Annotated in this window: 47 protein-coding genes, 1 pseudogene and 1 riboswitch (2 of these 49 running past the window's edge); of the genes and pseudogenes, 32 read left to right on the top strand and 16 right to left on the bottom strand. The window is 72.9% G+C overall.

Going from position 1 to position 57671, the window contains the following annotated elements; translation table 11 throughout:
• From AB5L52_RS06300 to AB5L52_RS06285, 4 genes are all read right to left on the bottom strand, one after another.
• A protein-coding gene (locus tag AB5L52_RS06300; protein ID WP_369362917.1) for a dihydrodipicolinate synthase family protein crosses the window boundary here: on the bottom strand, nt 1-599 show its 5' portion. 298 nt of this gene lie to the left of the window's left edge; the window shows 599 of its 897 coding nt (coding positions 1-599); it begins with the start codon at nt 597-599; its stop codon lies off the left edge, out of view.
• Nucleotides 600-708: 109 nt separating this feature from the next.
• Complete coding sequence (locus tag AB5L52_RS06295; RefSeq protein WP_369362916.1) at nt 709-2148, bottom strand: FAD-dependent oxidoreductase; 1440 nt, start codon at nt 2146-2148, stop codon at nt 709-711.
• Nucleotides 2141-2443, bottom strand: a complete 303-nt coding sequence (locus tag AB5L52_RS06290; protein ID WP_369362915.1) for a (2Fe-2S)-binding protein — start codon at nt 2441-2443, stop codon at nt 2141-2143. Before AB5L52_RS06290 ends, AB5L52_RS06295 begins: the two co-directional genes overlap by 8 nt.
• Nucleotides 2440-3630 carry an NAD(P)/FAD-dependent oxidoreductase gene (locus tag AB5L52_RS06285; protein ID WP_369362914.1) on the bottom strand — a complete coding sequence of 397 codons (1191 nt, stop codon included), beginning with the start codon at nt 3628-3630 and terminating at the stop codon, nt 2440-2442. The genes AB5L52_RS06290 and AB5L52_RS06285 overlap by 4 nt, the downstream gene beginning before the upstream one ends.
• A 253-nt stretch (nt 3631-3883) precedes the next feature.
• Between AB5L52_RS06285 and AB5L52_RS06280 the strand changes: the two genes are divergently transcribed.
• The 10 genes from AB5L52_RS06280 (at nt 3884) to AB5L52_RS06235 (ending at nt 12270) form a co-directional block, all read left to right on the top strand.
• Nucleotides 3884-4006 (top strand): putative leader peptide, encoded by a 123-nt coding sequence (locus AB5L52_RS06280; RefSeq protein WP_369362913.1) that lies wholly within the window; start codon nt 3884-3886, stop codon nt 4004-4006.
• Nucleotides 4007-4082: 76 nt separating this feature from the next.
• A complete protein-coding gene (locus AB5L52_RS06275; protein ID WP_369362912.1) occupies nt 4083-4970 on the top strand; it encodes a glutathione S-transferase C-terminal domain-containing protein in 888 nt (295 codons plus the stop codon).
• 78 nt (nt 4971-5048) lie between these two features.
• A riboswitch (SAM riboswitch) is annotated at nt 5049-5160 on the top strand.
• A gap of 33 nt (nt 5161-5193) precedes the next feature.
• Entirely contained in the window at nt 5194-5343 is a 150-nt protein-coding gene (locus AB5L52_RS06270) for a hypothetical protein (protein ID WP_369362911.1), read from the top strand.
• 261 nt (nt 5344-5604) lie between these two features.
• The gene (locus tag AB5L52_RS06265; RefSeq protein ID WP_369362910.1) at nt 5605-6585 is read left to right on the top strand and encodes an amino acid ABC transporter permease; all 981 of its coding nucleotides are present in this window, start codon (nt 5605-5607) and stop codon (nt 6583-6585) included.
• On the top strand, nt 6582-7373 hold the full coding sequence (locus AB5L52_RS06260; protein ID WP_369362909.1) for an amino acid ABC transporter ATP-binding protein: 792 nt from the start codon (nt 6582-6584) through the stop codon (nt 7371-7373). The genes AB5L52_RS06265 and AB5L52_RS06260 overlap by 4 nt, the downstream gene beginning before the upstream one ends.
• Before the next feature lie 76 nt (nt 7374-7449).
• Nucleotides 7450-8472: an ABC transporter substrate-binding protein gene (locus AB5L52_RS06255; protein ID WP_369362908.1), complete on the top strand. Its 1023-nt coding sequence runs from the start codon at nt 7450-7452 to the stop codon at nt 8470-8472.
• Nucleotides 8473-8518: 46 nt separating this feature from the next.
• Nucleotides 8519-9331 (top strand): GNAT family N-acetyltransferase, encoded by an 813-nt coding sequence (locus tag AB5L52_RS06250; protein ID WP_369362907.1) that lies wholly within the window; start codon nt 8519-8521, stop codon nt 9329-9331.
• The gene (locus tag AB5L52_RS06245) at nt 9312-9530 is read left to right on the top strand and encodes a putative leader peptide (protein ID WP_369362906.1); all 219 of its coding nucleotides are present in this window, start codon (nt 9312-9314) and stop codon (nt 9528-9530) included. The genes AB5L52_RS06250 and AB5L52_RS06245 overlap by 20 nt, the downstream gene beginning before the upstream one ends.
• Nucleotides 9531-9643: 113 nt before the next feature.
• Nucleotides 9644-10852, top strand: coding sequence for an LLM class flavin-dependent oxidoreductase (locus AB5L52_RS06240; protein WP_369362905.1), 1209 nt, complete (start codon nt 9644-9646; stop codon nt 10850-10852).
• Nucleotides 10853-10881: 29 nt separating this feature from the next.
• Nucleotides 10882-12270 (top strand): NtaA/DmoA family FMN-dependent monooxygenase, encoded by a 1389-nt coding sequence (locus AB5L52_RS06235; protein ID WP_369362904.1) that lies wholly within the window; start codon nt 10882-10884, stop codon nt 12268-12270.
• 175 nt (nt 12271-12445) lie between these two features.
• Here AB5L52_RS06235 and AB5L52_RS06230 read toward each other — a convergent pair whose 3' ends face one another.
• A complete protein-coding gene (locus tag AB5L52_RS06230) occupies nt 12446-13531 on the bottom strand; it encodes a M12 family metallopeptidase (protein WP_369362903.1) in 1086 nt (361 codons plus the stop codon).
• Nucleotides 13532-13625: 94 nt separating this feature from the next.
• Here AB5L52_RS06230 and AB5L52_RS06225 point away from each other — a divergent pair, with 94 nt between their 5' ends.
• Entirely contained in the window at nt 13626-15356 is a 1731-nt protein-coding gene (locus AB5L52_RS06225) for a LuxR C-terminal-related transcriptional regulator (RefSeq protein ID WP_369362902.1), read from the top strand.
• Nucleotides 15357-15418: 62 nt separating this feature from the next.
• Here AB5L52_RS06225 and AB5L52_RS06220 read toward each other — a convergent pair whose 3' ends face one another.
• Entirely contained in the window at nt 15419-18031 is a 2613-nt protein-coding gene (locus tag AB5L52_RS06220) for a CHAT domain-containing protein (RefSeq protein ID WP_351022911.1), read from the bottom strand.
• 77 nt (nt 18032-18108) lie between these two features.
• On the opposite strand from AB5L52_RS06220, the gene AB5L52_RS06215 reads away from it, so the two are divergent.
• The 3 genes from AB5L52_RS06215 to AB5L52_RS06205 are packed head-to-tail and all read left to right on the top strand — an operon-like array spanning nt 18109 to nt 20656.
• A complete protein-coding gene (locus tag AB5L52_RS06215; protein ID WP_351022910.1) occupies nt 18109-19539 on the top strand; it encodes a S8/S53 family peptidase in 1431 nt (476 codons plus the stop codon).
• Nucleotides 19536-20174: a sigma-70 family RNA polymerase sigma factor gene (locus tag AB5L52_RS06210; RefSeq protein WP_351568125.1), complete on the top strand. Its 639-nt coding sequence runs from the start codon at nt 19536-19538 to the stop codon at nt 20172-20174. Before AB5L52_RS06215 ends, AB5L52_RS06210 begins: the two co-directional genes overlap by 4 nt.
• Entirely contained in the window at nt 20171-20656 is a 486-nt protein-coding gene (locus tag AB5L52_RS06205) for a hypothetical protein (RefSeq protein ID WP_351022906.1), read from the top strand. The genes AB5L52_RS06210 and AB5L52_RS06205 overlap by 4 nt, the downstream gene beginning before the upstream one ends.
• Before the next feature lie 6 nt (nt 20657-20662).
• Here the strand turns inward: AB5L52_RS06205 and AB5L52_RS06200 are convergent, their stop codons facing one another.
• The 6 genes from AB5L52_RS06200 to AB5L52_RS06175 all read right to left on the bottom strand — a co-directional run bounded on the left by AB5L52_RS06200 (nt 20663) and on the right by AB5L52_RS06175 (nt 29760).
• Entirely contained in the window at nt 20663-21901 is a 1239-nt protein-coding gene (locus AB5L52_RS06200; RefSeq protein WP_369362901.1) for a cytochrome P450, read from the bottom strand.
• Between the two features lie 86 nt (nt 21902-21987).
• Entirely contained in the window at nt 21988-22782 is a 795-nt protein-coding gene (locus AB5L52_RS06195; RefSeq protein WP_369362900.1) for an N-formylglutamate amidohydrolase, read from the bottom strand.
• Nucleotides 22783-22954: 172 nt separating this feature from the next.
• Nucleotides 22955-25174, bottom strand: coding sequence for an NADP-dependent isocitrate dehydrogenase (locus AB5L52_RS06190; RefSeq protein WP_369362899.1), 2220 nt, complete (start codon nt 25172-25174; stop codon nt 22955-22957).
• Between the two features lie 697 nt (nt 25175-25871).
• The gene (locus AB5L52_RS06185; RefSeq protein ID WP_369362898.1) at nt 25872-26957 is read right to left on the bottom strand and encodes a mechanosensitive ion channel family protein; all 1086 of its coding nucleotides are present in this window, start codon (nt 26955-26957) and stop codon (nt 25872-25874) included.
• A 182-nt stretch (nt 26958-27139) separates the two neighbouring features.
• A complete protein-coding gene (locus AB5L52_RS06180; protein WP_351022893.1) occupies nt 27140-28672 on the bottom strand; it encodes an amino acid permease in 1533 nt (510 codons plus the stop codon).
• Nucleotides 28673-28773: 101 nt separating this feature from the next.
• Entirely contained in the window at nt 28774-29760 is a 987-nt protein-coding gene (locus AB5L52_RS06175) for a hypothetical protein (RefSeq protein ID WP_351765732.1), read from the bottom strand.
• Between the two features lie 313 nt (nt 29761-30073).
• On the opposite strand from AB5L52_RS06175, the gene AB5L52_RS06170 reads away from it, so the two are divergent.
• The 4 genes from AB5L52_RS06170 (at nt 30074) to AB5L52_RS06155 (ending at nt 35618) form a co-directional block, all read left to right on the top strand.
• Nucleotides 30074-31504 carry an FGGY family carbohydrate kinase gene (locus tag AB5L52_RS06170; protein WP_369362897.1) on the top strand — a complete coding sequence of 477 codons (1431 nt, stop codon included), beginning with the start codon at nt 30074-30076 and terminating at the stop codon, nt 31502-31504.
• Nucleotides 31501-32916 (top strand): FAD-dependent oxidoreductase, encoded by a 1416-nt coding sequence (locus AB5L52_RS06165; protein ID WP_369362896.1) that lies wholly within the window; start codon nt 31501-31503, stop codon nt 32914-32916. The genes AB5L52_RS06170 and AB5L52_RS06165 overlap by 4 nt, the downstream gene beginning before the upstream one ends.
• Nucleotides 32917-33287: 371 nt before the next feature.
• The gene (locus tag AB5L52_RS06160; RefSeq protein WP_369362895.1) at nt 33288-34820 is read left to right on the top strand and encodes an FAD-dependent oxidoreductase; all 1533 of its coding nucleotides are present in this window, start codon (nt 33288-33290) and stop codon (nt 34818-34820) included.
• Nucleotides 34821-35144: 324 nt separating this feature from the next.
• Nucleotides 35145-35618 carry a hypothetical protein gene (locus AB5L52_RS06155; RefSeq protein ID WP_369362894.1) on the top strand — a complete coding sequence of 158 codons (474 nt, stop codon included), beginning with the start codon at nt 35145-35147 and terminating at the stop codon, nt 35616-35618.
• Between the two features lie 42 nt (nt 35619-35660).
• On the opposite strand, the gene AB5L52_RS06150 is transcribed toward AB5L52_RS06155, so the two are convergent.
• Together AB5L52_RS06150 and AB5L52_RS06145 are read right to left on the bottom strand one after the other, a co-directional pair.
• Nucleotides 35661-36425 carry a crotonase/enoyl-CoA hydratase family protein gene (locus AB5L52_RS06150; protein ID WP_369362893.1) on the bottom strand — a complete coding sequence of 255 codons (765 nt, stop codon included), beginning with the start codon at nt 36423-36425 and terminating at the stop codon, nt 35661-35663.
• Between the two features lie 49 nt (nt 36426-36474).
• Entirely contained in the window at nt 36475-37524 is a 1050-nt protein-coding gene (locus AB5L52_RS06145) for a YbhN family protein (RefSeq protein ID WP_369362892.1), read from the bottom strand.
• Between the two features lie 87 nt (nt 37525-37611).
• Between AB5L52_RS06145 and AB5L52_RS06140 the strand changes: the two genes are divergently transcribed.
• The 5 genes and pseudogenes from AB5L52_RS06140 (at nt 37612) to AB5L52_RS06120 (ending at nt 45450) form a co-directional block, all read left to right on the top strand.
• Entirely contained in the window at nt 37612-39477 is a 1866-nt protein-coding gene (locus AB5L52_RS06140; protein WP_351568588.1) for an ABC transporter ATP-binding protein, read from the top strand.
• Between the two features lie 279 nt (nt 39478-39756).
• Nucleotides 39757-40629: pseudogene (locus AB5L52_RS06135) on the top strand (chitinase); the annotation flags it as partial.
• 24 nt (nt 40630-40653) lie between these two features.
• On the top strand, nt 40654-42858 hold the full coding sequence (locus AB5L52_RS06130; protein WP_369362891.1) for an RICIN domain-containing protein: 2205 nt from the start codon (nt 40654-40656) through the stop codon (nt 42856-42858).
• 76 nt (nt 42859-42934) lie between these two features.
• A complete protein-coding gene (locus AB5L52_RS06125) occupies nt 42935-43060 on the top strand; it encodes a hypothetical protein (protein ID WP_351568163.1) in 126 nt (41 codons plus the stop codon).
• 5 nt (nt 43061-43065) lie between these two features.
• Nucleotides 43066-45450 (top strand): glycoside hydrolase family 65 protein, encoded by a 2385-nt coding sequence (locus AB5L52_RS06120; RefSeq protein WP_369362890.1) that lies wholly within the window; start codon nt 43066-43068, stop codon nt 45448-45450.
• 69 nt (nt 45451-45519) lie between these two features.
• Here AB5L52_RS06120 and AB5L52_RS06115 read toward each other — a convergent pair whose 3' ends face one another.
• Together AB5L52_RS06115 and AB5L52_RS06110 are read right to left on the bottom strand one after the other, a co-directional pair.
• Nucleotides 45520-46056 (bottom strand): hypothetical protein, encoded by a 537-nt coding sequence (locus AB5L52_RS06115; RefSeq protein ID WP_369362889.1) that lies wholly within the window; start codon nt 46054-46056, stop codon nt 45520-45522.
• Complete coding sequence (locus AB5L52_RS06110) at nt 46053-46352, bottom strand: hypothetical protein (RefSeq protein WP_351022859.1); 300 nt, start codon at nt 46350-46352, stop codon at nt 46053-46055. Before AB5L52_RS06110 ends, AB5L52_RS06115 begins: the two co-directional genes overlap by 4 nt.
• Nucleotides 46353-46658: 306 nt before the next feature.
• Here AB5L52_RS06110 and AB5L52_RS06105 point away from each other — a divergent pair, with 306 nt between their 5' ends.
• The 9 genes from AB5L52_RS06105 to AB5L52_RS06065 all read left to right on the top strand — a co-directional run.
• Nucleotides 46659-47303: an isoprenylcysteine carboxylmethyltransferase family protein gene (locus tag AB5L52_RS06105; protein ID WP_369362888.1), complete on the top strand. Its 645-nt coding sequence runs from the start codon at nt 46659-46661 to the stop codon at nt 47301-47303.
• 455 nt (nt 47304-47758) lie between these two features.
• A complete protein-coding gene (locus AB5L52_RS06100; RefSeq protein WP_369362887.1) occupies nt 47759-49570 on the top strand; it encodes an amino acid adenylation domain-containing protein in 1812 nt (603 codons plus the stop codon).
• Between the two features lie 55 nt (nt 49571-49625).
• Nucleotides 49626-50570 (top strand): chlorinating enzyme, encoded by a 945-nt coding sequence (locus AB5L52_RS06095; protein WP_351568172.1) that lies wholly within the window; start codon nt 49626-49628, stop codon nt 50568-50570.
• Nucleotides 50570-51757, top strand: a complete 1188-nt coding sequence (locus tag AB5L52_RS06090) for an alpha/beta hydrolase (RefSeq protein ID WP_351022848.1) — start codon at nt 50570-50572, stop codon at nt 51755-51757. The genes AB5L52_RS06095 and AB5L52_RS06090 overlap by 1 nt, the downstream gene beginning before the upstream one ends.
• Nucleotides 51754-53148: an FkbM family methyltransferase gene (locus tag AB5L52_RS06085; protein ID WP_369362886.1), complete on the top strand. Its 1395-nt coding sequence runs from the start codon at nt 51754-51756 to the stop codon at nt 53146-53148. Before AB5L52_RS06090 ends, AB5L52_RS06085 begins: the two co-directional genes overlap by 4 nt.
• Entirely contained in the window at nt 53145-54395 is a 1251-nt protein-coding gene (locus tag AB5L52_RS06080; protein ID WP_351568178.1) for a benzoate/H(+) symporter BenE family transporter, read from the top strand. The genes AB5L52_RS06085 and AB5L52_RS06080 overlap by 4 nt, the downstream gene beginning before the upstream one ends.
• Nucleotides 54396-54912: 517 nt before the next feature.
• A complete protein-coding gene (locus tag AB5L52_RS06075; protein WP_369362885.1) occupies nt 54913-55704 on the top strand; it encodes a thioesterase II family protein in 792 nt (263 codons plus the stop codon).
• On the top strand, nt 55701-56891 hold the full coding sequence (locus AB5L52_RS06070) for an acyl-CoA dehydrogenase family protein (RefSeq protein WP_369362884.1): 1191 nt from the start codon (nt 55701-55703) through the stop codon (nt 56889-56891). Before AB5L52_RS06075 ends, AB5L52_RS06070 begins: the two co-directional genes overlap by 4 nt.
• Nucleotides 56891-57671 carry the 5' portion of a cation:proton antiporter gene (locus tag AB5L52_RS06065; protein WP_369362883.1) on the top strand. It continues 527 nt past the right edge of the window, so the window shows 781 of its 1308 coding nt (coding positions 1-781); its start codon is at nt 56891-56893; the stop codon falls past the right edge of the window. Before AB5L52_RS06070 ends, AB5L52_RS06065 begins: the two co-directional genes overlap by 1 nt.

Below are 57671 nucleotides of genomic sequence, written 5' to 3'. Positions count from 1 at the left end.
ACCGCCAGCTCCAGCAGGACGTCGTCGGCACCGGCCAACAGGTCGAGTTCCGGGGCGAGTTCGGCGATGCGGTAGGCGCGGCGGACATCGCCGGAGAACTCCTTGACACCGTGGATGTGGCCCTCGCCGTGCAGCCGGGCGAGGAGTTCGGGCACCAGGTCGACCTTGGTGTCGATCGGATTGTTGTACGCCACCACCGGCAGCCCCGCGCGGGCGACCTCGGCGTAGTGGGCGAGGACGGCTCGCTCGTCGGCGCGGTACGCGTTGGGCGGCAGCAGCATCACCGACCCGCAGCCGGCCTCGCCCGCCTGCTCGGCCCAGCGCCCCGCCTCCGCCGAGCCGTACGCGGCGACACCCGGCATCACCCGCTCCCCGCCGATCGCCGCGACGGCCGTCTCCACCACCCGGGCCCGCTCCTCGGGCGTGAGCACCTGGTACTCGCCGAGCGAGCCGTTGGGTACGACGCCGTCGCAGCCGTTGGCCACCAGCCAGGAGCAGTGCTCCGCATAGCGGTCGTAGTCGATCGAGAGGTCGTCGCGCAGCGGGAGCGCGGTCGCGACGAGGACGCCGTGCCACGGGCGGTTCTGCGGGTGGGTCATCTGTGGTCCCCAATCGGATGACGTGTGACATGGTACTGAGAGTGTGAGTGCTGACTGGTCGAGTACTGGCTGAGTGAAGTGGCTCGGGTGGATCCTCTCGGTCCGGGGCTCAGTCGTCCGGCAGCCCGGCCAGGACGCCGAGCGGTACCGGCCGGGCGAACGGGCGACGTCCCGCAGTGAGCGGGCAGCCGGTCAGGCCGGCCACCGCCGGTGCGCACATCCGGCCCTGGCACCAGCCCATCCCGGCCCGCGTGAGCAGCTTCACGGTGCGCAGATCGCCCGCGCCCAGCGAGCCGGCGGCGGTGCGGACCGCGCCGGCCGTGACCTCCTCGCACCGGCACACCACCGTGTCGTCCGTGAGCCGGTCCGCCCAGCCCGCGGGCGGCGCGTACACCGCGTCGAGCGCCGCGAAGAACGCCCGCAGCCGGGTCCTGGTCCGGGCGGCCGCCGCCCAGGAGCGCGGGTCGGGGGCCGTGCCGTACAGGCGGGCGGCGATCGAGCGGCCCGCGATGTGCCCCTCGGCGAGCGCGAGGGCCGCGCCGCCGATGCCGGTGGTCTCGCCGGCCGCCCAGACCCCGGGCACGTCGGTGCGCTGCTCGTCGTCGACCCGTACGGCCGTGCCGTCCGTCCCGGACAGCGTGCAGCCGAGCGTCTCGGCGAGGTCGGTGTGCGGCAGCATGCCGTGTCCTACGGCGAGGGTGTCACAGGGGATGCGGCGTGCGCTGCCGGGTCTGATCCGGCGGTCCTTCCCCAGGGCGGCGACGGTGACCGCCGTCAGCCGGTCGGTGCCGTGCGCCTCGACGACGATGTGCCGGGCCAGTGTGCGGACTCCGCGGCGCAGCAACTGCCCCGCGTACCAGGCGCCTTCGGCGAGCTTGCCGGGCTCTGCGGCGAGGGTGTGGGTGCGACGCAGCAGGGCCCTCGGGTCCGCGGACTCGACCAGCGCGGCCACGCGCGCCCCGGCCGCGGCGAGCCCCGTGGCCACCGGCAGCAGCAGGGGCCCGGTGCCGGCGACCACGACCGTACGGCCGGGCAGCACCAGGCCGCCCTTGAGCATGGCCTGCGCGCCGCCCGCCGTGACGACACCGGGGAGCGTCCAGCCCGGGAAGGGCAGCACGCGCTCGTAGCCACCGGGGGCGAGCAGCACGGCGTCGGCGCGGACGGCGACCCCCTCCTCCTGCGCGGGGCCGCACAGGGCGTACACCGTGAACGACTGGGATGAATGCTGGTCGCGGTTGGATGGCGGCTTGTCATGGGCCGACTCCCGGTCCACGCACCAGACATGATGATCCGTCAGATGAGTGATTCGTCCGGCGGTGATGTGCCGGTCGACGCCGTCCCGCAGGCGTTCCCAGATGCGCCACTGGTGGTGCAGGGCCTCGGGGCGGCGGGCGCCGAGGGCCCGGGCGGGCTGCCGGTAGAACTGGCCGCCCGCCTGCTCGGCCGCGTCGACGAGGGTGACCCGTACGCCCCGGTCGGCCGCCGCCAGCGCCGCGGCGAGACCCGCCGGGCCCGCCCCGACGACGGCGAGGTGTGCTCGCTCAGTCATCGTCCCGTCCCGTTCCCTCCTGAGTACGGATCTCGTCGCCCGGACGGACCGGCACCAGGCAAGCTCGTTGGTTCGTCCGGTCGTTGACGGTCACCAGGCAGTCGAAGCACACCCCGATCCCGCAGAAGACCCCACGGGGACGGCCGGTGCCGCGGGTGGTGCGCCAGGCCGGTACGCCCGCCGCCCACAGCGCCGCCGCGACCGTCTGTCCGGGCAGGGCGGTGACGGGCCGGCCGTCGAAGGTGACGGTGAAGGCCTCGCCCGGCCGGGCCCGGGTCAACTCCAGGGGATTCACGGTGTGCTGCCTCCGTCGGCGTCGAATCCGTGGGTGTCGAATCTGTCGGTGTCGAACCGCTCCGGCCGGAACGGTGTGAGATCCAGGTCCGGTGTCTTCCCGGTGAGCGTCTGCGCGATCAACTGCCCGGTGCCGGTGGCCAGTCCGATGCCGGCACCCTCGTGCCCGCAGGCGTGGAACAGCCCCGGCGCGCGCGGATCCGGGCCGATCGCCGGGAGGTGGTCGGGCAGATACGGCCGGAATCCTGCGTATGTCCGCAGCGCTCGCACCCGCTCCAGGAACGGGAACAGCCCGATCGCCCCGGCCGCGAGCGCCCGTACCGCCGGCAGCGAGAGCGAGCGGTCGAAGCCGACGCGCTCCCGGCTCGCGCCGATCAGCACCGGTCCGGCGGCCGTGCCCTCCACCACCGGAGAGGTGCGCAGGGCGGCCGAGTCGCTCGCGACGTCGGCCACATAGTCCGCGGCGTACACCTTGTGCCGGACCATCCGCGGCAGCGGCTCGGTGACCAGCACGAAGCCGCGCCGCGGGAGCACCGGCAACCGGACGTCCGCGAGGGCCGCGAGGTCGCCGCCCCAGGGGCCGGCCGCGTTCACCACCGCCGGTGCGTGCACGTCGCCCCGGTCGGTGCGGACACCGGTCACCGCGCCGTCCGCCGTGCGCAGTACGCCGGTCACGGTCCAGCCGGTGTGCAGGCGGGCGCCGGAGGCGCGGAGCAGGTGGGCTGCGGCGAGGGCGGGCATGACCTGGGCGTCCTGCGGATAGTGCACTCCGCCCGTCATGCCGGTGGCCAAGTGCGGCTCCAAGGAGGGAAGTTGGTCCGCCGTCACCGGTTCGGCCTCGACACCGGCCGTCCGCTGGCCGTCGGCGAAGGCGTGCAGCGCGATGAGGGTCTCGGGGGTGGCGGCGACCACCAGGCCGCCCTTGGGTTCGTACTCGACGGCCGTACCCAGTTCGTCGCCCAGGCGCGACCACAGGCGGGCCGACAGCAGGGCGAGGTCCAGTTCGGGGCCCGGTTCCTTGTCGGAGACGAGCAGGTTGCCCTCGCCGGCGCCAGTGGTGCCGCCGGCGACCGGGCCGCGGTCCACCACACGCACGTCGAGGCCGGCGCGGGTGGCGTACAGCGCGCAGGCCGCCCCGACCATGCCGGCTCCGACTACCACGACATCGCAGGTCAGTCGCTTTGCCACGGCAGTACTATGTCACATGGCGCTCATTCTGGGGAGACCTCGGATGGCTCGGTTCAGCGCCGTTTGCGCGCAGCTTCATTGTTGCGCGCAGCTTCATTGCCGACCGCGGCTCCGTCGTGGCTTGTCGCGCAGTTCCCCGCGCGCCTTGGGTCGGCTGCGTCCCCCGGAGTCCTCAGCGTGGACGCCCTCTTGACGTCGCAAGAAGCCCCGTCGACACTCCAGAGTGGGAATCCTAGTGAACAGGTAGGGAATCATGCCGCGCCTCGCAACGGTCACGGGCCGCACCGGCCGTACGCCGTTCCGCGTGCCCCTGCTCACCTCCCGCCGGCACATCGATCTGCTGCGTGTCTGCAGCGCGATCAGCCTTCACCGCTGAGCCGGGCCTCTCGCGCCCGCCGTCCGATGCCGCGCGTCGGCGCGCACCTCCGCACGCCCACCACCCGGGGAGACGCATGTCCATCACTTCGCTCGCCGCCGTTCCGTCCGTCCACCGCGCCGCCCCCGTCTTCCGGGGCCGGATCGGCCGGGACGCGCGCAGCGGCCACTACGCCGTGCCGCACCGCTACCGGCTCCATCTGTCGACCGCCTGTCCCGACGGGCTGCGTCTCGCCGTCGGACACAGCCTCCTCGGCCTGGACGCGGGCTGTCCGGTCACGTTCCTGCCCGCCGTCCCGGACTGTCCCGGTGGGGGGCACTCCGCGCTGCGCCCGCTCTACGAGGCGAGCGCCCACCACTACACCGGCCCGGCCCTCGCGCCGGTGCTCAGCGACGACTGGTCCGGCCGGATCGTCAGCACCCACGCCCCCGACATCCTGCGCGACCTCGACCGGTTCCCGCGCGAGGGCCGGGCCTCGCTGTACCCGTGCGGCCTGGAGTCCGTGCTCGAGGCCGTCGAGCGGATGTGCGCCGCAGGGATCGAGGAGGCCGCGCAGCGCGCCGGACGGGCCGACGCCGCCCCGGCCGAGCGGGCCGCCGCCCTCGACGTGCTCCTCGACACCCTGGGCCGGCTGGAGAACCGGCTTGCCGGAGAGGAGTACCTGGCCGACGACCGGCTCACCGCCGCCGACATCGAACTGTGGGTGACCCTGGTGCAGTTGGACACCGTCCACCGCTGCCACCTCGACGCCTCCGCCGTGCACCGCATCGCCGGCCACCGCGCCCTGTGGGCCTACGCCCGCCGGCTGGCCGCCCACCCCGCCTTCGGCCGCCATCTCGACCTCGACGGCATCTCCCGCCGCCACCACGGCCGTTGCCAGGGGCTGGAGGCCGCCGGAGCCGCCGTCCAGATCCTGGACTGGGCGGGCCTCGCCGCGGAAGCCGAGGACGCTTCCCGCAGGTGAGGGCGGGCGCGAGACGTCCAGTACGCGGACGGCCGTTGACATCCGAACCGACAACTGCCTTTACTTGCCGTTCAGAACGGTCATGAGCGTCAGCGCCAAGCCCTGGCTCGCTGACCGGCAACCCTCGCATCGCGGTGGGGTGCCCCAGGTGACGACCGGACCGGAATGACGTTTTCGGTAAGCGCGAGGGCCCGCGGGGGCCGGAACAGTGACAGGTGACGCCATGTACGCAGCTCCCAGGGCGGCCGCGAGCCGCCCGCTCGGCTGCGCACGGCCGTACGCCGGGTTCCTCGTCGCCGACCGCGCCGTCGATCTGCTCCGCGTCAGCAGCGCACTGTGTACCGCGCCGGGCCGTGCCCGCCGCCGGGCCTGACGCCTGCTTCCGGCCCGTCTCCTTCCAGCCCGTCTCCCTCCGGCTGGTCCCTTTCCAGGCCGTCACTTTCCCGGCCGTCTCCTTCCAGGCCGTCCCGTTCGAGCCTCGCGCTCCTGAGGCACACCGCCCCCGCGGTGTGCCGTCGCCCGCCCAGTCCCCGGTTCCCGCGCGCTGCCGTGCGCCGCCTCGTGCCGTAGTGCCGTCGCGACCCGTACGCGTCCGCCGCGCGTCCCGGGGCGTCCGACTCCGCCGGAGCCCGTCATGAGTGAACCCCCAGGCGCCGCCGTCTCGCTCGCCGAGGCACCACCTGCCGACGCCCCCTCACCATCCGTATCCGCACAGCGGGTTCAGCCGCTGCGCCGCCCCGGCCGGTGGATCGCCACCGCCGTCGTCCTCGTGCTCGTCGTGCAGATCCTGCACGGACTGGCCACGAACCCGTTCTACCAGTGGGACCGCTTCCGCTACTGGTTCCTGCGTCCCACCGTCCTCGACGGGCTTCTCGTCACCCTCGAAGTCACCGCGCTCAGCGCCGTGCTGGGCCTTTTCGGCGGCATCCTGCTGGCCCTCGGCCGGCAGTCGGGCAGCCCGGTCCTGCGCGCCGTGAGCTGGACCTACACGTGGCTGTTCCGCTCGGTGCCGCTGATCGTCGTCCTGATCTTCCTCTACAACTTCTCGGCCCTGTACAAGACGCTGAGCCTCGGCATCCCCTTCGGGCCCGCCTTCGTCACCTTCGACGAGTCGCGCCTCGCCACCGACATGACGGTCGCCGTGGTCGGGCTCAGCCTCAACGAGGCGGCGTACGCGGCGGAGGTCGTACGCGGCGGCGTCCTCTCCGTCGACCAGGGCCAGCACGAGGCGGCCGCCGCCCTCGGCCTGCCCAGGCACTACCAGTTCAGCCGGATCGTCCTCCCGCAGGCCCTGAGGTCCATCACCCCGAACTACGTCAACCAGCTCATCGGCCTGATCAAGAGCACCTCGCTGGTGTTCTACGTCTCGCTGCTCGACCTGTTCGGCTCCGTGCAGACCATGGGCAGCACGTACCCCGGCGACATCGTGCCGCTGCTGCTGGTCGCCACCGTCTGGTACCCGATCCTCACCAGCGCCGTGTCCGTCGTCCAGTACTACGTCGAGCGGTACTTCGCGCGGGGCGCCACCCGCACCCTGCCGCCGACTCCGCTGCAGAAGGCACGCGCGGGCCTCGCCGAGTTCCGGGCCCGGCTGCGCAGGGAGGCCGCAGTATGACCACCACCGACACACCGGCGCCGGTCCCGGCCGCGCTGGAGATCCGCGACGTCCACAAGTGGTACGGCGCCCAGCGCGTACTCGACGGCATCGACCTGACCGTGCGCCCCGGCGAGGTCACCGTCGTCATCGGCCCCTCCGGCTCCGGCAAGTCCACCCTGTTGCGGGTCGTCAACCACCTGGAGAAGCCCGAGATCGGCCAGGTCAGTGTCGGCGGCGAGCTGATCGGCGTCACGCGTGGCAGAGGCGGCCGGCTGAAGGAGCTGAGCGAGCGCGCCCTCCTCGCCCAGCGCAGCCGGATCGGCTTCGTCTTCCAGAACTTCAACCTCTTCCCGCATCTGACCGTCCTCGACAACGTCGCCGCCGCGCCCGTCGCCACCGGGAAGCTGACCAAGCCCGAGGCGCTGGAGCTGGCCCGCGAACTGCTCACCCGGGTCGGCCTCGGCGACCGCACCGGCGCCTATCCGCGCCAGTTGTCCGGCGGGCAGCAGCAGCGGGTGGCCATCGCCCGCGCCCTCGCGCTGCGCCCCGGCATCATCCTCTTCGACGAGCCCACCTCCGCGCTCGACCCCGAACTGGTCGGCGAGGTGCTCGCCGTCATCAAGGACCTCGCCACCAGCGGCACCACCCTGGTCATCGTCACCCACGAGATCGGCTTCGCCCGCGAGGTCGCCGACCGGATCGTCTTCCTCGACGCCGGCCGGATCGTCGAACAGGGCCCGCCCCAGGAGGTCCTGGACCGGCCCGGGCACCAGCGCACCCGGGACTTCCTGGCCAAGGTCCTCTGACCTCCCTCCCCGGCCACCATCACCCTTCCGAACGACCCCGAACGACCCCGAACGATTCCGAACGACAAGGACAGCCATGCGCAGCCACCTCTCCCGACGCAGCCTGATACGCGGCATCACCGCGGCGACCGCCGTCGCCACCCTGGCCACCGGGCTCGCCGCCTGCGGTGGCGACAGCGACGCCGCCACCACCGACAGCGCCAGGTCCGGCGAGGTCGTCGTCGGACAGGTCGCCAACGGCGCGGCCCAGCAGACCACCGTCAAGGTGTCCGAGGTGAAGTCCATCAGCGCCGAACTGCCCGCCGCCCTCCGCAAGAGCGGCAAGCTCGTCATCGGCGAGGGCGCGCTGCCGGCCGGGTTCCCGCCGCTGGCGTACGTGGGCAACGACCAGAAGACCCTCACCGGTTCCGAACCCGACCTCGGACGTCTGGTCGCCGCCGTCTTCGGCCTCAAGTCCGAGCTGAGGAACTTCACCTGGGAGAACCTCTTCGTCGGCATCGACAGCGGCAAGGTCGACGTCGCCTTCTCCAACGTCACCGACACCGAGGAGCGCAAGAAGAAGTACGAGTTCGCCTCCTACCGTCAGGACAACCTCGCCTTCGAGGTGCCGAGGAAGAGCACCTGGAACTTCGACGGAAACTACGAGAACCTCGCGGGCAGGACCGTCTCCGTGAGCTCCGGCACCAACCAGGAGAAGATCCTCCTGGAGTGGAAGGCCAAGCTGGCCAAGGAGGGCAAGGCGGTCACCGTCAAGTACTTCCCGGACCACAACAGCACCTATCTGGCCCTGGCCAGCGGCAAGATCGACGTCTACTTCGGCCCCAACCCCGGCATCGCGTACCACATCACCCAGGTCGCGAACACGCCCGACGCTACCCGCAACGCGGGCAAGATCTCCGGTGCGGGCACGACCCTGCAGGGACTGATCGCGGCGACCGCGAAGAAGGACAGCGGTCTCGCCAAGCCGCTCGCCGACGCCCTCAACTACCTGATCAGGCACGGTCAGTACGCCCAGCTGCTGAAGGCCTACAACCTCTCCAACGAGGCCGTCGCCCGGTCCGAGGTCAACCCGCCCGGCCTGCCCCTGGACAACTCCTGACCCACCGCCCGCCCGCCCGAACCGAATCGAGAGAGGCTCCGCCGCCGTGTCCCTCCAGACCGACCTCCGCGGAGACGGAGCCACCCCCGCCACCCATGTGCTCGACAACGCCGTCTGGGCCGCACTGACCGGACCGCACGCCCACTTGGCCGAACGCCTCGGCCGCGCCGCGCGATACGAGAACGGCGTCTACGCCTTGGCCGCGCTCGCCGACCCGGCGGACCCTTCCGCCTGGCAGGACCTGCGCACTCTCGTCGGGCCCGGAACCACCGTAAGGATCAAGCCCGTCGACCGGGTGCCCGACGACTGGCGGCTCGAAGGCAGCGGAGAGGGCGTCCAGTTGGTCGATGTCGCGCTGCGCGCCGAACCGGCCCCGGAAGCCGTACGGCTCGGGCGCGCCGACGTCCCCGAGATCCTGGACCTGGTCGCCCGCACCCGGCCGGGCCCGTTCCTGGAACGGACCGTCGAGATGGGCACCTATCTCGGCATCCGGCACCAGGGGCGGCTGATCGCCATGGCGGGGGAGCGGCTGCGGCTGCCCGGCTGGACCGAGATCAGCGCGGTCTGCACCGACTCCGGCCATCGGGGCCGGGGGCTGGCCACCCGGCTGGTGCGCGCCGTCGCGTGGGGCATCCGGGAGCGCGGGGACACCCCGTTCCTGCACGCCGCCGCCGACAACACGCGCGCGATCCGGCTCTACGAGTCGATCGGGTTCGTCCTGCGCCGCCGCAACCGGATCGCGCGGGTCCGCTGCGCGGGGACGAACGAGTCCGCTGGAACAGGCTCGTGCGCGGGGACGAACGAGTCCGCCGGAACAGGCGCGTGCGCGGGAACAACCCATGCCGGCCGTGCGTTGTGACTCAAGACGGGATCCGGTTGTGACGCAGGACGAGACCCGCCAGGCGGCCGAGACGGTCCGCCCCGGCAGACGGACGGAGGTGACGGTCGTGACACACGTAATCCCGCTGTGCGTCCCGCACCCCTACCGGTCCGCCCGTCTGTACTCCCGGCCGCACATAGATCTCCAGCGCGTGTCCGCCGCGCTCTGTCGCCGCTGACCTGTCTCCCGGGCTCAAGGGCCCAAGTCTCCTCCCACCGCGCTCGCCCTCGCCGACGCCTGCCCTCGCGAGCCGGTCCTGTCGTACGGACGGACATCAAGGAAGGCACCGCCGTGTCCTCAACTCCCGCTTCTCACCTGCACCTTGCCGTGGCCCTGGACGGCACCGGATGGCACCCCGCCTCCTGGCGCGAGCCGGTCGCCCGCCCCCGGGACCTGTTCACCGCCGGCTACTGGGCCGACCTGGTCGCCGAGGCCGAGCGCGGCCTCCTCGACCTCGTCACCCTGGAGGACGGTCTCGGCCCGCAGTCCTCGCACTTCCTCGACCCCGACGACCGCACCGACCGGATACGCGGCCGGCTCGACGCGGTCCTCGTCGCCTCCCGCGTGGCCCCCCTCACCCGGCACATAGGCCTGGTGCCGACCGTCGTGTCCACGCACACCGAGCCGTTCCACATCTCCAAGGCAATCGCCACCCTCGACTACGTCAGCACCGGCCGCGCCGGACTGCGCGTGCAGGTCAGCGGCCGGCCGAACGAGGCCGCCCACTTCGGCCGCCGTACCATCCGCCGTATCGAGGCCTACGACAGCCCGGCCGCGCAGGACGTGATCACCGAACTGTTCGACGAGGCCGCCGACTATGTGGAAGTGGTGCGCCGGCTCTGGGACAGCTGGGAGGACGACGCCGAGATCCGGGACACGGCGACGGGCCGCTTCGTCGACCGGGACAAGCTGCACTACATCGACTTCGAGGGCCGCCACTTCAGCGTCAAGGGCCCCTCGATCACGCCCCGGCCGCCGCAGGGCCAGCCGCTGGTCACGGCCCTCGCCCACCAGCCCGTCGGGTATCAGCTCGTGGCCCGCCAGGCCGACATCGGGTACGTCACCCCGCGCGACGCGGACCAGGCCCGCGCGCTCGTCGCCGAGATCCGCGCCGGGCAGCAGGCGGCCGGCCGGGCCGGGGACACCCTGCATGTCTTCGGCGACCTCGTCGTCTTCCTCGACGACAGCCGGGCGCAGGCGGAGGCCCGCCGCGACCGCCTGGACGCGCTCGCCGGTGAGCCGTACACCAGCGACGCCCGGATCTTCACCGGTACAGCCACTCAACTCGCCGATGTACTGGAGGAGTTGGCGACCGGTGGGCTGACCGGGTTCCGGCTGCGGCCCGCCGTCGCCGGTCACGACCTGCCCCGCATCAGCCGCGACCTGGTGCCCGAACTCCAGCGCCGAGGCCGCTTCCGGGATGCCTATGAGGCCGACACCCTGCGCGGCCTGCTCGGCCTCGCCCGCCCCGCCAACCGCTACGCCGCATCCGTCGCCTGAGCAGCAGCCGGAGAGGACGACCACACCCCATGAGCAAGCCGCTGAAGCAGATCCATCTGGCCGCCCACTTCCCCGGTGTCAACAACACCACCGTGTGGAGCGACCCGGCTGCCGGCAGCCACATCGAGTTCAGCTCCTTCGCACACTTCGCGCGGACCGCCGAACGCGCCAAGTTCGACTTCCTGTTCCTCGCCGAAGGGCTCAGGCTGCGCGAACAGGGCGGAAAAATCTACGACTTGGATGTCGTCGGCCGCCCCGACACCTTCACCGTGCTCGCCGCGCTGGCCGCCGTCACCGACCGGCTCGGTCTGACCGGCACCATCAACTCCACGTTCAACGAGCCGTACGAGGTGGCCCGCCAGTTCGCGAGCCTCGACCACCTCTCCGGCGGCCGCTCCGCGTGGAACGTCGTCACCTCCTGGGACGCTTTCACCGGCGAGAACTTCCGGCGCGGCGGCTTCCTGCCGCAGGAGGAGCGCTACTCCCGCGCCAAGGAGTTCCTCGCCACCGCGCACGAACTCTTCGACTCCTGGCGCGGCGACGAGATCCTCGCCGACCAGGCCACCGGCACCTTCCTGCGGGACGCCCAGGCCGGTGCCTTCGTCCATCGGGGGCAGCACTTCGACATCCACGGCCGGTTCAACGTCCCGCGCTCCCCGCAGGGCCGCCCGGTGATCTTCCAGGCGGGCGACTCCGACGAGGGCCGCGAGTTCGCCGCCTCCAGCGCGGACGCGATCTTCAGCCGGTACTCGACGCTGAAGGAGGGCCAGGCCTTCTACACGGACGTCAAGGACCGGCTCGCCCAGTACGGCCGCCGGCACGACCAGCTGCTCATCCTGCCCGCCGCGACGTTCGTCCTCGGCGACACCGACCAGGAGGCCGCCGAACTCGCCCGCTGGGTCCGCCGCCAGCAGGTCAGCGGCGCCACCGCCCTCAAGCACCTGGAATTCGTGTGGAACCGGGACCTGTCGGCGTACGACCCGGAGGGCCCGCTGCCCGACGTCGACCCCGTGGTGAGCGAGGACCACATCTCCCGGGGCCGCGCCCAGGTGCGCATGTACCGGGACCCGGTCGCCATCGCCCGGGAGTGGCGGCAGCTCGCCGAGGCCAACAAGTGGTCCATCCGCGATCTGGTCATCAACACCGGCAACCGGCAGACCTTCGTCGGCTCCCCGGCCACCGTCGCGCAGACCATCAACGACTTCGTGCAGGCGGACGCCTCCGACGGCTTCATCCTCGTCCCGCACATCACCCCGGGCGGCCTGGACCCGTTCGCCGACAAGGTGGTCCCGCTCCTGCAGGAACAGGGCGTCTTCCGCGCCGACTACCAGGGCACCACCCTCCGGGACCACCTGGGCCTCGCCCACCCCGACGCCGGCACCGGCACGGCCGACGCGCCGGAGCGAGCCGTGTCGTGAAGTTCCGCGCGATCACCCTGATCGCGCGGACCGGACCCAGGACCCGGTCACCGGCGTCCAGCGGCGCACCGACGGTGGGCGCACCGGTGCGGCCGCGGACGTCACCTCCCCCGTAGGTGACGTCCGCGGCCGTTCCCCCCGGTGCCGGACGGTGGCCGGTGTCGTCCGTGTGCTGTCACCAGCACATGACCGCTGTCTCCCCCGACCCCCAAGTCGAGTGGAGGCGGACGCGGACGACATAGCGCCGGCCCTTGACGAGCCGGACCCGCACGGCGGCGTTGTCCGGGCCGCTGCCGTCGTCGTGGCCCGCGAGGAAGCGCGGCACCCCGTCGCGCTCCTCGAAGACCACGAGCACGCTGTCGGCGTCGCCGAAGGTGCCCACGGTGTACTCGCGGGTCTCCGGCGGCTCGACGGTGAAGTCGGCCTGCTCGCCCGGCCCGAGACCGAGCGCCGCGGACCGGAACGGCACCAGCGCGGCCGGCCCCGCCGGGTCGGCGGGCGGATACCAGCGCAGCACGAACTCCTTGTCGGCCGGCGACGGCCCGCCGGCCGGAGCCAGCCCCCCGCGGTACTGCTCCGGCTCCAGCACCAGCCCCGGACCGAACGGGAACGTCATCACCGACTGCGGATCCCACACCGAGCCGCTCGCCTCGCCGGCGTCCAGCTCGCGCAGGACGTTCGTGTACGTTGTCTCCCGGCTCCAGAAGTTCGGCGGGCCCGCCAGCTCGGCGTACACGGCCTCGTCGTCCCAGTGCAGCCCGGCGTACGGGCTCTGGTGCTCGTGCACCATGCCGAGCGCGTGCCCGATCTGGTGCAGGACCGTGCCCCGCTCCCCGGGCCCCGTCACGTCCCAGCCCAGGTTCATGGTGCGCTCGCTCCGGCCGGCCGACAGCGCCTCCCGGCCCACCGCCGACCAGGAACCGCCGCCGGCCTGGAACCCGATCCGCAGCTCCGCCTCGCGCCGGTCGCCGACCTCGGCGAACGTGACACCGATGCCGAGCCCCTGCCATTCGCGCAGGCAGTCGCGGACCGCCTCCCGCTGTGCTTCGTCACCGGCCCACGGCACCCGGCGCAGTTCCCCGGTCCCGGGGACCGGGATCACGGAGGCATCGGAACCGCCGGCGTAGAAGTAGTAGTGCAGGACCGTGCCGTTGACCCACATCCGCCGCCCGGCGAGCAGCGCGCCCTGCCGTTCGGCGGTCAGCCCCGGTGCGAAGCACGGGGCCGGCTGCCGCGGGAGCGAGCAGTGGCGTCGGGTCATGCGGCCAGCCTGCCCACACGCCGCTGCCGGCGCCTGAGTCGGGGGCTACTCAAGTCGCCCTGTATCAAAACTGAGTACACGCCCTCTGCATCATGTGAGGACTTACGAACAGGACGCCAAGACGCTCGAACTGCCCTGGCCGTTCACCGGCCGGGACGACGAACTGGAGCTGGTGCGCGCGGCGTCGGCCGCCGGCCGGCCCGGCATCGTGGTCACCGGACCGGCCGGCCACGGCAAGACCCGGCTGATCACCGAGGCGGTCCGGGGTACGGAGCACGTCCTGGTGACCGGGACGCCCGAGGCCCGTGGCCTGCCCCTCGCGGCCTTCGCGCACCTGCTGCCCGACACCGTCTCCCTGCACCGCGCGGTGCGGATCCTGTCCGGCGTACGGCTCCTCGTCGTGGACGACGCCCATCTCCTGGACGAGGCCTCCGCCGCGCTCGTCCACCAGCTCGCCGTGCACGGCCGCACCCGGCTCGTCGTGGCCGCGGTGGACGCGGAACCCGCGCCCGGCGCCGTGTCCCGGCTGTGGACCGGGGAACTGCTGCCCCGGCTGGCCCTCGCACCCCTGCCCTGCGAGGACATCGCCCACCTGCTCGCCACCGCCGGGCTGGAACCGCTCACCGTGCGCCGCCTGCACCGGATGTGCCGGGGCGATCTGCGGCTGCTGCGCGACGTGGTCGCCGCCCTCGGCCCGGCCGGGCGGCTGACGTCCGTTGCCGGTACGGGGGAGCGGGCCTGGCGGGGGGCGCTGCCGGTCACCGCGGCCGTACGGGAGCGGGTGGCGCCGCTGCTGGAACGCTCCGGCTCCGGCGAACTGGACACGCTGGAGCGGCTCGCGTTCGCCGAGCCGCTGCCGTTGTCGCTGTCGCTGGACGACCTCGATCTGGAGGTCCTGGAGCGGCTGGAGACGGACGGTCTGATCCACGTCGACGACCGGGGCGGCGCCGTCACTCTTGCGCATCCCCTGCACGGGGCGGTCCTGCGGGCCACGGCGGGGCGGCTGCGGGCCCGCCGGCTGGCCGGTGCGCCCCGCGACCACGGACCGGCCCTGGAGGCCGAACGGCTGGCCCTGGTACGGCGGATCGAGCAGCTGGACGTCCGGGTGCTGCCCACACCCGTGGGGGAGTGGCTGGTCGCGGAGGGCGCCGGGCTGCCTGCCGGGTATGCCGCGGTCCGCGCCCGGTTCGCGCGGCTGCGCGGCGAGGTACGGGACGCCGCCGCCTGGGCTCGGGAGGGGTTGCGGGGTGCCCCCGGTCATGCGGGCTGCCGTGCGGAACTCCGCCTCGCCCAAGGTGAGTTGGGTGAGGAGGCGGGCGGTGATGTCTACTCCGGCTACGACGCCGTACGCCTCGGTGAACCCGAGCGGGTCGCTGGGCGGCTGCCCGCGGGCAGTGTGTTCGCGCGGCACGCGGACGCGCTGGCACGGGGGGACGGGGCCGGGCTGGACCGGGCGGCCGAGGATCTGGAGGAACGCGGCTTCTCGCTGTTCGCGGCGGAGGCGCGGGCGCAGGCCGTGCGGGCGCACCGGGATCCGCAGGCGGTGCGGGTCTCCCGTACCCGGGCGGTGGCGCTCGCACGGCGGTGCCAGGGCGCGCGCACGCCGGCGTTGGCGGGACTTGTCCTCGGTGAACTGACCGCTCGGCAGCGGCAGATCGTGACGCTCGCCGCGGCGGGGCTCAGCAATCGGGAGATCGCCGAGCGGCTGACCTTGTCCGTGCGGACGGTGGGGAATCATCTCTACAGCGCCTATGCGCGGCTCGGTACGGGGGACCGGGCAGCGTTGCCCTGGCTGGTGGAGTTGCCGGAGTGCGAGTCGGCTTAGCGCCTGCTTGGTGCCTGTTGCCGCCCCTCGTTCACTCGCCGCCCGTCACAAGGGCACCGTACTCACGCCGCCCCGAACGCCGCGAACGCCCACCCCGTTGCCTGGTGGACCGGGTCCTCGGGCAAGGCGGCGCGGGCGTCGCGGAGGGACTCGGCCAGGGTGAGGCCCGCGTCGAGGCCCTTGTGGAGGGCGAGCATCAGAGGGACCACCGCCGCGTCGTTGACCGGGGCGCTGCTCGCCACCACCCCGGCCGTGCCCAGCGGCAGCAACGCGGTGACCAGGCCGAGGAGTTCGTCGGCGCCGACGGAGGCGAGGCGGGCGGTGTCGCAGCTGGAGAGGATGATGCGGTACGGGCTGCGGGTGAGCCGTTCGAAGTCGTGCACGATCAGCGGGCCGTCGGCCATACGGAGGGCCGAGAAGAGGGGGCTGTCCGCGCGGAACGTGCCGTGGGCCGCGAGATGCGCGAGGGCCGCGCCGTCGAGGTGTTCCAGGACGCGAGGGACCTGGGCCTCGTCGCCCTCCAGGACCGTCGCCGTGCCGTAGCGGTCGGCCAGTTCGGGCACCTCCGCGCCGCCGGTGGCGAGGCCGGGGCCACGGACCAGCAGCTGCCGGCCGCCCGGGGGCGGCCCGGTCTCGTGGGCGCGCAGCCAGCTGCCCGCCGACGGCGACACGCTGAGCACCCGGTCCCGCAGCGCGGGCAGCAGCGCCCACGGCACCCGGTGCAGCGCCCCCGGCGGCACGATCACCACCGGGCCGGAGCCCAGCTGGGCCGCCGCACCGCCCAGGAGCAGCTCCTGCAGCCGCAGACCCGCCGCCTCCACCAGCGGCAGCCGGGCCTCGGCGCCGGGGTGGGCGAGTCGGCGCAGTCCGGCCTGCACGTACTCGGCCTCGGCCACCGCCTCGGCCAGCGGGCCGCCGGCGAACCGCCGTACCCGGCCCCGGCCGCACAGCAGGACGTGCACCCGTCCGTCGACCACCGCGAGTTCGACCAGATGCGCCTCGCCGAGCCGGTCCAGCAGCCGGGGCACGTCGAAGCGGTCGCCCTCGTGCGCGGCGGCCCCGCGGATGTGGTGGGTGCGGGAGCGGATCTCCCGCTCCAGGCGCCGCTGTTCGCGCTCCAGCGCGGGCACCGGGCGCCCCTCCATCCGGGCCTCCTCGGCGCGGGCCGCGATCTCCCGGTAGGCGGTCAGGCCGCTCAGCAGCGCCGGGTCGGCGGGCGGCCGGGTGGGCGGCGCGGACAGCACGGTCGCCCGCCAGCGCTCGCTCCACTCCAGCAGCCGGCGCGGGGTGCCGTGGGCGAGGCTCACCTCCTGGGCCAGCGCGGCCAGTTCGGCGCCCTGTGCGGTGGCGTGGGCCCGCAGCTCCGAGGCGCCGAGTGTCATCCGATGGTCGTCCAGCACGTCCAGGCCGCGCCGGCAGGCCTCCAGCACACCCCGCCGGGACCCGGCCGCCCGTGCCCGGAGCGCCTGTGCCGCCCAGCCCGTCACCCGGGCCGGGGGCGGTCCGCCGTACCGGCTGCGGGCGGCCACCGCCAAGTGCCGCTCCGCGTCGGCCGTCCAGCCCAGCGACAGCGCGATCCGGCCCGCGAGCAGCGACGCCTCCGGCGCGGCGGGCGAGCCGAAGGAGGCCAGCTTCCCGGCGACCGCCGCCGCGTCCGCGACCAGCCGCCCCGAGCGGCGCCCGGCCGCCACCCGCGCCTCGATCAGCACCAGCCGGGCGTGCGTCTCCCACCAGGTCCGCCGCTGCGCGGCGAACAGCCGTACGGCGACGGCGGCGCGGGCTATCGCGGTGTGCGCGTCCCCGGCCGAGCGGGCGGCACGCGCGGCGGCCAGCAGCAGTTCGGCCTTGCGGGTGGACTGCCCGCCGATCCGGTCCAGCAGGGCGATCGTCGCGTCCGCCTCGGCGAGCGCCTCCGGGGCCAGCCCGGCCGCCATCAGCACCTCGCAGCGCCGGATGGACAGCATGTAGGTGGGCGTACCGAGTTTCGCGTACCGCTCCTCGGCCTCGTCCAGCAGCCGCAGCGCCGCCGGGATGTCCCCGGACCGGAACGCGGCCAGGCCCCGGCTCTCCACCGCGTCGGCCTTGTCGTGCTCCTGGCCGGTGGTGTCCCACAGCCGCTCCGCCGCCGTGAAGTCCGCGACCGCCCGGTCCACCGCGCCGAGCGCCAGATGGACGGTGGCCCGCAGGGTCAGCGCCCGCGCGGTCCAGATGTCGTCGCCGAGCTGGCGCAGTACGGGCAGCGCCCGGCGTACGTCCTCCAGCGCCTCCCGGTGCCGGCCCAGCACCCACCACACGTACGCCCGCCGGTACAGCACCCGGGACCGGGTGTGCCCGCTGCCCCGTGCCACTCCCCGCTCGAAGGAAGCGAGCCCCTGCCGAGTGCGCCCCGCGTGCACCAGTGCGACCCCCAGCGTCGCGAGCACATCCGCCTCGCGGTCGGCCGACTCGGCGCGCGCAGCCAGGTCCCGGGCGCGACGCAGATGCCGCAGCGCGATCCGCAGGTCACCGAAGTCCCGCTGCCAGATACCGAGCACCTGGTGGGCGACGCTGGCAGGCAGCGGCGGCGGCCCGGCCCGCAGCACGTGTTCCGCGCGTGCCCGGGCCTCGCCCGGGTCGGCGAACACCAAGGGCAGCAGTTCGAGAACCGACTCGCCTTCCGCTGTCACGTCTCGCATGGTAGTGGCCTGCTGTATCAGACGGTGGCCCCACGACTCTCACTGTCGAACACCGTCTTGTCGGGGGAGGAGACACCATGGCACCACAGCGTTTCCGCGAGCAGTTCGATCACATCCAGCGGGCCATGCCCGATGCGGCCCTGGCGCTGGGCCCGTACGACGACGCCGCCGCGCACTTCCTGTACGAGAAGGGCGTCGTGCTCGCCCGGGACGGCGAGGAGGCCCGGATCGTCGAGGACACCGTGCGCGCCCACTTCACCGCGACGGAGGGGCTCGTCCCCGACCATGTGCGCCGGGACGGCCCGCACACCAACCGCACCGGAGTGACCCGCATCCGGATCGGTGACCCCACCGAGGGCACCGACACCGTCCCGCACGCCCTGCGCGCCCTGCGCGAGGCCGAGGACCGCCGGGGCCGCCGGCTGGTCGCCCGCAACCACGTCGTGCACATCGCGGTCAACGCCTGCCCGAGCGACGAGCCGGTGCCCGTACCACGCACCGAGCCCGCCAACCCGGCCGCCGCCGAGGGCCGTTACGACGCGGACAGCGCCGCCCGGGTCCTCGTGGTCGACACCGGCCTGGTGCGCGACCACCGTGACTACCCGCTGCTCGCGCACACCACGGGCGACGCCCAGCCGGCCGAGACCGACGCCGACGGGGTGCTGCGTCAGTACGCCGGGCACGGCACGTTCATCGCCGGGATCCTGGCCGCGGTCGCGCCCAACACCGACGTGACCGTCCGGAACACCCTGAGCGACGCGGGCGCGATCCTGGAGTCCGAGTTCGGCGCCCGGCTCTTCGAGGCGGTCGACGAGGGCGGCTGGCCCGACATCATCAGCCTCTCGGCCGGCACCACCACAGAGGGCACCGACGGGCTCATCGGCCTGGAGGCGTTCATGGAGGAACTGCGCGAGCAGCGCACCCTGTTGGTGGCCGCCGCCGGCAACAACTCCAGCCACGCGCAGTTCTGGCCCGCCGCCTATGCCGGCCTGCCCGAGTACGCGGACAGCGTGGTGTCGGTCGGCGCGCTGAGCGCGGACGGCGAGAGCGAGGCCTGCTTCAGCAACCACGGCCCCTGGGTGCGGGTCTTCGCCCCGGGCGAGCGCCTCACCAGCGCCCTCACCGGCTTCGCCGCGCCCGTGCCGTACATCTACCAGCACTCCACCTACGACGACTGCCGGTTCGGCTTCGACTACTCCTGCACCTGCCAGTACCCGCGCCACACCGGCGTGCTGAGCGAGGGCCGGGAGAGCACCGGCGCCAAGCCGCACCAGGTGATGTTCGACGGGCTCGCGCAGTGGAGCGGCACCTCCTTCGCCACGCCGGTCGTCGCGGCCCTCGTCGCCGCGCAGATGACGGCGCACCAGGAGCGCGACCCGCGTGCCGCCCGCGACCGGCTGCTGGCGTCGGCCACGCACCGCGCCGAGGTGCGCGGGGCCCCGGTCACGGTGCTCCGGCCGCCCACCTGGCGCCCGGCGCCGGTCGCCGACCCGGCCGTGCCCGTATGAGGTCGGGGACGCTCCGCTCCACGGCGTACGATGACGTGCCGTACACGAGGGGTGGAACCGTGGACCGAACAGAGGTCGGCGCGCTGGTCCAGTCCGCCGTCGACGGAGACGCCGCGGCCTGGAAGGCGTTGGTGGAAGGCATGAGTCCGCTGGTGTGGTCGGTGGTGCGCGCACACCGGCTCTCCGAGGCCGACGGGCACGAGGTCTACCAGACCGTGTGGTTCCGCTTCGCCCAGCACCTGGGCCGTATCCGCGAGCCCGACAAGGCCGGTGCGTGGCTGGCCAGTACGGCCCGCAACGAATGCCTGAAGGTGCTCAAGGCGATGGCCCGGATGACGCTGACGGACGATCCGCGGGTGCTGGACCGGGCGAGCGAGGAGCGGACTCCGGAGGAGTCGTTCATCGCTTCGGAGGAGGCGGCGGACCGGGCCGAGCGGATGCGCCGCCTGTGGCAGGAGCTGGACGGACTGGGGGAGCGCTGCCGGCAGCTGCTGCGCGTGCTGGTGGCCTCCCCGCCGCCCAGCTATGTGGAGGTCTCGGCCGCGCTCGGTATCGCGGTCGGCAGTATCGGACCCCTGCGGCAGCGCTGTCTGCGCCGGCTGCGGGCCCGGATGAACGCACGGGGTGCGGCATGAGCGATTACGGCGACGACGAAGTGCCCGAGGAGGGCCCGGCGGACGACGCGGCGGCCGACGGACTCATGGAGGAGGAGCTGCGCCAGGCCGCCGCGGTCCTCGACCCGGTGCCGGACGCCCTGCGCCAACTGGCGCTGGACGCCTACGCCTTGCACGACCTGGACGCGCGGATCGCCGAGCTGACCTTCGACTCGCTCGTGGACGCGCTGCCGGTGCGGGGCATGACGGACGCACCGCGGATGCTGACGTTCCGCGCGGGCGAGGTCACCGTCGACGTCGAGGTCACCGAGGACGGGCTGATCGGCCAGGTGCTGCCGCCGCATTCGGCGCGCATCGAGGTGCTCGGCGGACCGCAGACCGCCCGCCGGGTCACGGTCGACACGCTGGGCCGCTTCACCAGTGACACACCGCCGGCCGGCCCGTTCGCCCTCAGGCTGCGGACCGGCGCGGAGGTGATCGTCACCGAGTGGCTGCGGACCTGACCCCGGTCAGACTCGGGCCGGTCGGGCGGACCAGGTCACGGGCAGTGTCCGCGGGCCGCGGATCATCGTCCGGTGCCGCCACCGCACCTGCTCGGCCGGTACGGCGAGCCGCAGTCCCGGCAGCCGGTCCAGCAGAGTGTCGACCAGCAGCTCGGTCTGCAGCCGGGCCAGCACGGTGCCGGTGCAGAAATGCGGGCCGTTGCCGAACGCCACGTGCGGGTTGGGATCACGGTCGGGGTCAATGCGGTCCGGGTCCGGGAAGACGGCCGGATCGCGGTTGGCGGCGAGATAGGAGACGTAGACCGGCTCGCCCGCCGCGATCCGGTGGCCCGCGATGTCCACGTCCTCCCGTGCGATCCGGGCGAGCCCGACCGAGCTGCGGTGCGGGATCCACCGGAACAGCTCGTCCAGCACCGGGCCGCGCGCCTCGGGCCGCGCCCGCATCCGCTCCATCAGCTCCGGCCGGGTCAGCATCAGATACAGCATCTGCCCGCAGTTGTGCGTGACGGCCTCGCCGCCGATCTGCAGCGGGCCGGCCAGCCCCACGGCCTCCTCCTCGCGGATCTCCCCGTCCGCCACGGCCTCGCCGAGCATCGAGTAGACGTCGTCGCCGGGGCTGTCGGCCCGGGAGCGGATGGTCGCCGTGATCCACCCGTACAGGCCGTCCTTGGCCCGGCCGGCCGCCTCGACGCCGTTGGTGGAGATGATCTCCCGGGTCCAGGCGTGCACCTGCTCCCGGTCCTCGGCCGGCACGCCCATCACCTCGCTGACCACGCTGAGCGGGAACGGCTCCAGCACCCGTTCGATCAGATCGGCGGGCGGCCCCTCGCGTACGACGCCGTCCACCAGCTCGTCCAGGATCTCCTGGGCGCGGGGCCGCAGCCGCTTCATGGCGCTCACCGTGAAGGCACCGGCGACCGGCTTGCGCAGCCGGTTGTGGTCGGGCTGGTCGGCCCAGGCGAGCGAACCGGGGCGGGGCGCGAAGTTCGGTGCCATGCGGCTGACTTGACGGCAGGTCACCTCGGTACGGCTGAACCGCGGGTCGTTGGTGATCAGCTTCACGTCGTCGTAGCGGGTCGCCAGCCACGCCCAGCCCTCGCCGAACGGCAGCCGGATCCTGGTCAGGGGGCCCTCGCGCATGAGGCCGGCGAGGACCGGGTCGAAGTCCGTTCCGTCCAGCTCGGGTGTGGTCCAGTCCCGTACGGGGGGCGGGGCCTGCCTGGTGAGCGTGCTCTCCTCGGTCATGCGACCACCCTGGTATGCCCCTGGCTCGCTGTCCTGCGGTAGTGCTCCGAGTGGTCGATACGGCCCCGCGCCCCTTCCGGGGCGCTTCAGACCGCGTCGACGAGTTCGGCCAGCGCGTGTGCCAGTCGCTCCAGCCCCGGCCCCGCCGCCCCGCCCGGCTCCGTCATGTACGTGTCCCGCCGGATCTCCACCATCAGGGCGCCGACCCGGGCGTCGGTGCCGTAGAACTGCAGCGGCACGTACGTCCCGGCGAAGGGGCTGTCCAGTCCCGTCTCCCCGCAGACCGCGAACGCCTTGCGGGCCGCCTCGGTCAGTTCCGGCGGGGCGTGGAAGGGGTCCGTGCCCAGGCACACCGGTGGGCGCGGGCCGTCGCCGTGCAGCTCGTAAGGGAGCGGCTTTGTCGGGTAGGAGTGCACGTCGATCACCACGGCCCGCCCGGCCGCTGCCAGCCGGTCCGCGACCGCCTCGGTCATGGCCCGCGCGTACGGCCGGAAGTACCGGTCCAGCAGTGGTTCCGGATCGCCGGCCGCGGGCCGCAGCTCGGCCCGGTGCGTGGTCCGCGTGTATACGGCGCCCATGCCGACGGCCGCCATCTCCTCCCGCTCGTCCGGGAACCGCTCCGGGTCCACGACCAGCCGGGACAGCCGGTTCACGAACCGCCAGGGCCGGACGGCGGCCAGCGCGGCGGCCCGCTCGGCCAGCTCGGCGGTGTGCGCGTCCGTGATGTGGTCCAGCTCCCGCTCCAGCGCCCCGTCGTCCAGCACGATCCCCCGGCGCACGTCCTGCGGAATCCCCCGCGCCGAGTGCGGCACGTGCAGCAGCACGGGTGACCCGGGGGCGCCGGGGAGGAGTGCGTACGAGGGGGACGACGGGGTGGGCACGGCTGCTCCAAGGGGTCGGTGTCAGGGGCAAGGTGTCACATCGGCGGCCCCGTCCGCATCGGCTGTTCAAGTCCCGTACCGGAAGCCCCACTTGCCGCACAGACGGCTCCGCCCCGGTCGGGGGTCACCGGCCGGGGCGGAGTTCAGTACGACGGCGCAAACGCCGCGGGTACTAGCGCAGGGACGCCAGCGCCTCGTTCCAGGTGGCCGACGGGCGCATGACCGCGTCCGCCTTGGCCTGGTCGACCTGGTAGTAGCCGCCGATGTCGGCCGGGGAGCCCTGGACCGCGAGCAGCTCCTCCACGATCTTCTGCTCGTTCGCGGCGAGGGCCTCGGCGAGCGGCGCGAAGGCCTTGGCCAGGTCCGCGTCGTCGGTCTGCTTGGCCAGCTCCTGCGCCCAGTACAGGGACAGGTAGAAGTGGCTGCCGCGGTTGTCGATGCCGCCGACGCGCCGGGTCGGGGACTTGTCCTCGTTGAGGAAGGTCGCCGTGGCGCGGTCGAGGGTGTCGGCGAGGACCTTGGCGCCGGCGTTGCCGGTGGCCTCGGCGTACTGCTCGAAGGACGGCACCAGGGCGAAGAACTCGCCGAGGGAGTCCCAGCGCAGGTAGTTCTCCTTGACCAGCTGCTGGACGTGCTTCGGCGCGGAGCCGCCGGCGCCCGTCTCGAACAGGCCGCCGCCCGCCATCAGCGGGACGACCGACAGCATCTTGGCGCTGGTGCCCAGCTCCAGGATCGGGAACAGGTCGGTCAGGTAGTCACGCAGGACGTTGCCGGTCACCGAGATGGTGTCCTCGCCGCGGCGGATGCGCTCCACCGACAGCTTGGTGGCCTCGACCGGGGACAGGACACGGATGTCCAGACCCTCGGTGTCGTGCTCCGGCAGGTACTGCTCGACCTTCGCGATCAGCTGCGCGTCGTGGGCGCGGTTCTCGTCCAGCCAGAAGACCGCCGGGTCGCCGGTGGCGCGGGCGCGGGTGACGGCCAGCTTGACCCAGTCGCGGATCGGGGCGTCCTTGGTCTGGCAGGCGCGGAAGATGTCACCGGCGGCGACCGGCTGCTCGATCAGCACGTTGCCCGCGGTGTCGACCAGGCGGACCGTGCCGGCCGTGGCGACCTCGAAGGTCTTGTCGTGGGAGCCGTACTCCTCGGCCTTCTGCGCCATCAGGCCGACGTTCGGGACCGAGCCCATGGTGGACGGGTCGTAGGCGCCGTTGGCCCGGCAGTCGTCGATGACGGCCTGGTAGACACCGGCGTAGGAGGAGTCCGGGAGGACGGCGAGGGTGTCGGCCTCCTGGCCGTCCGGGCCCCACATGTGGCCGGAGGTGCGGATCATCGCCGGCATGGAGGCGTCGACGATGACGTCCGACGGGACGTGCAGGTTGGTGATGCCCTTGTCGGAGTCGACCATGGCCAGCTCCGGGCCTTCGGCCAGCTCGGCGTCGAAGGAGGCCTTGATCTCGGCGCCCTCGGGCAGGTTCTCCAGGCCCTTGAGGATGCCGCCGAGGCCGTCGTTCGGGGTGAGGCCGGCCGCCTTGAGGGACTCGCCGTACCGGGCGAACGTCTTCGGGAAGAAGGCGCGCACCACGTGACCGAAGATGATCGGGTCGGAGACCTTCATCATCGTGGCCTTCAGGTGCACGGAGAACAGCACGCCCTCCTGCTTGGCGCGGGCGACCTGCGCGGCGAGGAACGTCTCGAGCTCGGCGACGTGCAGGACGGACGCGTCTACGACCTCGTCCTTGAGGACCGGTACGGACTCCTTCAGGACGGTGGTGGTGCCGTCCGCGCCGACCAGCTCGATCCGCAGCGCGCCGTCCTCGGCGATGACGACGGACTTCTCGGTGGAGCGGAAGTCGTTCTCGCCCATCGTCGCCACGTTGGTCTTGGACCCGGCGCTCCAGGCGCCCATGCGGTGCGGGTGGGTCTTGGCGTAGTTCTTCACCGACGCCGGGGCACGGCGGTCGGAGTTGCCCTCACGCAGGACCGGGTTGACGGCGGAGCCCTTGACCTTGTCGTAGCGGGCGCGGATCTCGCGCTCCTCGTCGGTCTTCGGGTCGTCCGGGTAGTCCGGCAGCGCGTAGCCCTTGCCCTGCAGCTCGGCGACGGCGGCACGCAGCTGCGGGATGGACGCCGAGATGTTCGGCAGCTTGACGATGTTGGCCTCGGGAGTCTTGGCCAGGTCACCCAGCTCGGCCAGCGCGTCCGGGATGCGCTGGTCCTCGTTCAGGTACTCGGGGAAGTGGGCGATGATGCGTCCGGCCAGCGAGATGTCCCGGGTCGTCACGGGCACACCGGCCTGCGAGGCGTACGCCTGGATCACCGGCAGGAACGAATGCGTCGCCAGGGCCGGGGCCTCGTCTGTGTAGGTGTAGATGATGGTCGAGTCAGTCACCGGGTGCTCCGCTCCACGTCTGCAACATTGCTCGACATCAAGATATCTCGTGATCGGGATCCGCTCGACAGGGGTCCCGGCCCGAAATGCCGCCGCGCCGGTACGACCGGACACCCGCCTCCAGTGGTCATGACAAGCGATCACCCGCCGACCACGGGTGATCCCCCACCGACCGGCGGCCGGACCGACCAGCCGGCCGCCCAGGGCCTGTCCGGCGGATCAGGTCGCGGGAGAGTGACGGTGCCTGATCGGCACAGGTGAGCGGGGGCTGGTGCGTCCAGCTGCAAGGCGGAGGAGGGCGGCGACGCGATGGGGTCCCCCCCCGCGCGAGCGGAGCCGGCTGGTGGACTCCACCGCCACCCTGAGGATCCCCACCACCCGGGAGCTGACCCGCCTCTCGCTCGACGCGCTCGGCCTGGACATCCACTCCGTGTCCGTCTGCGGCCGCCCGCCGGCTGGGAGCAGGCGGACGAGAAGCTCTGGATCACCCCCGCCCGGCCGCTCCCGGCGGCCGCGGCCGCGACCGTCTGTGTCTCCTACTCCGCCGACCCGCGCCGCACCCTCCCGCACACGGCCTGGGTGCCCACCCCGGACGGCAGGCGCGGCGGCCGCCGGCCACGAGAACTCCGCGACGCTCTGACCGGCGGGGCGGGCGTGGGCGGGCTCGGCCACGCCCGCCCTCTCGCGCTCGGGCCGGCTACTCGGCGGACCCCGAGACCATGTCCTCCCCGCTCCGCTGCTGCGGAATCACCACCGCTGCCTGCTGCAGGGACACCGTGCGGGTGGGCGCCGGGATGCTGATGCCCTCCCGGCGGTAGCGGCGATGGAGGCGCTTGATGAACTCGTGCTTGATGCGGTACTGGTCGCTGAACTCGCCGACGCCGAGGATCACCGTGAAGCCGATCCGGGAGTCGCCGAAGGTGTGGAAGCGGATGGCGGGCTCGTGGTCCGGGACGGCGCCCTCGACCTCCCGCATGACCTCCGCGACGACCTCCGCCGTCACCCGCTCCACGTGCTCCAGGTCGGCGTCGTAGCCCACCCCGGCCTGCACCGGGATCGTCAACCGCTGCTCGGGATGGGTGTAGTTGGTCATGTTGGCCTTGGCGAGCTGGCCGTTGGGGATGACCACCAGGTTGTTGGAGAGCTGGCGGACCGTCGTCTGACGCCAGTTGATGTCGACGACATAGCCCTCCTCGCCGCTGCTGAGCCGGATGTAGTCGCCGGGCTGGACCGTCTTGGAGGCCAGGATGTGGATGCCCGCGAAGAGGTTGGCGAGGGTGTCCTGGAGAGCGAGGGCCACCGCCAGGCCGCCGACGCCGAGGGCGGTCAGCAAGGGTGCGATGGAGATGCCGAGCGTCTGGAGCACGACCAGGAAGCCGATCGCCAGGACCAGCACGCGGGTGATGTTGACGAAGATGGTCGCCGAGCCCGCCACGCCCGAGCGGGACTGGGTGACCGTGCTGACCAGACCGGCGATCACCCGGGCCGCGGACAGCGTCACCACCAGGATCAGCCACACCTCCAGGAACTGGTCGGTGTGGTGCTGCACCGTACGCGTCAGCGGCAGTACGGCCGCTGCCGCCGCCGCGCCGCCCGCGATGGCCGCCCACGGCACGACCGAGCGCAGCGCGTCCACGATGACGTCGTCGCCGCTCCACTTCGTCCGCTTGGCGTGCTTGGCCAGCCAGCGCAGCAGGGTGTGGGACAGGAAGGCGAGCAGCAGGCCCGCCGCGACCGAGACACCGGCGAGGACGAGGTCGTCCAGGGTCAGCGCGCGGTTCACCGGTCACCTCCGGGGCATGGGCCGCTTGCGGAGTTGTGCAGTGTCGTCACGTGGTCACCTGTCGATGTGCGGGATGTGCGAACGCGCCGGCCGGGGAACTCCCGTGACCGGCGCGATCGCTCATCCTGCCGTATCCGGAACACCAGTTCGCACCCGGACCGGCGCTCGTCGGACAGCCCGGCTCAGATGATGCCCTCCGCGAGTTCGGCCTGGTCGCGGTCGCTGCCGTACGCGGCGGCGGTGGGGGTGCCGTACGCGCGGCGGGCGACGTACCACCAGATGGTCGCGAGGACCAGGACGACGGCGAGGGCCACCGAGGCGTAGTTCATCGAGTCGACGGTGACCGGCGAGGCCTGCGGCAGACAGAACAGCACGGTCACACCGGCCACCCAGATCACCGCGATCCAGCCGATCGGCCTGCTCCAGCGGCCCAGCTGCCAGGGCCCCGGCTGGAAACGGTCGCCCGCGCGCAGCCGCAGCAGCACCGGGATGGCGTAGGCGGGGGTGATGCCGATGACGTTGATGGCGGTCACCGCGTTGTACGCCGTAGCCGAGTACAGCGACGGCAGGGCGAGGACGCCCGCCACGACGACGGCCAGCCAGACGGCGGCGACCGGAGTCTGGGTGCGGCTGCTCACCGTGCGCCACAGGTGCGAGCCGGGCAGCGCGCCGTCCCGGCTGAACGCGAACACCATCCGGCTGGCCGCGGCGACCTCGGCGTTGCCGCAGAACAGCTGGGCGATGATCACCACGAGGAGCAGCGCGCTGGCGCCGTCCGTGCCGAGGCCGTCGAGCAGGATCTGCGCGGGCGGCACGCCCGTGGCGGTGTTGCGCGTGGCGTCGTAGTTCTGGATGGCGAAGGTCAGTCCGGCGAGCAGGACGAAGCCGGCGATCCAGGACGCCCAGATGGACCGTACGATGCCGCGCGCCGCGGACACCGAGGCCTGCGAGGTCTCCTCCGACAGGTGGGCGGAGGCGTCGTAGCCGGAGAAGGTGTACTGCGCGAGCAGCAGGCCGATGGCCGCCACGTAGACCGGGTTGTGCCAGCCGGTCTCGTTGACGAACTTCGTGAACACGAAGGACGCCGACCGATGGTGGTCGGGGACGATCGCGAGCGCGCCGACGATGAGCGCGACGCCCGCCAGGTGCCACCACACGCTGATGGAGTTGAGCAGGCTGACCAGGCGCACGCCGAACAGGTTCAGCACCGCGTGCAGCAGCAGGATGACGCAGAAGATCAGCATGGTCTTGCCGGGCGTCGGCGTGAAGCCCCACTGGAGGTTCGCGAACGCGCCGGTGAACAGCGCGGCGCCGTAGTCGATGCCGGCGATCGCGCCGAGCAGACCGAGCAGATTCAGCCAGCCGGTGTACCAGCCCCAGCGGCGGCCGCCGAGCCGGTCGGCCATGTAGTACAGCGCGCCGGAGGTCGGATAGGCACTGGTCACCTCGGCGAGCGCCAGGCCTACGCACAGCACGAACAGGCCGACGCCCGCCCAGCCCCACAGCATCACGGCCGGGCCGCCGGTGTTGAGGCCGAAGCCGTACAGGGTCATGCAGCCGGACAGGATCGAGATCACCGAGAAGCTGATCGCGAAGTTGCCGAAACCGCCCATGCGGCGGGCCAGCACCGGCCGGTAGCCGAGTTCGCGCAGCCGCCGCTCCTCGTCCTGCTGGCGCAGGCCCGGGGCGGGCGAGGGCTCGGGGGTGGGGGACATGCGGGGGACCTCCGGGTCAACGGGCTTGAGGACAGGGCACGTTCAGGGACCTTCGGAACTCTTCAGGGACTTCTCAGGGGTATGTGCAGGTCAGGGGTATGTCAGGGGCGGGAGCCGTCCGCGGCGGCCCGGCAGCGCTCCCGGGCCTGGGTGAAGACCTCCACGGCACGGCCCCGGTCGGGCGTGCGGTACATCCAGGGCGGGGGTGTGAAGTACGGTCCGATGGCGTCGAACACCCGCGCCGCGTCGGGGAACTGCAGCGAGCCCCACAGGGCGTGCGCCAGATGGTTGAGGTCCAGCAGGGAGCGCTCGGCGCGCTGGGTGAGCTCGAACCAGGAGCGCAGGGCGCGCTCCGCCTCGCGCGCCGCGTCCTCCGCCACCCAGTGCAGGTCGAGCGCCGCGTCGTGCCCGCTGTCGCGCCGGTAGCGCTCGACCCGGACGTACAGCGGCAGCACATGCAGGGCGGAGCCGGGCGGTGCCTGCCCGGCGGCCCACTGTGCGTAGCCGGCGGCCTCCGCGAGCCGGCCCGAGCTGCCGCGCGCGTACAGGAACTGGAGCATCCGGTGGTGGGCCTCGCGGTTGTACGGGTCACGCCGGCCGGCCTCGGCCAGCAGCCCCCAGGGGCCGGGCGGCAGCAACGCCTCGGGCGCGGCCTCCCGGTGCTCCGCCCAGCGCTGCTCGGGATCCAGCTGGGCCAGCGCCAGCAGACACACCCAGGGCACCGGGTCCTTCGGGGCGATCCGGGTGGCGGACTGGGCGGCGTCCCAGGCCTCGATCCACAGTTCATGGGTGCGCAGATGCTTGTCCCGCTGCGCCCGCAGCGCCCGCTCCACACCGACCCGTGCGTGCATCACCGCGGCATGGACGCTGCCCGGGTCCTCCGCGAGCCAGGCGCGCACCACGTCGGTGCCGGCCGCGGCCGCCGCGAGGACCTGGGTGCGCTGGGTCCACTGCCACCCGGGCGCCGTCTCCGCGAGCAGCGCGCGCATGGCCATCCAGCGGCCGGTGCGCAGGTCCTGGAGCGCGGCGCGCAGGGCCTGGTCCGGGCCGGCGGGGTCGTAGGAGGGACGGGGTCCTTCTCTGGCCATCAGCCGGCGGCCCCGGGCCACGGGCGCACGGGCGGTGTGGCGGGGTGGCGTAGCAACAGCACTCCTGTGGGCGGCGAATGTGGGGTGGCGCGCTGGTCGGCGGTCACTATAGAGGGGCGGGTTCCGCCGTGCCATTGTTGTCAACTCAACCATTTATGCAGGCAAGTTGGAGGTCCGTGGCCGCCGGAGGTGCTTGACGCCGGGTGCGGCACGGCGGCAGGCTGACGCGGTGATCTTCGGTGGCGGTGTGGCCTCCGGTGACTCAGGAGTCTTCCGTGCGGAGTGGCGGAGTGGCGGAGTGGGAGAAGGCGCGATGACCGGTCCGGTGCTCGCCGTCGATCAGGGCACGTCCGGCACCAAGGCCCTCGTGGTCTGCCCGGAACGCGGCGTCCTGGGCTCCGGCTTCGCCGAGGTCCGGCCCCGGTATCTGCCCGGCGGACTGGTCGAGGTGGACCCGGCGGCGCTGTACGACTCCGTGGTCGCCGCCGGCCGTCAGGCGCTCGCCGCGGCCGGCGTGGACGTCGTCGCGCTGGGCCTGGCCAACCAGGGCGAGACCGTCCTCGCCTGGGACCCGGCCGACGGCCGCCCGCTCACCGACGCGCTGGTGTGGCAGGATCGGCGCGCCGAGACCGTGTGCGCCGAACTGGCCCCGCATGCGGAGGAGCTGCGGCAGCTGACCGGACTGCCCCTCGACCCGTACTTCGCCGCGCCCAAGATGGCCTGGATCCGCCGCCACCGCACCCGCGAGGGCGTCGTCACCACCTCCGACGCCTGGCTGGTCCACCGTCTCACCGGCGCCTACGTCACCGATGCCGCGACCGCCGGCCGTACCCAGCTCCTCGACCTGGACCGCGCGCGGTGGTCGTCGCGGGCGCTGGAGGTGTACGGCCTGGCGGACGAACGGCTTCCGCAGGTCACCGACAACGCCCAGCCCATCGGCACGACAACGGCGTTCGGCCCGGAGATCCCGCTCACCGGTCTGGCCGTCGACCAGCAGGCGGCCCTGCTCGCCCAGCGCATCACCGCACCCGGCGCCGCCAAGTGCACCTACGGCACCGGCGCGTTCCTGCTCGCGCACACCGGCGAGAGCCCCCGGCGCGGCACCTCCGGCCTGGCCAGCTGCGTGGCCTGGCGGCTCGCCGGAAGCACCGGCTACTGCCTGGACGGCCAGGTCTACACCGCTGCCTCCGCCGTCCGCTGGCTCACCGACCTCGGGATCATCTCCTCCGCCGCCGACCTCGACCCGGTCGGCGGCACCGTCCCCGACAGCGGCGGCGTCACCTTCGTGCCCGCCCTCGCCGGGCTCGCCGCCCCCTGGTGGCGCGGCGAGGTGCGCGGCTCGCTCACCGGACTCGGCCTCGACACCGGCCCCGGCCACCTGGTGCGCGCCCTGTGCGAGGGCATCGCCGCCCAGGTGGCCGAACTCGCCGACGCGGCGGCCGCCGACCTCGGCGCCCCGCTGGACACGCTCCGCGTCGACGGCGGCCTGACCCGCTCGGCACTCCTCATGCAGACCCAGGCCGACCTGCTGCAACGCCCGGTCGAGGTGTCCGCGCTGCCCGATGCGACCGCACTCGGCGCCGCCGCCCTCGCCCGCCTCGGCGCGGACCCTGGCCTCGGCATCGACCAGGCCCTGCCCGACTGGAAGCCCGCCGCCGTGTACGAACCCCGCAGCACCGCCGACCAGGCCGCCGAACGCCGCGCCCGCTTCCGCACCGCGGTCGCCGCCCTGCTCGGCTCATGACCGTCACCACCAACGTCACCGCGGAAGGCCCGCTGCCCACCCGGACGTACGACGTCGTGATCGTCGGCGCCGGCGTCGTCGGCTGCGCCCTCGCCCGCGAACTCGCCCGGCACCCCCGCCTGAGCGTCGCCCTCGTCGAGGCCCAGGACGACGTCGGGCAGGGCACCTCCAAGGCCAACACGGCGATCCTGCACACCGGTTTCGACGCGGCGCCCGGCACCCTGGAGGCCCGGCTGGTCCGCGAGGGCCACGAGCGGCTCGGCGCCTACGCGGCCGAGTCCGGCATCCCTGTCGAACGCGTCGGCGCCCTGCTGGTCGCCTGGGACGAGGAGCAACTGGCCGCCCTGCCCCGGCTGGCCGAGAAGGCCGAGCGCAACGACCACCACGAGACGCGCCTGCTGGGCCCCGCCGAGCTGTACGCCCGCGAACCCCACCTCGGCCCCGGAGCCCTCGGCGCGCTGCACGTACCCGGCGAGAGCATCATCTGCCCCTGGACGACGACCCTGGCGTACGCCACCCAGGCGGTCCGCGCCGGAGTGGATCTGCACCTCAACACCAGGCTCATTCAGGCTGGTTGGGAGACCGACGGCCACCGGATGCTCACCTCCCGCGGTCCCCTGCGGGCCCGCCACCTGGTCAACGCGGCCGGACTGCACGCCGACACCGTCGACCGGCTGCTCGGCCACGAGGACTTCACCGTCACCCCGCGCCGCGGCCAGCTCCTCGTGTACGACAAGTTCGCCCGCCCGCTCGTCCGGCACATCCTCCTGCCCGTCCCGACCGCGCTGGGCAAGGGCGTCCTGGTCGCGCCCACCGTCTACGGCAACGTCCTGCTCGGGCCCACCGCGGAGGACCTGGACGACAAGCGGGCCACCGGATCCACCACCGACGGCCTGGCCGGCCTCAGGGCCAAGGGCCGCCGTATCCTCCCCGCCCTCCTCGACGAGGAGGTCACCGCCGTCTACGCCGGGTTGCGCGCGGCCACGGGCCAGGAGGACTACCGCATCACCGCCCACCCTGGGCAGGCGTACGTCACCGTCGGCGGCATCCGCTCCACCGGCCTGACCGCCTCGATGGCCATCGCCGCCCATGTCACCGGCCTGCTGGCCGCAGGCGGACTCGGCCTCGGCCCGGTGCGCGAGCCGGAGCCGGTGACCATGCCCAACCTCGGCGAGGCCTTCCCGCGCCCGTACCAGCGCCCCGAACTCATCGCCGCCGACCCCGAGTACGGCACGCTTGTCTGCCACTGCGAGCGGGTCTCCCGCGGCGAGATCCGCGACGCCCTCGCCTCCCCGATCCCGCCCCGCACCGTGGAAGGCCTACGCCGCCGCACCCGCGCCCGCGCAGGCCGCTGCCAGGGCTTCTACTGCGGGGCGGCGGTGCGGGAGCTGGTGGAGAGGGGGCGGGCATGACGGGAACGGGAGTGGGGCTGGTCGCGACGGGAGTGGGGCTGGGTGCGCCGGATGTGGAGCCGGGTGTGAGGGGTGCAGGGCCGGGCAGGGCGGCCGCGCACCGCGTCGGCGTCCTCGGCGCCGGCATCGGCCCCGCCGGGCTCGCTGATGCCGGTGTCGGGCGGAGGAGGCGGGCATGACGGTCGCGAGGCCGAGTGTGAGGGGGACGAGGCCGGGTCCGGCGGGTGCTGGGTCGGGCGGGGTGGGCTTCAGCTGGGTCGGTGTTTTCGTCGTGGGTGTCGGTGCTGTCGGGCGTGCTGGTGGTGGTGCTGGGCGGAGGGTGTGGGTGTGGCGGACATGGGGCCGGGTGTGATGGAGGCAGGTGGGGTCCGGTGAGTGCCGGGCTGGGCGGGGCGGACTTGCGCCGGGTGGACGTTCTCGTCGTCGGTGCCGGTCCTGCTGGGCTCGTCGCCGCCGCGCGGCTGGCCGCCGCAGGGGTCGGGCGGGTGGAGGTGCTGGAGCGGGAGCAGCAGCCCGGCGGAGTTCCGCGGCACTGTGCGCACGGCGGCTTCGGCACCTGGACCCGCCCGTTGACCGGCCCGCGGTACGCCCGTCTGCTGACGGAGGCCGCCGAGCGGGCCGGCGCCGTCATCCGGACCGGGACGACGGTTCTCGACTGGGCGGAGACGGGCACGAGCCCGGATCCGGCGGAGGCGGAGGTGCCCGAGGCGGGAACGGACGCCGCGCACCCGGCGGCCGCCGGGACCCGCCCAGCGGTGCGGAAGGGAGCGGACGCTGGTGGTTCGGTGAGCGCGGTTTCGTCCGGCGTCGATTCCCGTCCGGAAGGGTGGAAGGGAGCGGACCCTGGTGGTTCGGTGAGCGCGGTCCCGTCCGGTCCCGGTTTCCGTCCGGCGGGGTGGAAGGGAACGGAGTGCGCGTCGGCCGGCCCGGTCCCTGTCGGTCCCGGTGCCCGTCCTGTGCTCACCGCCGTCGGTCCCGGCGGGCCGGAGACGATCGAGGCGCGGGCCGTCGTCCTGGCCACCGGTGCCCGGGAACGCCCCCGCACCGCTCGGCTGGTGCCCGGCACCCGCCCCGACGGTGTCTACACCACCGGTGAACTCCAGCAGGCGGTCCACCTGTTCGGGCAGCACATCGGCACCCGCGCGGTCGTCGTCGGCGCCGAGGACGTCTCCTACACGGCGGCCGCCACCCTGCGCACGGCCGGCGCGGAGGTCGTCGCGCTGGTCACGGAACACCCGTGGGCCCAGACCGGCCGGGTCCGCGCCCGGTCGGCCCGGCTGCGCCACGGCACGCCCCTCCTCACGGACACCACGGTCTGCGAACTCCTCGGTAGGGGACGCCTGTCCGGGGTCCGCGTCCGGCACCGCGAGGGCCGTACGGCCGTACTGGCCTGCGACACCGTCGTGTTCACCGGCGACTTCGTCCCGGACCACGAACTCGCCCGGCGCGGCGGCCTCGCCCTGGACCCCGGCACCCGCGGCCCGGCCGTCGACGGCACCCTGCACACCTCGCGCCCGGGAGTCTTCGCCGCCGGAAACGTCCTGCACGCCGTCGAGCGTGCCGGCACCGCGGCCGGTGAGGGCGCCCGGGTGGCCGGTGCCGTCCTGGACTTCCTGGCGGGCGGGCCTTGGCCGGACCCCGGACTTCCGCTCGCCGCCGAGGCCCCGCTGCGCTGGATCGCCCCGAACCGCGTCACTGCGCACGGCTCGCCCGACCGTTACGTCCTGCGCACCGGCGCCCCGCTCACCCGCCCGCTCCTCCGGGTCCACCAGGACGGCCGCCTCCTGCACAGCGAGCGCCCGCGCCTCGGCACCGCGCTGCCGAACCGCCCCCTGACCCTCACCGCAGGCTGGACGGTGCACGTCGACCCACACGGCGGCGAGGTCCGGGTGAGTGTGGGCTGAGCGGACCGACTCGTCAGGGCCCCCGGCTCTACGATCTGATCCTGTGTCACGCGGACGTGCGCGCATGGCGGCGGCGATGTAATCCGTGATGACACAACTACCTTGCCACCCTTGGGGATTCGCCTTGGACGCGTGCGTGACGACGGAGCGGGCCAGCTGGTCGACCGCGTACCGGGTGAGGTACGGCTCCGTGTACGGACGCAGCCGGGACCGCGGCTGGGCGGTGCCGGCCGGGGTGTGGGCGAGGGGCGGCGCGGCATGCCGCCCACGGCCTCGTACCGGGCGGCCGGCGGGACTGTCGTACCGGGGCGATAGCTTGCCGCCATGGCAGACATCTACGAACTCTCCCTGGCGCTGAACCTGCGCGAGGCGCTCTCGGACGGAGAGCTCGCCGAGCTGCGCTGGCATCTCGGGCTGGGCCCCCGGCCGGAGAGGCTGCGCATCGTGCCCGCGTTCCCGGTCGTCGTGGAGGACGAGCACGGCGAGCCCGTCACCGTGGACGATCCCGTGCCCCTGCTGGGCGAGAAGGGCGAGGCATGGAAGGCGGGCGGCGCGCTGGTCTCGGTGTTGGTGCGGCCCGAGGACGTCCGTCACGGCACCTGGGCGCTGACCGTCAGACAGGAGATCCACCCCGACGCGTTCGACCGCACCGGTGAACTGCTCGGTTGGCTGGCCACGAAGGCGGACGACCGGCACCGTGTCGCCGCCGACGCGGTCCAGCTGGGCTGGACCAGATTCTACGAGTCGGACCGGTTCGAGCCCCTGGTGGTGCGGGACGGCGAAGTGGTGTGGCCCTGAGGGCTTTCCCCGGCCCGGAGACCCGGCGGTGGCGGAACCGGTTCACAGATCCCGGAAGGACCCGTGTCGGCCGGCCCCGGAGGCGAACCGGGCGGCGCCGTCCGCGCTCTCGGCCAACACACCCACGCCATGGCGGAGTTCACCGCGCAGGGCCGTCTCCTCGTCCAGCCCCTGCTGGTCGAGGACCGACGCCCGGTCGCTGCGCAGACAGGCCTGCGGGAAGCCGGCGATGTGCGCCGCCAGCGCCTCCGCCTCGGCGCGGGCGCTTCCCGTCGGCACCACGCGGTTGACGAGCCCCATCTCCTGCGCCTCGCGGGCCGGGACCGGCCGGCCGGTGAGGATCATGTCCATGGCCCGGCTGGTGCCGATCAGCCGGGGCAGCCGTACCGTGCCGCCGTCGATCAGCGGGACGCCCCAGCGGCGGCAGAACACCCCGAACACGGCGTCCTCCTCCGCGACCCGCAGATCGCACCACAGGGCCAGCTCAAGCCCGCCCGCCACCGCGTGCCCGGCGACGGCGGCGATCACCGGCTTCGACAGCCGCATCCGCGTCGGCCCCATCGGCCCGTCGCCGTCCTCCGCCACCCGGTTGCCGCGGTCCGTGCCGATCGCCTTCAGGTCCGCCCCCGCGCAGAACGTGCCGCCCTCGCCCCACAGCACCGCCACCCGGGCGGTGTTGTCGTCCTCGAACTCCCGGAAGGCGGCGGCGAGTTCGGCGGCCGTCGGCCCGTCGACCGCGTTACGGGCCGCCGGCCGGGAGAGGACGACGGTGATGACGTACTCCTTGCGCTCCACGCGAACCGGCACGGGGCCCTCCTCGGTGTGGCCTTCTTCTGGTACGGAAGGCCACTGTGCCTCAGATGACCTTGAAGCGGACCAGCGCCCCCAGCGTCAACGCGCCCGGCACCAGCGGCACCCAGACCGTGATGATGCGGTAGGCCAGCACCACCGCCGTGGCGACCGCGGCCGGGCCGCCCACCGCGACCAGCGCCACGATCAGCGCCGCCTCGACCGAACCCAGGCCGCCCGGAGTGGGCACCAGCGCCACCGCGACGGTCGCCGCGAGGTAGGCGAGCACCATGTGCGGCACCGGCACCGGCAGCCGCAGCGCCTGGCCGACCGCGGCGAGACCGGCCGCCTGCAGCGCGGGGAAGGCCAGCGAGCCGCCCCACAGGGCCAGGGCGCGGGCCGGCCGGGTGTGCACCGACCGCGCCTCGCCGAGGGCGTCCCGCACGAACGCGGCCACGCGCCGGCGCAGCGGTCGGGTCAGCGCCACCACGGCCGCCGCCAGCGCCAGCAGACCGGCCGCGCCCAGCAGCAGCGGGAGCGCCGAGCCGTCCGGCAGCAGGGGGCCGAGCCGCAGCGCGTCCGGGAAGGCGAGCAGCAGAGCGGTCAGCAGACCGAGCCGGCCCACGGACTCGGCCAGCAGATACAGGGCGAGCGCGGCCGAGGAACGGGCCAGCGGGACCCCGCACACGGTCATGAAACGCAGGTTCACCGCGCCCGCGCCGAGCCCGGTGGGCAGCAGATGGTTGGCCGAGGCCGCCGCGAACTGGGTGGCCAGCAGCCGCGCCTTCGGCAGCGGCTGCACCACCGCGCCCTGCCGGGTGATCGCGGCGGCCACCCAGGTCAGGCAGGTGGCGCCGGCCGCCGCGAGCAGCCACGGCCAGGAGGCGGTGCGCAGCTGGCCGAAGCCCGCGGCGAGCAGCGCGCGGTTGCGTACGGCGACCACGGCGACGAGCGCGAGCGGCACCAGACACAGCACCTGGCGGACGGGGACGCGACGGGGGAGTCGTCCCCGGGGCCATGGGGAATGCGGGACGGCAGTCACATTCGCAGAGGTTTTCCGCGCCACCCCAACGGCGGATGTCGGATGCGGGGACTCCGGCTTACAGGCTGTGGTCATCGGTGTCGGCCTTGGAGGAAGCGAGGGTGAAATGAGACGGACATTGACCTCAACGAAGCTTGAGGTTCTACGTTCTCCTTCATGAGCATGGAGACCACTGCATGGACGCAGCTGCACAGCGTGATGACCGCGCAGTCCGAGCGCCGTCCGTTCGCCCGCGCCACGCTGCGCCGTATCGCCGCCTTCGCCCGCCCGCACCGCGCGGGCATCGTCCGGTTCGTACTGCTCGGGGTGGTGACCGCACTGCTCGCCGTGGCCACCCCCGTGCTCGCCGGCCACGTCGTCGACGCGATCGTGGCGGGGCACGACTCCGGCCGGGTCGTCCGGCTCTCGCTGCTCATCGCGCTGGTCGCGCTCGCCGAGGCGGGGCTCGGCATCCTCGGGCGGCGGCTGTCGGCGACGCTCGGGGAGGGACTCATCCTCGACCTCAGGACGGCTGTGTTCGATCATGTGCAGCGCATGCCCGTCGCGTTCTTCACACGGACTCGTACGGGCGCGCTGGTCAGCCGTCTCAACAACGATGTGATCGGTGCCCAGCGGGCGTTCGCCAACACCCTGTCCGGCGTGGTGAGCAACCTGGTCACGCTGGTCCTCACCCTCGCGGTGATGCTCACGCTGTCCTGGCAGATCACCCTGCTCGCGCTGGTGCTGCTGCCGGTGTTCGTGCTGCCCGCCCGTCGCATGGGCACCCGGATGGCCCGTATGCAGCGGGAGGCGGCGGCGCTGAACGCGGCCATGGGCACCCGGATGACCGAGCGCTTCTCCGCCCCCGGCGCCACCCTGGTCAAGCTGTTCGGCCGCCCCGAGGAGGAGTCCGCGGAGTTCGCGGCACGCGCCGCCCGCGTCCGGGACATCGGGGTGCGCACGGCCACCGCGCAGTCGGTGTTCATCACCTCCCTCACCCTGGTCTCCGCCCTCGCGCTGGCCCTCGTCTACGGCCTCGGCGGCTGGTTCGCGCTGCACCACACCCTGCAGGCCGGCTCGGTCGTCTCGCTCTCCCTGCTGCTGACCCGCATGTACGCCCCGCTCACCGCGCTCGCCGGTGCCCGCGTGGAGGTGATGAGCGCCCTCGTCAGCTTCGAGCGGGTCTTCGAGGTGCTGGACCTCAAGCCGCTCATCGAGGAGAAGCCGGACGCCCGCGAGGTCCCCGAGGGCCCGGTCGCCGTCGAGTTCGACGACGTCCGCTTCTCCTACCCGGCCGCCGACCAGGTCTCCCTCGCCTCCCTGGAGGAGGTCGCCGCCCTCGACACCCGCGGCGGCTCCGAGGTCCTGCACGGCGTCTCCTTCCGCGCCGAACCCGGCCAGACCGTGGCCCTCGTCGGCTCCTCCGGCGCCGGCAAGTCCACCATCGCCCAGCTGCTGCCGCGCCTGTACGACGTCGATGCGGGCGCCGTCCGCATCGGCGGGGTCGACGTACGCGACCTGACCGCCGGCTCGCTGCGCGGCACCCTCGGCATGGTCACCCAGGACGGCCACCTCTTCCACGACACCGTCCGCGCCAACCTCCTCCTCGCCCGGCCCGGCGCCACCGACGAGGACCTCTGGGAGGCGCTCGGCCGGGCCCGGCTCGCCGAGGTCGTACGGTCCCTGCCCGACGGCCTGGACACGGTCGTGGGCGAGCGCGGCTACCGGCTCTCCGGCGGCGAACGCCAGCGCATGACCATCGCCCGGCTGCTGCTGGCCCGCCAGCGCGTGGTCATCCTCGACGAAGCCACCGCCCACCTCGACAACACCTCCGAGGCGGCCGTCCAGGAGGCTCTCGCCGAGGCCCTGGAGGGGCGTACCGCCGTGGTCATCGCCCACCGGCTGTCCACGGTCCGGGCCGCCGACCAGATCCTGGTCGTGGAGTCCGGCCGGATCGTGGAACGAGGCACCCACGAATCGCTCCTGGCGGCCGACGGGCGGTACGCGGAGCTGCACCGGACGCAGTTCGACGAGGCGCCGACGGCCTGAGCGGGCCCGCCGCTTCGACGCAGCCACGCGCCCCTCCGGGGCGCGTTTGCTGTCTCCTCTCTTGACTCCACTGGTCCGGACCTTTAGCTTCACGCCTTAAACAAAGCCTGCGGACACCACAACGCCCCATCTGTTCGCGGGCGTTGGACCGCCCCCACGTGAAAGGCCACCCCCCCCCACATGGCCAGACTCCCCGCAGCCCTTTCCCCGGCCGTCCTGTCGCTCGCTGCCGGACTGCTCACCGCTTCCCCCGCCCAGGCCGCCACCGGCGCCGATCCGTCCGCGCCGATGGCCGTCGCGCCGTACCTGTACAACGGCTGGGGCAGCCCGCCGGACCCCACCACCATCACCCGGGCCACGGGCGTGCGGTGGTTCACCCTCGCCTTCGTGCTCAGCAACGGCTCCTGCGACCCGCAGTGGGACGGCAGCCGCCCGCTGACCGGCGGCGTCGACCAGCAGACGGTCGACAGCGTGCGGGCCGACGGCGGCGACGTGATCCCGTCCTTCGGCGGCTACAGCGGCAACAAGCTGGAGAGTTCCTGCTCCAGCGCGGGCGAACTCGCCGGCGCCTACCAGAAGGTCATCGACGCCTACGGCCTGAAGGCGATCGACATCGACATCGAGGCCGACGCCTACGGCGACGCCACCGTGCAGCAGCGGACCGTGGACGCGCTGAAGACGGTGAAGGCGGGCAATCCCGGCCTGAAGGTGTACATCACCATCGGCACCGGGCAGTCCGGCCCCGACACCAGCCTGATCGACCGGGCCGCCTCCTCCGGGCTGACCGTGGACGCCTGGGCCATCATGCCGTTCGACTTCGGCGGCGCCGGACAGAACATGGGCAACCTCACCACGCAGGCCGCCGAGGGCCTGAAGAGCGCGCTGAAGTCCGCGTACGGCTACAACGACGACCAGGCCTACCGGGACATGGGCATCTCCTCGATGAACGGGATCACCGACAACGACGAGACGGTCACGGTGGAGGACTTCCGCACCATCCTCGGCTACGCGCAGACGCACCACCTGGCCCGGCTCACCTTCTGGTCCGCCAACCGCGACCGCCCGTGCACCGGCGGCCCCGCCGACAGCTGCTCCGGCGTCGCCCAGTCCGACTGGGACTACACCCGGGTCTTCGCCGGCTACACCGGCTGACCCCGGCCCGCAAAGGAGAACCCCGTGCCCCGCCTTTCCCGCCGCCGTAGATCCGCCCTGGTCGCCCTGGCCGGCGCAGCGGCCGCCTGTGTGCTCACCGCCGCGCCGACGCCCCTGCTCAGGGCCGCGCCCGCGCACGCCGCCACCGCCCTGCCCAGCGGCTACGCGACCGTCATCAACGCCGCGAGCGGCCGGTGCCTGGACGCCAAGGCCGCGGCCACCGCCAACGGCACCGCCGTCCAGCAGTACGCATGCAACGGCACCACGGCCCAAGAGTGGCGCTTCACCGACGCCGGCAACGGCTCCGTCCACATCGACAACCGCAACGACACCAGCCAGGTCGTGGACGTCACCGACGTCTCCACCGCCGACAACGCACCGATCCAGCTGTGGAGTTACGGCGGCGGCGCGGGCCAGCAGTGGCAGGCCGTGGACGACGGCGGCGGCGCCTTCCACTTCGTCAACAAGAACAGCGGCAAGTGCCTGGACGATCCGGGCGCCTCGCTCGCCGACAGCACCCGGTTCGCGCAGTACACCTGCAACGGCACCGCCGCCCAGCGCTTCCAGGTGGTCCCCGTGACCCAGTCCACGAGCGACCCCGACCTCGGCCCGAACGTCGTCGTCTTCGATCCGTCGATGTCGTCCTCGGCCATCCAGAGCAAGCTGGACGCGATCTTCAAGCAGCAGGAGACCAACCAGTTCGGCGCCCAGCGCTACGCCGTCCTGTTCAAGCCCGGCGCCTACAGCGCGGACGTCAACGTCGGCTTCTACACCCAGGTCCTCGGCCTCGGCCTGACCCCGGACGCGGTCTCGGTCAACGGCGCCGTGCACGCGGAGGCCGACTGGTTCCAGGGCAACGCCACCCAGAACTTCTGGCGCGGCGCCGAGAACCTCTCCGTCAACCCCACCGGCGGCAGCGACCGTTGGGCGGTGTCGCAGGCGGCGCCGTACCGCCGGATGCATCTGCGCGGCAACCTCGCCCTGGACGACGGCGGCTGGTCCTCCGGCGGCTACCTCGCCGACAGCAAGGTCGACGGGCAGGTCGCCTCCGGCACCCAGCAGCAGTGGCTGACCCGCAACTCCCAGCTCGGCGGCTGGACCGGGGCCAACTGGAACATGGTGTTCGTCGGCAGCCAGGGTGTGCCGGACACCAGCTTCCCCAACCCGCCGTACACCACCGTCGCGCAGAGCCCGGTCACCCGCGAGAAGCCGTTCCTGTACGTCGACGGCTCCGGGAACTACCAGGTGTTCGTGCCCTCGCCGCGTTCCGGCTCGACGGCCACCAGCTGGGCGGGCGGCAGCCCGCAGGGCAGCTCCCTGCCGCTGAGCCGGTTCTACGTCGTCAAGCCCGGCGCCACCGCCGCCCAGATCAACGCGGCCCTCGCGGCCGGGCAGAACCTGCTCGTCACGCCCGGCGTCTACCACCTCGACCAGACCCTGAAGGTGACCCGCCCCGACACGGTCGTCCTCGGCCTCGGGCTCGCCACCTTCGTCCCGGCGGGCGGCATCACCGCGATGTCCGTCGGCGACGTCGACGGCGTCAAGATCGCGGGCCTGCTCTTCGACGCCGGCACCACCAGCTCGAAGACCCTGGTCGAGGTCGGGCCGGCCGGCTCCACCGCCTCCCACGCGGCCGACCCGACCTCCCTGCACGACGTCTACTTCCGCATCGGCGGCGCGGGCGTCGGCAAGGCGGCCACCGGCCTCGTCGTCAACAGCAACGACGTCATCGGCGACCACATGTGGATCTGGCGCGCCGACCACGGCAGCGGAGTCGGCTGGACCAGCAACACCGCCGACACCGGGCTCCAGGTCAACGGCAACGACGTCACCATGTACGGCCTGTTCGTGGAACACTTCCAGAAGTACCAGGTGATCTGGAACGGCAACGGCGGCCGCACCTACTTCTTCCAGAACGAGATGCCCTACGACCCACCGAACCAGTCCGCCTGGACGAACGGCTCCACGAAGGGCTACGCCGCCTACAAGGTCGCCGACTCGGTCACCAGCCACCAGGCGTACGGCCTCGGCAGCTACTGCTACTTCAACGCCGACCCGAGCGTCGCCGCCGACCGGGCGATCGAGGCGCCGAACAGCCCGAACGTGAACTTCACCGACATGGTCACCGTCTCCCTCGGCGGCACCGGCACCATCAGTCACGTCATCAACGGCACCGGAGGCCCGTCGAACTCCTCGACCAACGTGGCGGACCTGGTCCGCTACCCGTGAGTGAGGGCCGGTCCGCGTCACCTGTATGGCCCCTCTCGATGTCACCCCCCGGCCGCCGCCGCTGCACAATCAGCCCATGGAGCCGCACACCGGCACGGCCCACAGGGACGGGGACCGGCTCACCGTGTGCACCCCTGGCCGGGGCGGCACGACCGCGCGCCGCGTCCTCGCCGGGCGGCTCGGGCTGCCCGCCGGGGGGTGACCGGAGTGGGGCCGACCTGGGAGTACGACGGCTACCGGCCCGAGGAGGAGCGCCTGCGGGAGTCGCTGTGCACCCTGGGCAACGGCTACTTCGCCACCCGCGGGGCGCTGCCCGAGTGCGCCGCGGACGACATCCACTACCCGGGCACCTACGCGGCCGGCTGCTACGACCGGCTCACCTCCGAGGTCGCCGGACACCGGGTCGAGAACGAGGACATGGTCAACCTGCCCAACTGGCTGCCGCTGCGCTTCCGCCCGGCGGGCGGCGCCTGGCTCACCCCGGACACCGCCCCCGTCACCGAGCACCACCAGGTCCTCCACCTCGACCCCGGGCTGCTGGAGCGCCGCACCGGCTACGGCCTGCCCGACGGCGGCACCCTCCATGTGCGCCAGCTGCGCCTCGTCCACATGGCCGACCCTCATCTCGCCGCGCTGCGCACGGAGTTCACCGTCGAAGGCGACGCGTTCGGCGTGGGCGACGAGGTCGAGCTGGAGGTGGAGGCCGCGCTCGACGGACGGGTCACCAACTCCGGGGTGGCCCGGTACCTGGACCTGGACGGCCGGCACCTCACCCAGGTACGGACCGGCACCGCCGCACCCGGCACGGTCTGGCTGCGCTGCCACACCCGTACCTCCCGCATCGAATGCGGCCTCGCCGCCCGGCTCACGGCCGACGCGCCGGTGACGGCGGTGTACGAGCCGGAGCGGGCCGTCCAGCACCTCAGGCTGCGTCCGGCGCCCGGCCGTACCGTCACCGTCGACAAGACCGTCGCCCTGTACACCTCGCACGACCCCGCCATCGGCGACCCGCTGGAGGCGGCCGTCGACCACGTCGGTGCCGCCCCCGACGTCGACGCGCTGCTGGAGGCGCACGCCACCGCGTGGGAGCAGCTGTGGCGGCGCACCGTGCTGGAGGTCCCCGGCGAGGCGGGCAGCATCCTGCGCCTGCACCTGTTCCATGTGCTGCAGACCCTCTCCCCGCACACGGCCGACCTCGACGTCGGCGTCCCCGCGCGAGGCCTGCACGGCGAGGCCTACCGCGGCCATGTCTTCTGGGACGAACTCTTCGTCCTGCCCTACCTCAACCTGCACCTGCCCGAGGTCTCCCGCGCCCTGCTCCACTACCGGCACCGTCGGCTGGACGCCGCCTGCCAGGCGGCCCGCGAGCTGGGCCGGCGCGGGGCGCTCTACCCGTGGCAGAGCGGCAGCGACGGCCGCGAGGAGACCCCGCAGCTCCATCTCAACCCCCACTCCGGCCGCTGGCTGCCGGACCACTCCCGGCTCCAGCACCACGTCGGCTCCGCGGTGGCCTACAACATCTGGCAGTACTGCGAGGCGACCGGCGACATCGACTTCCTGCACGGCGAGGGCGCCGAGATGCTGCTGCACATCGCCCGCTTCTGGGCGGACTCGGCCGACTACGACGCCCGGACCGGCCGGCACCGCATCCGCGGCGTGGTCGGCCCCGACGAGTACCACGACGCCTACCCCGGCGCGGACACACCGGGCCTGGACGACAACGCGTACACGAACGTAACCGCCGCCTGGGTGCTCACCCGCACCCTGGAACTGCTCGGTGCCCTGCCCGAGCCGCGCCGCCAGGAACTCATCGAGAGCGCCGGCCTGGAGGAGGACGAGCCCGCCCGCTGGGAGGAGGTCTCCCGCACCCTCCATGTGCCCTTCCACGACGGGGTGATCAGCCAGTTCGAGGGCTACGGCGACCTCGCCGAACTGGACTGGCACGGCTACCGCACGCGGTACGACGACATCCGGCGCCTGGACCGGATCCTGGAGGCGGAGGGCGACACCGTCAACCGGTACAAGGCCTCCAAACAGGCCGATGTCCTGATGCTCGGCTACCTCTTCTCGGCGTCCGAACTCCGTTCCCTCTTCCACCGGTTGGGCTACCGCCTCGACGAGCGGACCTGGAGCGCGACCGTCGATCACTATCTGCACCGCACCAGCCACGGCTCCACCCTCAGCGGCCTCGTCCACGGCTGGGTCCTGGCCCGCGCCCGCCGCGCCGACGCCTGGGCCTTCGTCCAGGAGGCGCTGCGCGGCGACATCGCCGACCTGCAGGGCGGCACCACCGGCGAGGGCATCCACCTCGGCGCCATGGCCGGCTCCCTCGACCTCGTCCAGCGCGGACTGACCGGTCTGGAGACCCGCGGCGGCGCCCTCTGCCTCGACCCCGTCCCGCTCCCGGAACTCTCCTCCTACGGCTTCTCCATCCGCTACCACGGCCACTGGGGCGTCCATCTACGCCTGCGCAGCAGCCTCCTGGAGATCGCCGTGCCCGCCTCCGACCGCGGCCTCATCGACGTCTGCCTGCGTGACCGGGTGGTCCCGGTGGGCCCGGGCGAGACGGCCCGCCTGGCGGTGTCCGACTGACGGGACACTCCTGGCGGAGCGCCCGGTACCGACCGGTATCTGCCACCGGTCCTCCTTGGTCCGCCCTCGTCAGCTGTCGTCGTCCGAGGAATGGCAGCGCTTCGGGAACGAGGTGTCGCCGTCGGGTGTGGCGAGGAAGAAGACGTCGATCCTGACCTTGCCGGACGGGCCGCCCTTCCAATAGCCGCGCTTGGGGGCGTGCTTGAAGCGGGAGAAGCCGTCGGTGATCATCGCGTTGACCTTGTCGGCGGCGTCCTGGCCCGGTCCCGGATCCGGTGCCGTACCGAAGGAGAGCACGAAGCCCGCAGTACGGTCCGCCACGCCGGCCCCGCGCAACTGCGCGCCGAACTGCTGCGGTACCGACCCGGCGCTGCCCGTTCCCACGGTGAAGCTGCACGGCTTGAGCACAAGGCCGCGCTCCGCCGCCCGGGTGCTCGGCGGTGCACTGGACGGCGCGCTCGGCGTCGGCTTCGCACCGGTGCGCTGCTCGCGCGGCAGCGAGCCGAGGGCGATCACGAGCAGCAGGAGGAGCAGGTCGGCGAAGAGCCAGCCGGCGAGCAGCACGGTGCGCCCGGCGACCGCCCGCTCCGACGGCCGGCGGCTCACGGCCGCCCCCGGTACGGCGGCGGGTCGGCGTTGTCCAGCCCGCCGGACGGCAGTTGACCGGCGCGGCTGTCGAGGCGGTCCACGAGCTGCCAGATGCCCCGGGTGGAGTCGACCAGGTTCTCCGCCCGCTCGGTGAAGACCAGCAGCGTCTCGCCGAGACCGCGGGCGAGGTCACGGACCGCGGCGACCGCGAGGTCGTGCGACGTCCCCCACGGCGACCTGCTGGAGCAGCGGCCAGGCCAGCCACCAGTCGCCCCACGCCTCGCGCATGGCGTCCCGGTACACGGCGAACGCATGGACCACGGCGTTCAGCTCCTCCCTGTCCCGCCCCGGCATCTGCGCGCAGGCTAGCAGCGACACGTCCGGGACACGCCCGAACTGCCCTGTTTCCCAAGGGGTTTGCCGCAGGAGGCGCAGCGTGCGGCCGGCTCCGCCCGTGCGGCCGGCTGCCCGTCCGCTCGTCGGGCCGGTCGCCCGTCCGCGTGTCGGGGGCGGGCTGGCGGGCCGGCGGATTCTCCATCCGTGGATGGAGGCAGCCGGGGTGCTCTCCATCGACCCGTGGGTGGTGGTGATCGACCGCCCTCGCGGCGCAGTCTTGAGGCATGGGCACTCTTCACTCGGCACTCGTTCTGATCACCGTCGCCTGCGTGGTGATCTTTGTCGCGGCCTGGATCACGGGCGCCGTCTACTTCGGCGTGAAGAGCCAGAGAGGTGTGCGCGGCTGGGCGCGCGGGCTGCGGCGCACGCTGCCGCTGCGGCTGATACTGAGCGCGGGCGTCGCCGTCTTCTACACCCTGATCGGACGCACCGGGGGCTTCTGGCGTCATCTGCAGTACTGGCAGCCCGAGCTGGCGGTCCCGGGCGTCCTGCTCGCCCTGGCCTCGACCGCGCTGCTGCTGTGGGCCCGCTGGGTGCTGGGCACGATGTGGGCCAGCATCCCGACGGTCCAGGAACACCATGAGCTGCGCACGGACGGGCCCTACCGGCTGGTCCGCCACCCCATCTACTCCGGCCTGCTGGGGTTGACCGTCGGTGCCATGCTGGCCTGCGGCTTCGGCGCCTGGACAGCGTGCCTCGTGGTCGCCGTGCCCTGGCTGCTGCGACGGGTCCGGATCGAGGACGATCTGATGGCGGGCCGGTTCGGCGCCGCCTACGCCGCCTACCGCGCCGAGGTCCCGGCGCTGATCCCCCGAATACGCCCCGCCGGGGGGAGGGCCACGAGCGGTCCCGGGGTCCCGTCGAGCTGATCCGCGACGCCGGGTTCCAAGTCCCCGCCCTCTGCACCCTCCTCGTCTCTTTGAAAACGGACCGCGGGATTCAACGATCTCCGGCTGGACTTCGAAATGGCTGAATCAATTCGCCGATTCGCCGATCATTCCGAAGTAGGTCAGTTCTCGCCACTGGCTTGATGGCCGCCCTTTCTTCTGTCGGGATGGCGGGAGTTCGCCCAGGGCTCACCCGAAATCCCGACTCTTGGTGTGGCATGTATTACGCCATGATGGAGTGTCTTCGAGGTATCCCCAGGGAAGATGAAGCTCCGTGGTCCGAATGTGCCCACGTAGTATGATGAACGGGCACATGAGGCTTAGATGTATTCAAGCGCGCCTTTTTCTGAAGATCACCCCATGACGGCGCGCGCCTGCACCGGCACTTCGCAGGCCCATGGCGCCGGATACAGTCCGTCGAACAGGATTGAATCAGAGTGGAATCAGGGGAACGCACACTCACCGAGCTGTTCGAAGATGTCGTCGCACGCTTCCCGGAGCGGGTCGCGGTGACGGCCGAAGACCGGGAACTCACCTATCAGGAACTCGATCACCGGGCGGCAGCGGTCGCCCGGCGGCTGCGGGAGGCAGGTGCCGGGACCGGATCCCTGGTCGCCCTGCTGGTCCCGCGCACCAGCAGACTCGCGGTCGGTCTGCTCGGCATCCTCAAGTCCGGAGCCGCATACGTCCCCATCGATCCCGGCTATCCGCAGGAGCGGATCACGTGGACCGTCAAGGACAGCGGCGTCACCCACCTCGTCACCACCGCCGAACTCGCCGATCCGCTCCGCGACTTGGGAGTCAATGTCGTCGTCCTCGACGAGTCGGCGGCCGACTCGGAGCCGTCCGCCGAGGCTGCCCCAGGCGATCTGGCCTATGTGATCTACACCTCCGGATCCACCGGCGTACCCAAGGGCGTCGAGGTGGAACACCGCAATGTGGTCCGGCTCTTCGACGTCACCCATGACTGGTACGGCTTCGACGAGCACGACGTCTGGTCGCTGTTCCACTCCGCGGCCTTCGACTTCTCCGTGTGGGAGTTCTGGGGCGCGCTGCTGTTCGGCGGGCGGCTCGTGGTCGTTCCGCAGGAGTCCGCCCGGTCGCCGGAAGCCTTCCACGAACTGCTGCGCCGGCAGCGGGTGACGGTGCTGAACCAGACACCGTCGGCGTTCGTCCGGCTGGCCGCCGTCGACGAGGCGGCCGAACAACCGTTGACCACCCTGCGCGTGGTGGTGTTCGGCGGCGAGCGGCTGGAACCCGCCGCGCTGCGTGGCTGGTTCGACCGGCACGGCGGCGAACAGCCGCGTCTGGTCAACATGTATGGCATCACCGAGGCGACCGTGCACGCCTCGTACCGACCGGTCACCGCGGACGACATCGCCGCATCAGGTGTCAGTCCGATCGGTGTGCCGCTGCCGGACCTCGGCTTCCATGTACTGGACGAGCAGGGCCGGCCGGTGGCCGACGGGTCCCCGGGCGAGCTGTATCTGTCCGGGGCGGGGCTGGCCCGTGGCTATCTCGGGCGCCCGGAACTGGACAAGGAACGGTTCGTCGAGGTCCCCGGCCCGGACGGCACGCCGCTGCGCTGCTACCGCACCGGCGACCGCGTGGTGGCGCTACCCGACGGCGGGCACGGCTATCTCGGCCGCACCGACGACCAGTTGAAGATCCGCGGCTACCGGGTCGAGCCCGGCGAGATCGAGGCCGTCCTCGTACAGCACGCGGAGGTGTCGGCGGCCGTGGCGGTCGCCCACGACTACGGAGCTGGGGACCTGCGCATCGTCGCCCATGTCGCCTCCGCCACCCCGGCGGCCGTCCTCGCGCCCCGGCTCGGCGAGCGGGCCGCGGCCGTCCTGCCGCCGCACATGCGCCCTTCCGCGTATGTCGTCCTGCCGGAGTTGCCGCTCACGCTCAACGGCAAGGTCGACAAGGCCCGGCTGCCCGAGCCGACCGCCGAGGCGGCGCTCGCACCGGTCGCCGTCGGGCAGGACACGGCCGGTGAACTCACCGGCACCGAGCGTCGGATCGCGCTCATCTGGCAGTCCGTCCTGGAACTGCCCGAAGTCGGCCGGGACACCGACTTCTTCGACCTCGGTGGTACCTCGCTCTCCCTGCTGCGCATGTTCGGCCAGGTCAACGAGGAATTCGGCACGGACCTGGACATCACGGTGCTGATCGACGGGGCGACGGTCGAGGCCCTGGCCCGCCAGGTCGACACCGTGCTGCCCGGCACGGCACCGACTGCCTGAGGTGTGCGCACCGGCCTGCCGTACCACTTCCACGATGAAGGGACGCACGAGCGCAATGCCCGATTTCACGCTGAGCCCCGAAGACCTCGCCGCCTTCCACCGCAACGGCTACGCGGGTCCGTTCACGCTGTATGAGCCGGACGAGATCAAGAAGACCTGGGGACGCACCCGGCTGCAGCTGCTGGATCGCAGCTCGGCGGTCTACAGCGACGACGCGGCGGTGTCCGCGGCGACGAACATCTCCAACTACGACCGGCACCTCGACCACGCATTCCTGGCCGAGCACATCACCCGGCCGGAGATCGTGCACCGGGTCGCCTCGGTGCTGGGCCCGGATGTGCTGTGCTGGCGCACGGAGTTCTTCCCGAAGCACCCGGGAGACGAAGGGACCGACTGGCACCAGGCCGACACGTTCGCCAACGCGTCGGGCACCCCGCAGATCCAGTGGCCGGGCGGCTCGGACTTCGGCGGCACCATCACGGTGTGGTGCGCCTTCACCGAGGCGAGCGCCGAGATGGGCTGTCTGCAGTTCATACCGGGCACGCACCGCACGATGTTCTACGACGAGACGAAGCGCATGCACTACGCGCCGGACCAGAACACGAGCGTGGACAAGGACGGCGTGCGCCGCGGCTTCTTCGGCTACGACTACCGCGAACTGCAGATCGACCCGGACTGGAAACCCGACGAGTCCCAGGCCGTCTCGATGGAGATGCGGGCGGGTCAGTTCATCATGTTCTGGTCCACCCTGATGCATGCCTCGCATCCGCACCAGGGCCGCACCAGGGACATGCGGATGGGATTCGCGGCACGCTATGTGCCCACGTCCGTGGAGATCTACCCCGGCACGGACGAGATCGAGGAGTACGGCGGCCGGGTCAGCCTGGACCGGTACGGCGCGGTACTGGTCAGTGGTGCCGACACATACGGCCACAACCGCATCGCCACCCGCACCACCCGGGACCATCCCTTCGTGATCCAGTCGCCGGCGGGGGCCTGATGGCCACGCCGTCCGCGGCGGGCAGCGTGCCCGGCGACGGCTCGCCGGGCACGCTCGCCCACGCCCTGCTGGACACCGCGTCGATCATCCGCGCCGTACCGGACCGCATACGGGTGGCGCCCGCCGAACCGCTCGCCACCCGGTCCCTGCCGGCGGCCCAGGAACTGCTCGACCGGGTCACCCGCGCCCTCGGCCTGCCCGAAGTCGAGGTGGCGGGCGAGCCGGACGGTCTCACCGCGGTCGAACTCGCGGTCAGCCGGCGGCTGGCGCTGCGCGCACCCGGCGCCGTCACCGACGGCGAACCGGAGCAGGCGGCACGGTCGGCGCTCGCCGCCTTTCCCGGGCCGGCCGTGCTGGTGCCCGCCCGGGACGGTACGCCGCTCCGGTGCTGGATCGCCGGTCCCGAGGACGCACCGGCCGTCGCCGTCGTCAGCGCCTGCGGCATGCCCGTCGGGCTGGTGGCGCGCTGGCTGGGCGCCCTGTCCATGGAGTACCGGGTCGTCACCTGGGAGAGCCGGGGCCTGTTCGCCGCCGCCGGCACGGGCCTCGGCGATCTGGCCGACCACACGCTCGACGCCCAGAGCGAGGACGTGCTGGCCGTTCTCGACGGGTTCGGTATCGCCGAGGCCCATGCGCTGGGCCTGTGCGGGGGAGCGGTCGTCGCGCTCGCGGCGGCCGCCCGCTCGGACCGGATCACCTCCCTGAGCCTGTGGCACGGGGATTACGAACTCGGCGGCGAGGCCCCCAAGACGGCCCACCAGCGGGATGTGGAGTCCCTGCTGGCCATGGTCTCCCGGGGTCCGGTACAGGCGACGGCCATGCACCGGCTGATGAGCCGGCCCAGCACACTGGACACCCTGCGCCCGGACATCGCCCACTACCTCATCCACCCCTACGCCACCCCCGAACTGCTGTACCGCTACGGGCTGTTGAACGGAGCGATCATGTCGGCCGACTGCCGTGGGCTGCTGGACGCCCCACAGCCGGCCCTGGTCGTCACCAGCGACCGGGACACCACGGCCCACCCCGCAGGCTCGAAGTTCGTCGCCGCGCGCCTGCCCCGGGCCGCACTGCGCACGATGCCCGACGGCGACCATCTCACCGCCTTCGACGGAGGTTCCGAACTGGTCGCACTCGCCCGGGAGTTCCTGCACACCGTGACCGTCCCCGACCGGAAGGGCACATGAACGAGATCGCCGACAGCGCCCGGCACCAGCGCCTGGCCGAGGTGCTCAGGGAACACCCCGCGGTGGCCGACGCGACGGTCACCGGCGACGGTGGCGGGCACGCCCGGATCGTGCCCGACCCCGTCGCCGACGTGCTGCACCGCTCCGCCGCCCTCGATGCGGCCGGCCGACTCGGTACCGCCCTCGGCTGGCACGAGCCCGCGGGAGAACTGCGCGTGGCCGGACTCAACCGCAGCGAAACGGAGTTCCTCCACCGTGAGATCTTCACCGACAACGCCTACTTCCGGCACGGCATCACCCTGCCCGCCGGCGCCGTCGTGGTGGACGTCGGGGCGAACATCGGCATGTTCACGCTCTGCGTGGCCCGGCGCAGTCCGGGCGCCCGGATCATCGCCGTCGAGCCCGTCGCCGAACTGGCCGACGCGGTCGCCGTCAACGCCGAGCTGCACCAGGTGGACGCCACCGTACTGTGCACCGCTCTGGGCCGCGCCGAGGGCAGGGCGGAGTTCACCTTCTACCCCCACAACAGCGTCATGTCGGGCCGGTTCGCCGACACCGCCGAGGACCTGGCGGTCCTCAAGGGCTACCTGCTGACCGGGGAGCACGCCCAGCAGGGCGAGCACCTGGACCGCCTCGCGGCCGACCGGATGACCGCGCGGACCCGCCAGGTGCCCGTGACCACGCTCACCGCCGTCGTCCACGAGCACGGCCTCGCCCGCATCGACCTGCTGAAGATTGACGTGGAGAAGGCCGAGGCCGAGGTCCTGGACGGCATCGACGAGGAGCTGTGGCCGCGCATCGACCGGATCGTGCTGGAGGTCCACGACATCGACGGACGCCTCGCCGCCGTCCTCGCCGAACTGGCGGGCCGCGGCTTCGACGTCGCCCACGAACAGGACGCGCGGCTGGCCCTGACGCCCTGTCACACCATCTACGCCCGACGCCCCGGGACCGAAACCACGCCCACGAGCCTCACCGCACCCGTCGGCGGCCTGACCCTGCGCCGGCTGGAGGAGGAACTGCGCGACCTCGTCGCCCGGCGCCTGCCCGAGCTGCCGGTGCCCGGCCGCTACACCCTCACCACCGACCTCGCCACCCACCCCGACGGCCACGGGCCCGCCCCGGAGCGGAGTGCCCCGGCCTCACCGCGGGTCGCCGTGCTCGCCCGCATCTGGGCGGAGCTGTTCGGCCCGGAGGCGGTACGGCCGGACGCGGACTTCTTCGACCTCGGCGGCGACTCCCTGACCGCCGTACGCCTGATGGCGACCCTGGAGAGCGAACTCGGTGAGGACGCCCTCACCCCCGATCTGATCTTCACCGACAGCACCTTCGGCGCGCTGGCCGCCGCCGTCGCGGCCAGTGGGGACCCCGAAAGGACAGCGCGTACATGAGTTCCCTGCACCACCTGCTGCGCCGGGCGGCGCCGCCGTCCGCCGTCGCGGCGGGACTGATCGCCGTCGTGGTGGGCATCACCAGCTCGGCGGCGATCGTCTTCACGGCGGCCCGGGCCGCGGGCGCCGACCAGGCCCAGCTCACCTCCTGGATGCTGGCGCTGGGCATCGGCATGGGCGTGACCTGCATCGGCCTGTCGCTGCGCTACCGGGCGCCGGTGGTGACCGCGTGGTCGACGCCGGGCGCGGCGCTGATGGCGACCAGCCTGCACGGAGCGACCATGGCACAGGCCGTCGGCGCCTTTCTGCTCTCCGCGGCCCTCATCACCGTGTGCGGGGTGACGGGCTGGTTCGAGCGCGGCATGGACCGCATCCCCGTGCCCCTGGCGGCCGGGCTGCTTGCCGGAGTCCTCCTGGAGTTCGGCACCCGGCTGTTCAGCAGCATGCACGGCAGCTTCGCGGTGGTCTTCCCGATGTTCGCGGCCTACCTGCTGTCCCGCCGCTGGCTGCCCCGCTACGCCGTGATCGCGGCGCTGGTCACCGGAGTCGTCGCCGCGGCGGCGGAGGGCTCGCTGCATCTGGGCGGAGTGGAGTTCCATGTCGCCTCGCCCGTCTTCACCGCCCCGGAGTTCTCCTGGCGGGTGCTGATCAGCGTGGGCCTGCCCCTGTTCGTGGTCACCATGGCCTCGCAGAACCTGCCCGGCGTGGCGGTGCTCCGCAACGACGGCTACCACGTCCCGGTGTCACCGCTGATCAGCTGGACCGGCGGCGTGAACCTGCTGCTCGCGCCGCTCGGCCTCTTCGGCCTCAACCTCGCCGCCATCACCGCCGCCATCTGCACCGGCCCCGAGGCCCACGAGAATCCCCGCCGGCGCTATACGGCAGCGGTCTGGGCCGGCATCTTCTACCTCTGCGTCGGCATCTTCGGCGGAGCCGTCGGCTCCCTGCTCACCGCCCTGCCCCCGGCCCTGGTCGCCGGCATCGCCGGGCTGGGCCTCCTGGGCACCATCGGCGGCTCGCTCAGCACCGCGCTGTCCGACGAGCGATGGCGCGAGGCGGCCGTGGTCACCTTCCTCACCACCGCGTCCGGCGTGACCCTGCTCGGCATCGGCTCCGCCTTCTGGGGCCTGCTCGCCGGCCTGTGCACGGCCTTCGTGACCCACACCCGCCAACGCCCCGCCCCACCGACCCCACCCACCCCGGCCCGCACCGAGCCCCGAAAGCCCCCCGACAGGAGCCGGATATGACAGTGACGGCCCGGTCCCGCGCCGAGCCTCAGCCGCCGTGCGAGCGGAGCCGGAGCGACCGGGACGGCCAGGACCCGCGCCGAGCCCCAGCCACGGCCCGACAGGAGCAGGAACGGACGGGACGGCCAGGTCCCGCATCGGGCCCCAGCCGTCGCCCGACAGGAGCCGGATATGACAGTGACGGCCCGGTCCCGCGCCGAGCCTCAGCCGCCGTGCGGGCGGAGCCGGAACGGACGGGACGGCCAGGAGCCGCACCGGGCCCCAGCCGCCGCCCGACAGGAGCCGGACCTGGAAAGGACGGTCAAGATCCGTACAGAGCCGCAGCGGACTGACAGGAGCCGGATATGACAGTGACGGCCCGGTCCCGCGCCGAGCCTCAGCCGCCGTGCGGGCGGAGCCGGAACGGACGGGACGGCCAGGAGCCGCACCGGGCCCCAGCCGCCGCCCGACAGGAGCCGGACCTGGAAAGGACGGTCAAGATCCGTACAGAGCCGCGGCGGACTGACAGGAGCCGGACATGAACGGTACGGCTGGGGCCCGCACCGCGGCGTCCGGGCGCTGGTTCCACCGTCCGCTGCCCCGGCCGCAGGCCCGTCTGAGACTGGTCTGCGCCCCCTACGCCGGAGCCGGAGCGGGCGTATTCCGGTCATGGGCCGAGCGGCTCCCCGCCGACAGCGAACTGGTCGCCGTACGGCTGCCGGGGCGCGAGAACCGGCTGCGGGAGAGGGTCCCGCCCAACTGGCCGTCGCTGGCCCGGGACTTCGCCGCCGCGCTGGAAGAGCACATCCCCTCCCCGTACCTGCTGTTCGGGCACAGCATGGGCGCGATGCTGGTCTACGAGACCGTCGTACGGCCCCTCGCCCGGCCGCCCGAGCGGGTCCTGCTGTCCGGCTGCCGGGCACCGCACGTGCCGCGCGCCCTGCCCGCCATCCACGACCTGCCCACGGAGGGGTTCCGCGCGGAACTCGGCAGGCTCGCCGGCACACCCGCCGACGTCCTCGCCGATCCCCGTCTGATGGCCATGCTCGACCCGATGCTCCGCGCGGACATCCGGCTCGCCGAGACCTGGGCCCGCCCGGCACCTGATCCGCTGCCCGTGCCCGTCACCGCGTTCTGGGGCGAGGACGACGACGTCGCCCCGCCGGACGCGGTGGCCGCCTGGCGGACCCTCGCGCCGCACGGCTTCCGCGCCCACCGCATCGCCGGCGGCCACTTCTTCCTGCACGACCACGCCCGGGACCTGCTCGGGCTGCTCGACGACGAGATCACGCTGAGCCTGGCGGAGCGACGAAGGAGCGACGGATCGTGAAGTCACCCTATTTCGACGACGGCCACGCCGCCTTTCGCGAGGAGGTGCGTGCGTTCCTGGCCGCCGAGGTGATGCCGTACGCCGCCCGCTGGGAGGAACAGGACACCGTTCCCGCCCCGGTGTGGAAACTCCTCGGCGAGCACGGCTACTTGGGCCTGCTGTATCCACGTGCCGTCGGCGGCGGCGCAGGCGATCTGTTCACCTCCGTCGTCTTCCTGGAGGAACTCGGCCGCACCGGGTTCGGCGGGCTGCGGGCGGCCGTCTCCGTCCATGCCTACATGGCCACGCACTACCTCTCCTGGGTCGGCGGGCCCGGCCTGTGCCGGGAGTACCTCGCGCCGGCCGTGCGGGGCGAGCGGGTGGCCGCCCTCGCGATCACCGAACCCGGTGCCGGAGCCGACCTGTCGGGGCTCGCCACCACGGCCGTCCGGGACGGCGACCACTTCGTTGTCGAGGGCACCAAGTCGATGGTCAGCAACGCCATGACCGCCGATTTCCTCGTCACGGCGGTACGCACCGCCCCCGGCGGGGCCGGGCCCCGCGGCGCCACCGGGCTGTCTCTGCTGGTGATCGACACCGCCCTGCCCGGCGTCGCCCGCACCGCGCAGCGCACCCTCGGCTGGCGCTCCGCCGGCACGGCCACCGTCACCTTCGACGCGGTGCGGATCCCCGCCGACCGGCTCATCGGCCGCCTCGGCAACGGCTTCTACTACCTCATGCGCGGACTGCAACTGGAGCGGCTGGTCGCCGCCACCCTGGCCCTCGGCGGCATGGACCGCACCCTGGAAGAGCTGCGCGCCTTCCTGCGCGCACGCGAAGTCGCCGGCGAGGAACTCGCGCACAAGCAGGCGCTGGTGCACCGCGTCGCCGACCTGGCGACCGAACTGGCGGCCGCACGGCAGCTCGTCCACCACACCGCGTGGCTGTACGAGCAGGGCGAACTGCCCGCCGTGGAGTGCTCGATGGCCAAACTGCACACCACCGAACTGGCCTGCAGGCTCGCCGACACCGCGCTGCAGCTGCAGGGTTCGCACGGCTACCTGGAGACCTCCCACGCGGCCCGTGCCCAGCGGGACGCCCGCGCCGCCACCATCGCCGCGGGCCCCAGCGAGGTGATGCGCGACCTCATCGGGCGGGCGGTGCTCAACCGCCCCGCCGACCGGAGCACGACGGCGAGGAGCGACTGATGGGCAATCAGACGGCGTACTTCTTCCTGGCGTTAGCCCTCGTGCTGGGGGTGGCCCGGCTGTGCGCCGCGGGCTCCCGACGGCTGGGGCAGCCGGCCGTGGTCGGCGAGATCGTCGCCGGCGTGCTGCTCGGCTCGACCCTGCTGTCCCACACCTGGAGCTGGCGGGACGCCGTCCCCTACGACGAGGTCCAGCCGCTCCTCGGGGCGCTGGCCAACGTCGGCCTGGCCCTGTTCATGTTCGTCATCGGCTACGAGATGGACCCCGCCTTCCTGCGCGGAAGCGGCCGCAGCGCCCTGTGCGTGGCGACCGGGTCGGTGCTGCTGCCCCTGGCCGGCGGCTGCCTCGCGGCGCTGCCGTTCGCGGCGGACCACGCGCCCTCGGGTGCGCCGGGATTCGTGCTCTTCACCGGCGTCGCCCTGTCCGTCACCGCCTTCCCGGTCCTCGCCCGGATCCTCGCCGACCAACGGCTCAACCACACCTGCGCCGGCCGGATCGCCATGGCTGCCGCGGGCGTGAACGACCTGGTCGCCTGGGCGTGTCTCGCCGTCGTCGCCGCGCTGTTCACCAGCACCCAGTCCTGGCACATGGCGTTCGTGCCCCTCTACCTGGCCCTGCTGATCGGGGTGGTGCGTCCGCTGGCTGCCCGGCTGCTGCGCGGGCGCGGGGCGGGGGCGCCGGACCCGGCGGCGGCCGTGGTCGTGATGGCCGCCGGGCTCATGGCCTCCTGCGCCGCCACGGAATGGCTCGGCATCCACTTCGTCTTCGGGGCGTTCGCCT

Origin of the sequence: Streptomyces sp. CG4, assembly GCF_041080655.1 — a bacterium.
Lineage (GTDB): Bacteria > Actinomycetota > Actinomycetes > Streptomycetales > Streptomycetaceae > Streptomyces.
Note: the sequence above shows the minus strand (reverse complement) of the source record. Positions and strands in the feature narration are given on the sequence as shown.

What these genes read in the sequence shown, in the direction of transcription:
- AB5L52_RS06295 (WP_369362916.1), bottom strand. Translation starts at nt 2,148, where the DNA reads ATGACTGAGCGAGCACACCTCGCCGTCGTCGGGGCGGGCCCGGCGGGT.
- AB5L52_RS06280 (WP_369362913.1), top strand. Translation starts at nt 3,884, where the DNA reads ATGCCGCGCCTCGCAACGGTCACGGGCCGCACCGGCCGTACGCCGTTC.
- AB5L52_RS06275 (WP_369362912.1), top strand. Translation starts at nt 4,083, where the DNA reads ATGTCCATCACTTCGCTCGCCGCCGTTCCGTCCGTCCACCGCGCCGCC.
- AB5L52_RS06270 (WP_369362911.1), top strand. Translation starts at nt 5,194, where the DNA reads ATGTACGCAGCTCCCAGGGCGGCCGCGAGCCGCCCGCTCGGCTGCGCA.
- AB5L52_RS06265 (WP_369362910.1), top strand. Translation starts at nt 5,605, where the DNA reads ATGAGTGAACCCCCAGGCGCCGCCGTCTCGCTCGCCGAGGCACCACCT.
- AB5L52_RS06260 (WP_369362909.1), top strand. Translation starts at nt 6,582, where the DNA reads ATGACCACCACCGACACACCGGCGCCGGTCCCGGCCGCGCTGGAGATC.
- AB5L52_RS06255 (WP_369362908.1), top strand. Translation starts at nt 7,450, where the DNA reads ATGCGCAGCCACCTCTCCCGACGCAGCCTGATACGCGGCATCACCGCG.
- AB5L52_RS06245 (WP_369362906.1), top strand. Translation starts at nt 9,312, where the DNA reads ATGCCGGCCGTGCGTTGTGACTCAAGACGGGATCCGGTTGTGACGCAG.
- AB5L52_RS06235 (WP_369362904.1), top strand. Translation starts at nt 10,882, where the DNA reads ATGAGCAAGCCGCTGAAGCAGATCCATCTGGCCGCCCACTTCCCCGGT.
- AB5L52_RS06230 (WP_369362903.1), bottom strand. Translation starts at nt 13,531, where the DNA reads ATGACCCGACGCCACTGCTCGCTCCCGCGGCAGCCGGCCCCGTGCTTC.
- AB5L52_RS06220 (WP_351022911.1), bottom strand. Translation starts at nt 18,031, where the DNA reads ATGCGAGACGTGACAGCGGAAGGCGAGTCGGTTCTCGAACTGCTGCCC.
- AB5L52_RS06215 (WP_351022910.1), top strand. Translation starts at nt 18,109, where the DNA reads ATGGCACCACAGCGTTTCCGCGAGCAGTTCGATCACATCCAGCGGGCC.
- AB5L52_RS06210 (WP_351568125.1), top strand. Translation starts at nt 19,536, where the DNA reads ATGAGGTCGGGGACGCTCCGCTCCACGGCGTACGATGACGTGCCGTAC.
- AB5L52_RS06205 (WP_351022906.1), top strand. Translation starts at nt 20,171, where the DNA reads ATGAGCGATTACGGCGACGACGAAGTGCCCGAGGAGGGCCCGGCGGAC.
- AB5L52_RS06200 (WP_369362901.1), bottom strand. Translation starts at nt 21,901, where the DNA reads ATGACCGAGGAGAGCACGCTCACCAGGCAGGCCCCGCCCCCCGTACGG.
- AB5L52_RS06180 (WP_351022893.1), bottom strand. Translation starts at nt 28,672, where the DNA reads ATGTCCCCCACCCCCGAGCCCTCGCCCGCCCCGGGCCTGCGCCAGCAG.
- AB5L52_RS06175 (WP_351765732.1), bottom strand. Translation starts at nt 29,760, where the DNA reads ATGGCCAGAGAAGGACCCCGTCCCTCCTACGACCCCGCCGGCCCGGAC.
- AB5L52_RS06170 (WP_369362897.1), top strand. Translation starts at nt 30,074, where the DNA reads ATGACCGGTCCGGTGCTCGCCGTCGATCAGGGCACGTCCGGCACCAAG.
- AB5L52_RS06165 (WP_369362896.1), top strand. Translation starts at nt 31,501, where the DNA reads ATGACCGTCACCACCAACGTCACCGCGGAAGGCCCGCTGCCCACCCGG.
- AB5L52_RS06155 (WP_369362894.1), top strand. Translation starts at nt 35,145, where the DNA reads ATGGCAGACATCTACGAACTCTCCCTGGCGCTGAACCTGCGCGAGGCG.
- AB5L52_RS06145 (WP_369362892.1), bottom strand. Translation starts at nt 37,524, where the DNA reads ATGACCACAGCCTGTAAGCCGGAGTCCCCGCATCCGACATCCGCCGTT.
- AB5L52_RS06140 (WP_351568588.1), top strand. Translation starts at nt 37,612, where the DNA reads ATGGAGACCACTGCATGGACGCAGCTGCACAGCGTGATGACCGCGCAG.
- AB5L52_RS06125 (WP_351568163.1), top strand. Translation starts at nt 42,935, where the DNA reads ATGGAGCCGCACACCGGCACGGCCCACAGGGACGGGGACCGGCTCACC.
- AB5L52_RS06110 (WP_351022859.1), bottom strand. Translation starts at nt 46,352, where the DNA reads ATGCGTTCGCCGTGTACCGGGACGCCATGCGCGAGGCGTGGGGCGACT.
- AB5L52_RS06105 (WP_369362888.1), top strand. Translation starts at nt 46,659, where the DNA reads ATGGGCACTCTTCACTCGGCACTCGTTCTGATCACCGTCGCCTGCGTG.
- AB5L52_RS06095 (WP_351568172.1), top strand. Translation starts at nt 49,626, where the DNA reads ATGCCCGATTTCACGCTGAGCCCCGAAGACCTCGCCGCCTTCCACCGC.
- AB5L52_RS06090 (WP_351022848.1), top strand. Translation starts at nt 50,570, where the DNA reads ATGGCCACGCCGTCCGCGGCGGGCAGCGTGCCCGGCGACGGCTCGCCG.
- AB5L52_RS06085 (WP_369362886.1), top strand. Translation starts at nt 51,754, where the DNA reads ATGAACGAGATCGCCGACAGCGCCCGGCACCAGCGCCTGGCCGAGGTG.
- AB5L52_RS06080 (WP_351568178.1), top strand. Translation starts at nt 53,145, where the DNA reads ATGAGTTCCCTGCACCACCTGCTGCGCCGGGCGGCGCCGCCGTCCGCC.
- AB5L52_RS06075 (WP_369362885.1), top strand. Translation starts at nt 54,913, where the DNA reads ATGAACGGTACGGCTGGGGCCCGCACCGCGGCGTCCGGGCGCTGGTTC.